This window comes from Pseudomonas sp. FEN, assembly GCF_904067045.1.
Lineage (GTDB): Bacteria > Pseudomonadota > Gammaproteobacteria > Pseudomonadales > Pseudomonadaceae > Aquipseudomonas.
Genome location: NZ_CAJFDC010000001.1, coordinates 684,333 through 742,003 on the forward strand (window position 1 = coordinate 684,333; position 57,671 = coordinate 742,003).

Annotated in this window: 47 protein-coding genes (2 of these 47 cut by a window edge); 28 read left to right on the forward strand and 19 right to left on the reverse strand. The window is 61.9% G+C overall.

The genetic code is table 11. The features are described from left to right. From yaaA to PFEN_RS03315, 17 genes are all read left to right on the forward strand, one after another. Positions 1-510: the 3' portion of a peroxide stress protein YaaA gene (yaaA, locus tag PFEN_RS03235; RefSeq protein ID WP_191485589.1), read on the forward strand. It extends 270 nt beyond the left edge of the window; the window shows 510 of its 780 coding nt (coding positions 271-780); its start codon lies beyond the left edge, outside the window; the stop codon is at positions 508-510. Between the two features lie 933 nt (positions 511-1,443). Continuing rightward, the gene (locus tag PFEN_RS03240; RefSeq protein ID WP_191485590.1) at positions 1,444-2,760 is read left to right on the forward strand and encodes a nucleotide sugar dehydrogenase; all 1,317 of its coding nucleotides are present in this window, start codon (positions 1,444-1,446) and stop codon (positions 2,758-2,760) included. A gap of 199 nt (positions 2,761-2,959) precedes the next feature. Beyond that, a complete protein-coding gene (gene alg8 / locus PFEN_RS03245; protein ID WP_412071375.1) occupies positions 2,960-4,441 on the forward strand; it encodes a mannuronan synthase in 1,482 nt (493 codons plus the stop codon). A 36-nt stretch (positions 4,442-4,477) separates the two neighbouring features. Then, a complete protein-coding gene (locus PFEN_RS03250; RefSeq protein ID WP_191485591.1) occupies positions 4,478-5,650 on the forward strand; it encodes an alginate biosynthesis protein Alg44 in 1,173 nt (390 codons plus the stop codon). A gap of 9 nt (positions 5,651-5,659) precedes the next feature. Then, positions 5,660-7,126: an alginate biosynthesis TPR repeat lipoprotein AlgK gene (gene algK, locus PFEN_RS03255; protein ID WP_191485592.1), complete on the forward strand. Its 1,467-nt coding sequence runs from the start codon at positions 5,660-5,662 to the stop codon at positions 7,124-7,126. After that, positions 7,123-8,607, forward strand: a complete 1,485-nt coding sequence (locus tag PFEN_RS03260; protein ID WP_191485593.1) for an alginate export family protein — start codon at positions 7,123-7,125, stop codon at positions 8,605-8,607. The genes algK and PFEN_RS03260 overlap by 4 nt, the downstream gene beginning before the upstream one ends. Continuing rightward, positions 8,607-10,223 carry a mannuronan 5-epimerase AlgG gene (algG, locus tag PFEN_RS03265; RefSeq protein WP_224770877.1) on the forward strand — a complete coding sequence of 539 codons (1,617 nt, stop codon included), beginning with the start codon at positions 8,607-8,609 and terminating at the stop codon, positions 10,221-10,223. Before PFEN_RS03260 ends, algG begins: the two co-directional genes overlap by 1 nt. Before the next feature lie 11 nt (positions 10,224-10,234). Further along, complete coding sequence (locus tag PFEN_RS03270; protein WP_191485594.1) at positions 10,235-11,668, forward strand: alginate O-acetyltransferase; 1,434 nt, start codon at positions 10,235-10,237, stop codon at positions 11,666-11,668. 11 nt (positions 11,669-11,679) lie between these two features. After that, positions 11,680-12,789 (forward strand): mannuronate-specific alginate lyase, encoded by a 1,110-nt coding sequence (locus tag PFEN_RS03275; RefSeq protein WP_191485595.1) that lies wholly within the window; start codon positions 11,680-11,682, stop codon positions 12,787-12,789. 292 nt (positions 12,790-13,081) lie between these two features. Beyond that, positions 13,082-14,638 (forward strand): MBOAT family O-acyltransferase, encoded by a 1,557-nt coding sequence (locus tag PFEN_RS03280; protein ID WP_191485596.1) that lies wholly within the window; start codon positions 13,082-13,084, stop codon positions 14,636-14,638. Positions 14,639-14,649: 11 nt separating this feature from the next. Continuing rightward, positions 14,650-15,828 carry an alginate O-acetyltransferase gene (locus PFEN_RS03285; RefSeq protein ID WP_191485597.1) on the forward strand — a complete coding sequence of 393 codons (1,179 nt, stop codon included), beginning with the start codon at positions 14,650-14,652 and terminating at the stop codon, positions 15,826-15,828. 14 nt (positions 15,829-15,842) lie between these two features. Then, positions 15,843-16,508, forward strand: coding sequence for an alginate O-acetyltransferase AlgF (locus tag PFEN_RS03290; protein ID WP_191485598.1), 666 nt, complete (start codon positions 15,843-15,845; stop codon positions 16,506-16,508). A gap of 216 nt (positions 16,509-16,724) precedes the next feature. Beyond that, positions 16,725-18,170 (forward strand): mannose-1-phosphate guanylyltransferase/mannose-6-phosphate isomerase, encoded by a 1,446-nt coding sequence (locus PFEN_RS03295; protein ID WP_191485599.1) that lies wholly within the window; start codon positions 16,725-16,727, stop codon positions 18,168-18,170. Between the two features lie 191 nt (positions 18,171-18,361). Further along, positions 18,362-19,240, forward strand: a complete 879-nt coding sequence (locus tag PFEN_RS03300; protein WP_191485600.1) for a hypothetical protein — start codon at positions 18,362-18,364, stop codon at positions 19,238-19,240. Between the two features lie 491 nt (positions 19,241-19,731). Continuing rightward, positions 19,732-20,034 carry a DUF6124 family protein gene (locus PFEN_RS03305; protein WP_191485601.1) on the forward strand — a complete coding sequence of 101 codons (303 nt, stop codon included), beginning with the start codon at positions 19,732-19,734 and terminating at the stop codon, positions 20,032-20,034. A 510-nt stretch (positions 20,035-20,544) separates the two neighbouring features. Continuing rightward, entirely contained in the window at positions 20,545-20,943 is a 399-nt protein-coding gene (locus PFEN_RS03310) for a thioredoxin domain-containing protein (RefSeq protein WP_191485602.1), read from the forward strand. A gap of 9 nt (positions 20,944-20,952) precedes the next feature. Beyond that, positions 20,953-21,777, forward strand: a complete 825-nt coding sequence (locus tag PFEN_RS03315) for an SDR family oxidoreductase (RefSeq protein ID WP_191485603.1) — start codon at positions 20,953-20,955, stop codon at positions 21,775-21,777. 192 nt (positions 21,778-21,969) lie between these two features. On the opposite strand, the gene PFEN_RS03320 is transcribed toward PFEN_RS03315, so the two are convergent. Next, entirely contained in the window at positions 21,970-22,860 is an 891-nt protein-coding gene (locus PFEN_RS03320; protein ID WP_191485604.1) for a LysR family transcriptional regulator, read from the reverse strand. 105 nt (positions 22,861-22,965) lie between these two features. Here PFEN_RS03320 and PFEN_RS03325 point away from each other — a divergent pair, with 105 nt between their 5' ends. After that, positions 22,966-23,364: a DUF4440 domain-containing protein gene (locus PFEN_RS03325; RefSeq protein ID WP_191485605.1), complete on the forward strand. Its 399-nt coding sequence runs from the start codon at positions 22,966-22,968 to the stop codon at positions 23,362-23,364. 177 nt (positions 23,365-23,541) lie between these two features. Here PFEN_RS03325 and PFEN_RS03330 read toward each other — a convergent pair whose 3' ends face one another. Then, positions 23,542-23,889: a DUF6124 family protein gene (locus PFEN_RS03330; RefSeq protein ID WP_191485606.1), complete on the reverse strand. Its 348-nt coding sequence runs from the start codon at positions 23,887-23,889 to the stop codon at positions 23,542-23,544. 314 nt (positions 23,890-24,203) lie between these two features. Here PFEN_RS03330 and PFEN_RS03335 point away from each other — a divergent pair, with 314 nt between their 5' ends. Together PFEN_RS03335 and PFEN_RS03340 are read left to right on the forward strand one after the other, a co-directional pair. Beyond that, positions 24,204-25,037, forward strand: coding sequence for a hypothetical protein (locus PFEN_RS03335; RefSeq protein ID WP_191485607.1), 834 nt, complete (start codon positions 24,204-24,206; stop codon positions 25,035-25,037). 112 nt (positions 25,038-25,149) lie between these two features. Then, positions 25,150-25,710, forward strand: a complete 561-nt coding sequence (locus PFEN_RS03340) for a hypothetical protein (protein ID WP_191485608.1) — start codon at positions 25,150-25,152, stop codon at positions 25,708-25,710. Between the two features lie 161 nt (positions 25,711-25,871). Here the strand turns inward: PFEN_RS03340 and PFEN_RS03345 are convergent, their stop codons facing one another. Genes PFEN_RS03345 through PFEN_RS03360 form a run of 4 tightly spaced genes read right to left on the reverse strand, consistent with a single transcriptional unit; the run spans position 25,872 to position 30,641 of the window. Beyond that, positions 25,872-26,732, reverse strand: a complete 861-nt coding sequence (locus PFEN_RS03345) for an HlyD family secretion protein (protein WP_191485609.1) — start codon at positions 26,730-26,732, stop codon at positions 25,872-25,874. Positions 26,733-26,742: 10 nt separating this feature from the next. Then, complete coding sequence (locus PFEN_RS03350; protein ID WP_191485610.1) at positions 26,743-26,943, reverse strand: DUF1656 domain-containing protein; 201 nt, start codon at positions 26,941-26,943, stop codon at positions 26,743-26,745. After that, the gene (locus PFEN_RS03355; RefSeq protein ID WP_191485611.1) at positions 26,933-29,119 is read right to left on the reverse strand and encodes an FUSC family protein; all 2,187 of its coding nucleotides are present in this window, start codon (positions 29,117-29,119) and stop codon (positions 26,933-26,935) included. Before PFEN_RS03355 ends, PFEN_RS03350 begins: the two co-directional genes overlap by 11 nt. A gap of 10 nt (positions 29,120-29,129) precedes the next feature. Beyond that, entirely contained in the window at positions 29,130-30,641 is a 1,512-nt protein-coding gene (locus tag PFEN_RS03360; protein WP_191485612.1) for an efflux transporter outer membrane subunit, read from the reverse strand. Between the two features lie 353 nt (positions 30,642-30,994). Here PFEN_RS03360 and PFEN_RS03365 point away from each other — a divergent pair, with 353 nt between their 5' ends. Then, positions 30,995-31,951, forward strand: a complete 957-nt coding sequence (locus PFEN_RS03365) for a LysR family transcriptional regulator (RefSeq protein WP_191485613.1) — start codon at positions 30,995-30,997, stop codon at positions 31,949-31,951. Between the two features lie 78 nt (positions 31,952-32,029). Beyond that, entirely contained in the window at positions 32,030-33,004 is a 975-nt protein-coding gene (locus PFEN_RS03370; RefSeq protein WP_191485614.1) for a 2-hydroxyacid dehydrogenase, read from the forward strand. On the opposite strand, the gene PFEN_RS03375 is transcribed toward PFEN_RS03370, so the two are convergent. From PFEN_RS03375 to PFEN_RS03390, 4 genes are all read right to left on the reverse strand, one after another. Next, positions 32,979-33,353: a hypothetical protein gene (locus tag PFEN_RS03375; RefSeq protein WP_191485615.1), complete on the reverse strand. Its 375-nt coding sequence runs from the start codon at positions 33,351-33,353 to the stop codon at positions 32,979-32,981. The two genes, PFEN_RS03370 and PFEN_RS03375, sit on opposite strands and share 26 nt — an antisense overlap. Beyond that, positions 33,298-33,753: a hypothetical protein gene (locus tag PFEN_RS03380; protein WP_191485616.1), complete on the reverse strand. Its 456-nt coding sequence runs from the start codon at positions 33,751-33,753 to the stop codon at positions 33,298-33,300. Before PFEN_RS03380 ends, PFEN_RS03375 begins: the two co-directional genes overlap by 56 nt. A gap of 135 nt (positions 33,754-33,888) precedes the next feature. Next, positions 33,889-40,014: an NEL-type E3 ubiquitin ligase domain-containing protein gene (locus PFEN_RS03385; RefSeq protein ID WP_191485617.1), complete on the reverse strand. Its 6,126-nt coding sequence runs from the start codon at positions 40,012-40,014 to the stop codon at positions 33,889-33,891. A gap of 83 nt (positions 40,015-40,097) precedes the next feature. Next, a complete protein-coding gene (locus PFEN_RS03390; protein ID WP_191485618.1) occupies positions 40,098-41,000 on the reverse strand; it encodes a DMT family transporter in 903 nt (300 codons plus the stop codon). A 137-nt stretch (positions 41,001-41,137) separates the two neighbouring features. Here PFEN_RS03390 and PFEN_RS03395 point away from each other — a divergent pair, with 137 nt between their 5' ends. Next, the gene (locus tag PFEN_RS03395; RefSeq protein WP_191485619.1) at positions 41,138-42,013 is read left to right on the forward strand and encodes a helix-turn-helix domain-containing protein; all 876 of its coding nucleotides are present in this window, start codon (positions 41,138-41,140) and stop codon (positions 42,011-42,013) included. 95 nt (positions 42,014-42,108) lie between these two features. Here PFEN_RS03395 and dacB read toward each other — a convergent pair whose 3' ends face one another. The 4 genes from dacB to PFEN_RS03415 form a co-directional block, all read right to left on the reverse strand. After that, on the reverse strand, positions 42,109-43,632 hold the full coding sequence (gene dacB / locus PFEN_RS03400; RefSeq protein WP_191485620.1) for a D-alanyl-D-alanine carboxypeptidase/D-alanyl-D-alanine-endopeptidase: 1,524 nt from the start codon (positions 43,630-43,632) through the stop codon (positions 42,109-42,111). Between the two features lie 249 nt (positions 43,633-43,881). Beyond that, positions 43,882-46,089 carry a TonB-dependent siderophore receptor gene (locus PFEN_RS03405; protein WP_191485621.1) on the reverse strand — a complete coding sequence of 736 codons (2,208 nt, stop codon included), beginning with the start codon at positions 46,087-46,089 and terminating at the stop codon, positions 43,882-43,884. A 260-nt stretch (positions 46,090-46,349) separates the two neighbouring features. After that, complete coding sequence (locus PFEN_RS03410; protein WP_191485622.1) at positions 46,350-46,763, reverse strand: HPF/RaiA family ribosome-associated protein; 414 nt, start codon at positions 46,761-46,763, stop codon at positions 46,350-46,352. A gap of 232 nt (positions 46,764-46,995) precedes the next feature. Further along, the gene (locus tag PFEN_RS03415) at positions 46,996-48,195 is read right to left on the reverse strand and encodes a benzoate/H(+) symporter BenE family transporter (RefSeq protein ID WP_191485623.1); all 1,200 of its coding nucleotides are present in this window, start codon (positions 48,193-48,195) and stop codon (positions 46,996-46,998) included. A 147-nt stretch (positions 48,196-48,342) separates the two neighbouring features. Between PFEN_RS03415 and PFEN_RS03420 the strand changes: the two genes are divergently transcribed. Continuing rightward, a complete protein-coding gene (locus PFEN_RS03420) occupies positions 48,343-49,731 on the forward strand; it encodes a PLP-dependent aminotransferase family protein (RefSeq protein ID WP_191485624.1) in 1,389 nt (462 codons plus the stop codon). A gap of 169 nt (positions 49,732-49,900) precedes the next feature. After that, entirely contained in the window at positions 49,901-50,266 is a 366-nt protein-coding gene (locus PFEN_RS03425; protein WP_191485625.1) for a DUF3509 domain-containing protein, read from the forward strand. A gap of 7 nt (positions 50,267-50,273) precedes the next feature. Here PFEN_RS03425 and PFEN_RS03430 read toward each other — a convergent pair whose 3' ends face one another. Both PFEN_RS03430 and PFEN_RS03435 read right to left on the reverse strand, forming a co-directional pair. After that, positions 50,274-51,473: a DUF1501 domain-containing protein gene (locus tag PFEN_RS03430; RefSeq protein ID WP_191485626.1), complete on the reverse strand. Its 1,200-nt coding sequence runs from the start codon at positions 51,471-51,473 to the stop codon at positions 50,274-50,276. A gap of 27 nt (positions 51,474-51,500) precedes the next feature. Next, the gene (locus tag PFEN_RS03435; protein WP_191485627.1) at positions 51,501-53,030 is read right to left on the reverse strand and encodes a DUF1800 domain-containing protein; all 1,530 of its coding nucleotides are present in this window, start codon (positions 53,028-53,030) and stop codon (positions 51,501-51,503) included. Between the two features lie 265 nt (positions 53,031-53,295). On the opposite strand from PFEN_RS03435, the gene PFEN_RS03440 reads away from it, so the two are divergent. Next, entirely contained in the window at positions 53,296-53,637 is a 342-nt protein-coding gene (locus PFEN_RS03440) for a YXWGXW repeat-containing protein (RefSeq protein WP_191485628.1), read from the forward strand. 48 nt (positions 53,638-53,685) lie between these two features. Here PFEN_RS03440 and PFEN_RS03445 read toward each other — a convergent pair whose 3' ends face one another. Continuing rightward, positions 53,686-54,186 carry a phosphate-starvation-inducible protein PsiE gene (locus PFEN_RS03445; RefSeq protein WP_191485629.1) on the reverse strand — a complete coding sequence of 167 codons (501 nt, stop codon included), beginning with the start codon at positions 54,184-54,186 and terminating at the stop codon, positions 53,686-53,688. Positions 54,187-54,586: 400 nt separating this feature from the next. On the opposite strand from PFEN_RS03445, the gene PFEN_RS03450 reads away from it, so the two are divergent. Continuing rightward, the gene (locus tag PFEN_RS03450) at positions 54,587-54,853 is read left to right on the forward strand and encodes a YebG family protein (protein WP_191485630.1); all 267 of its coding nucleotides are present in this window, start codon (positions 54,587-54,589) and stop codon (positions 54,851-54,853) included. Between the two features lie 164 nt (positions 54,854-55,017). Here the strand turns inward: PFEN_RS03450 and PFEN_RS03455 are convergent, their stop codons facing one another. Then, positions 55,018-56,037: a Leu/Phe/Val dehydrogenase gene (locus PFEN_RS03455; RefSeq protein ID WP_191485631.1), complete on the reverse strand. Its 1,020-nt coding sequence runs from the start codon at positions 56,035-56,037 to the stop codon at positions 55,018-55,020. A gap of 177 nt (positions 56,038-56,214) precedes the next feature. Here PFEN_RS03455 and PFEN_RS03460 point away from each other — a divergent pair, with 177 nt between their 5' ends. After that, complete coding sequence (locus PFEN_RS03460) at positions 56,215-57,018, forward strand: SirB1 family protein (RefSeq protein ID WP_191485632.1); 804 nt, start codon at positions 56,215-56,217, stop codon at positions 57,016-57,018. Positions 57,019-57,238: 220 nt separating this feature from the next. Here the strand turns inward: PFEN_RS03460 and maiA are convergent, their stop codons facing one another. Next, a protein-coding gene (maiA, locus tag PFEN_RS03465; protein WP_191485633.1) for a maleylacetoacetate isomerase crosses the window boundary here: on the reverse strand, positions 57,239-57,671 show its 3' portion. Its footprint extends 206 nt past the window's final position; only the last 433 of its 639 coding nucleotides appear in the window; its start codon lies beyond the right edge, outside the window — the gene reads right to left on this strand; its stop codon occupies positions 57,239-57,241.

Here is a 57,671-nt window from a genome sequence, read left to right on the forward strand (position 1 = left end):
CTCAACGCCGAAGACTTCAACGACGCCGACTTCGACTTCGCCCAGACTCACCTGCGCATGCTCTCCGGCCTTTATGGCCTGTTGCGCCCGCTGGACTTGATGCAGCCCTATCGCCTGGAAATGGGCACCAGGTTCGCCAACGCCCGGGGCAAGGACCTGTACGCCTTCTGGGGCACGCGCATCAGCGAATGGCTGAATGAAGCCCTGGCCGCGCAAGGTGACGATGTATTGCTGAACCTGGCCTCGAACGAGTATTTCTCGGCGGTCAAACGCCCGGCATTGAATGCGCGCATCATCAATACCGAATTTCGTGACCAGAAAAACGGCCAGTACAAGATCATCAGCTTCTATGCGAAAAAAGCCCGAGGGATGATGGCCCGCTTCGTGATCCGCGAGCGTATCCAGAACCCCGAGCAATTGAAGACGTTCGACGAAAAAGGCTACCGATTCAGCGCGGAACTGTCCAAGATGGACAACCTGGTGTTTTTGCGTGATCAGCCACCGGAGTAACGCAGTTCGTCGTGGTACCGCGTTATCGTTCTTCGCGGCGGTGCGGCTTGTCGGGACGCCGCACCGCCGCGAAGAGGCCGGTACAAACAGCACAATCCCCCCAGGCCAACACCTCCATTACCCTGCCCCCACTCGGTGCATTACACACAGTGTTCAGCCCCGACGATTCACCTCCTTCCTCCTCCCTTCAGCACCCAAAAAACCAATTGATTGACGCCATTAAATTGGCTGTAACAACCATGAAATTTATTTCACTCGACATTCATGATTTTTTTGAGTAGTGGCACCTGAATTTTTTTCCCATAGTGGCACACCACCATCTCGGCATTTTTCACCCCTATAACTAAAGGGCGAAACGGAAAGTGCTATCAATATGAAAGCAGTGCCATCTTTCATAATCTTTCAACGATTTTCCGAAAACAGGATGAGCGGACTGGAACTAATGCTTCGAAGCATTGCTCATACCATCCGTAACGATTCTCAGAGGATCTGTAAGAGATGACTTACATAGAAGCGGGACAAACTGTTTAAGTTACCAACGGCGACTTACAACCGCGACTCAAGAACGGAAGCAACAGTAGAGGACAGGAGATGCAGATCGTTGATATCCCCTATGAGGCCAAGGCAGGCCGTCAGACACAGCATTCACGAGTGACTTTCAACCTACTGATTTGAAAGTCATTTTCTTGAAAATAAGAAAGTAACTGGCACACCGACAAAAGTCTTTCCGGTGTGGGCCGGCCATATTAAAGGGCATACCCTTATAACAAGGCCACGTTACGCACAACTTGAGTGCAGTTATTTAGCCACTCGACATTTATATGCCTAGCTTCGAGGCGCAGCCTCTTGAGGCTGCACTTTCGAGCGCACCATGATTACTGGCTCCATTAACTCCGGCCATTTAATGGCGTGATTAAGATAGAGGTAAATGCAATGCGCATTAGCATATTCGGTTTGGGTTACGTCGGTGCGGTCTGCGCCGGTTGCCTGTCTGCACGGGGCCATGATGTCGTTGGCGTCGATATTTCCCAAGACAAGATCGACCTGATCAACAACGGCAAATCGCCGATTGTCGAACCGGGCCTGGAGGCCCTGCTGGCCCAGGGTATCGCCACCGGCCGACTGCGCGGCACCACCGACTTTGCCGAAGCGATTCGCGCCACCGACCTGTCGATGCTTTGCGTCGGTACGCCGAGCAAGAAGAACGGCGACCTGGAACTGAACTACATCGAATCGGTGTGTCGCGAAATCGGTTTTGTCCTGCGTGACAAGACCACCCGCCATACCGTCGTGGTACGCAGTACCGTCCTGCCGGGCACCGTGAAAAACGTGGTGATCCCGATTCTCGAAGACTGCTCGGGGAAAAAAGCCGGCATCGACTTCGGTGTCGCGGTCAACCCCGAGTTCCTGCGCGAAAGCACCGCGATCAAGGACTACGACTTCCCCCCGATGACCGTAATCGGCGAATTCGACAGCGCCTCCGGCGACATCCTGCAAACGCTCTACGAAGAACTCGACGCACCGATCATCCGCAAGGACATCGAAGTGGCCGAGATGATCAAGTACAGCTGCAACGTCTGGCACGCCACCAAAGTGACCTTCGCCAACGAAATCGGCAACATCGCCAAGGCCGTTGGCGTCGACGGACGTGTAGTGATGGACGTGGTCTGCCAGGATAAAACCCTCAACCTGTCCCAGTACTACATGCGCCCGGGCTTCGCCTTCGGCGGCTCCTGCCTGCCCAAGGACGTGCGCGCCCTGACCTACCGCGCCGGCTCCCTGGATGTCGAATCGCCGCTGCTCAACTCGCTGATGCGCAGCAACGAAAGCCAGGTGCAGAACGCCTTCGACCTCGTCGCCAGCCATGACAAACGCAAAATCGCCCTGCTCGGCCTGAGCTTCAAGGCCGGTACCGACGACCTGCGCGAAAGCCCGCTGGTGCAACTGGCGGAAATGCTCATCGGCAAGGGTTTCGACCTGAGCATCTACGACAAGAACGTCGAGTACGCCCGTGTCCACGGGGCGAACAGGGACTACATCGAATCGAAGATTCCCCATGTGTCGTCCCTGCTCAACGCCGACTTCGACGAGGTCATCGACAACAGCGACGTGATCATCCTCGGCAACCGTGACGAGAAGTTCCGCGCCCTGGCCGAGAACGCTCCGCACGGCAAACAGGTCATCGACCTGGTGGGCTTCATGTCCAAGGCCACCAGTGCGAGTAGCCGGACCGAAGGTATTTGTTGGTAAACCAACCTAACCGCTGCGCGGTTGATCGCCCGCAAGCTGGCTCCTACTGGACAGCGATTACGTACGACCCGGCACTGTAGGAGCCGGCTTGCTGGCGATGGCGTCCGAAAGGACGCCTTGGTCCCAATAGGGATAACGCCTGCCTTAACACCATCGAGCCAGCCGACAGGCTCGCCCGAGACAGAGACGGACGCAGATTATGCACAGGCTAAAACATGGCCTCCTTCAGGCCGCCGGTTGGCTGTTTTACTTGAGTTTGCTGATGGGCCTGGCCTTGTTGCTGCCCACCACGACCTTCGATGCCGATTCCAAGGACTTCATCTTCCTGATCGGTGCCGTGGGCATCTGGCGCTACTCCATGGGCGCCACCCATTTTGTGCGCGGGATGATTTTCCTCTACATCGTCTACCCGCACCTGCGCCGCAAAGTACGCAAGTTGGGTAAGGCCGCGGACCCGTCGCAGGTGTTCCTGATGGTCACCAGCTTCCGCATCGATGCCCTGACCACCGCCCAGGTCTACCGCTCGGTGATCCGCGAAGCCATCGACTGCGGCTTCCCGACCACCGTAGTCTGCTCCCTGGTGGAAATGTCCGATGAACTGCTGGTCAAGAGTCTCTGGGCAAAAATGAATCCGCCCGAACGGGTCAAGCTCGACTTCGTGCGCATCGCCGGTACCGGCAAGCGTGACGGCCTGGCCTATGGCTTTCGCGCCATCTCCCGGCACCTGCCGGATGACCGCGCGGTGGTGGCGGTGATCGACGGCGACACCGTGCTCAGCGAAGGCGTGGTGCGCAAGACCGTGCCCTGGTTCCAGCTGTTCGGCAATGTCGGCGGCCTGACCACCAACGAGTTCTGCGAAGTGCGCGGCGGCTACGTCATGAGCGAATGGCACAAACTGCGCTTCGCCCAGCGCCACATCAACATGTGCTCCATGGCCCTGTCCAAGCGCGTGCTGACCATGACCGGACGCATGTCGGTCTTCCGGGCCAGCGTGGTCACCGACCAGGGCTTTATTGCCGACGTCGAAAGCGACTCGCTGCAACACTGGCGCCTGGGCCGCTTCAAGTTCCTGACCGGCGACGACAAATCCAGCTGGTTCAGCCTGATGCGCCTGGGTTACGACACCTTCTACGTGCCCGACGCGGCGATCCACACCGTGGAGCACCCGCCGGAAAAAAGCTTTATCAAATCCAGTCGCAAGCTGATGTACCGCTGGTACGGCAACAACCTGCGGCAGAACTCCCGGGCCCTGGGCTTGGGTCTACGCCGCCTCGGCCTGTTCACCAGCGTCGTCCTGTTCGACCAGCGCGTGTCGATGTGGACCTCGCTGCTGGGGCTGACCGTGGCGCTGATCGCCAGCGTCAAGTACGGCATCACCTTCATCCTTGCCTACCTGCTATGGATCGGCATGACCCGACTGATCCTGACGCTGCTGCTGGCCTGTTCCGGACACAGCATTGGCCCGGCGTACCCGGTGATCCTCTATTACAACCAGATCGTCGGCGCGCTGATGAAGATCTACGTGTTCTTCCGCCTCGACCGTCAATCCTGGACCCGCCAGGACACCAAATTGAGCCGCGACCTCGCCAGCTTTCAAGGTTGGTTCAACACCTGGTCGTCTCGGACCATGACCTTCTCCGCTGGCAGCATCTTCGTCGCCGTGCTGATGACGATGGTCTGACCCGACTCGCCTGAATTAGCTAATGGAGCTTTACCCATGAACTCTCAAGTCAATGCCAACGTCGTCCACGAATCCGAAGCCCAGCGCCAGCATGCCCGGGTCAAAATCCCGGCCAGGCTGCGTCTGCTCGGTAGCCAGAACAACCCCGTGGAAGTGCAGGTCCACGACCTGTCCGCCGGTGGCCTGAGCTTCAACATCCCGCCACAACAGGCACTGACCATCGGCAAGGTGCACAAAGGGCGCCTGCAGTTCGTGATCGACAACCTCGGCCTGGCCATGGACGTTGATTTGCAGGTCCGCTCTTACGACCGCGAGAGCGGCCGTGTCGGTTGCCAGTTCCAGAACCTGGAGCAGCAGGATATCGCCACCCTGCGTCATCTGATCACCTCGCACCTGGCGGGCGACATCATCAACATGGGTGACGTGCTCGCGACCCTGCAGCGCGACAACTTCACCAAGGCGCGCAAAAAGAAGGCAGACGGCAGCGGCATGGGCGTGTTCGGTCGCCTGCGCGCCGTGACCTTCAGCCTCGGGATTTTCGTGGTCGGCCTGGCGGCCTTCGGCTTTGTCCTCAAATCGGTGTACGGCCTGTACTTCGTCAGTCATGCCCAGGCCGGCCTGGTCAGTGTAGCGGGCATAAGCATTACCATGCCCCGCGACGGCACTGTGCAAAGCCTGATCAAAGAGGACGGTGTCGCTACCAAGGGCGCCCCCCTGGCGACCTTCAGCACCAGCATGCTCGATGTGCTCAAGGGCCATCTGGACGAAGAGCAACTGGCTCCGGCCAAGGTCGAGGAACTGTTCGGCAAGCAGATGATCGGCACCCTGACCTCGCCCTGCGATTGCACGGTGGCACAGCAACTGGTCGCCAACGGCCAATATGCCAGCAAGGGCGATGTGATCTTCCAACTGGTGCCGAAAGGAAGCCTGGCGAATGTCGAGGCACGCTTCTCCTATCGCCAGTTCGGCGACGTGCGCCCAGGGACCCGGGTGAACTTCCAGATCGCCGGCGAAGAGCAGGTCCGCCAGGGCAAGATCATCAGTAGCACCAGCCTGAAAAGCGTCGACCTGTCCTCCGATATCCGCGTCCTGATCAAGCCTGACGAAAACCTCGACAGCACCCTCGCCGGGCGTCCGGTGGAGGTCAACAGCGACCGTGGGCCGAGCATGAACTGGCTGATCGACAAAGCCATGGCCGCTGGTCTGTAAGCGGAGGACATGCCAGTGAACAATCGTCCCCCTTACGAGTGCCCTGCACTCGATCGCGAGCAAGCTCGCGATCGATCCCAAGGCCACCGCCGTCTCGCGCTCGGCACCCTGAGCCTGGCCATCGCCCTGGCCGGTTGTGCCGGACTGCCCGACCAGCGCCTGGCCAATGAAGCACTCAAGCGCGGCGATACCGCCGTCGCCGAACAGAACTACCGCCAGTTGGCGGACCTGGGCTACACCGAAGCCCAGGTCGGTCTGGCCGATATCCAGGTGGAAAGCCGCGACCCGGCCCAGCTCAAACAGGCGGAGGCGACCTATCGCGCCGCCGCCGACACTTCGCCCCGGGCCCAGGCACGCCTGGGTCGCTTGCTGGTGGCCAAGCCTGGTGCCAGCGAAGCCGAACACCGCGAAGCCGAAGGCCTGCTGAAAAAAGCCTTCGCCAACGGCGAAGGCAATACCCTGATTGCCCTGGCCATGCTCTACCTGCAATTCCCACAAACGTTTCCCAACGTCAATGCCCAGCAACAGATCAACCAATGGCACAGCGCCGGCTACCCGGAAGCGGGCGTGGCCCAGGTGCTGCTCTACCGCACCCAGGACACCTATGACCAGCACCTGGACGATGTGGAGAAAATCTGCAAGAGCGCGCTCCACAGCTTCGACATCTGCTACGTCGAACTGGCGACCGTGTACCAGAAACGCGCCCAGCCGGAACAACAGGCCGCCCTGCTCAAGCAACTGCAAACGGCCTATAGCCACGGCACCGTCGGCGCCCAACGGCTCGACAGCGTGGCCCGCGTGCTCAGCGATGCGAGCCTCGGCCAAGCGGACGCCAAGACCGCGCAATCGATGCTGGAACAGATCGCCCCCGGTTACCCGGCATCCTGGGTCAGCCTGGCACAACTGCTCTACGACTTCCCCGACCTGGGCGACGTCAAGCAGATGATGGAATACCTGGACAATGGCCGCGCCGCCGACCAACCCCGCGCCGAACTGCTGCTGGGCAAGCTCTACTACGAAGGCAAGTGGGTGACGGTGGACGCCAAGCAGGCCGAAGCGCATTTCCAGAAAGCCCTCGGCAAGGAAGTCGCCGCCGATTACTACCTGGGGCAGATCTACCGTCGTGGCTACCTCGGCCGGGTCGACTCGCAAAAAGCCCTCGACCACCTGCTCAAGGCTGCCCGCAACGGCCAGAACAGCGCCGACTTCGCCATCGCCCAACTGTTTTCCCAGGGCAAAGGGACCAAACCCGACCCGCTCAACGCCTACGTCTTCAGCCAGTTGGCCAAGGTCCAGAACACCCCATTGACCAATGACCTGGCCCAACTACTCGACACCCAACTGCCGCCTGCCCGACGTGCCGATGCCCAGCGCCTGCTGCAACAGGAGCAGCGCCTGCGCGGCACCCTGAGCCGCAACCCGCTGGACCTGCAACAAGTCCTGCAAGAAGGCGATCGCGAGGAAAAAACCTTATGACTCTCAATCCGTTCGTAAAGGCCGGTCTCGGCCTGAGCTTCGCCCTGATCTGGTCCTGTCCGACCCTGGCGGCAATCACCGAGACCCAGAACTTCGGCCTGGAAATGAAGATCACCGGGCAATCGGAAGACGACCGCGACCTCGGCACCGCCAAGGGCGGCGATGTCAGCGGCATCGGCCTGGACCTGCGGCCCTGGGCCTACGGCGAACGCGGCAACTGGAGCGCCTACGCCATGGGCCAGGCCGTGACCGCCACCGACGTCATTGAAACCGACTCCCTGCAGAAGGCCGATGCCAGCCAAAGTACGTCGAGCAACGACGCGCGTAAAACGGACAAGAACTATCTGGCGCTGCGCGAGTTCTGGATCGGCTACAAGGGCCTGACCCCCTATCCGGGCGAAATGCTCAAACTCGGTCGCCAGCGCCTGCGCAATGACGACGGGCAATGGCGCGACACCAATATCGAAGCCCTGAACTGGAGCTTCGACACCACCTTGCTGCGCGCCAACCTGGGCGCCGCCGAGCGCTTCAGCGAGTACCGCACCGACCTCACCGAACTGTCGCCCAAGGACAAGGACCGCCTGCATGTCTATGGCGACGTCGCCTACCAGTGGACACCCGGACAATGGCTCGGCGTGCGCGCCCACCACACCCATGACGACGGCAAGCTCGACTATCCGACCCCCGGCGTCGCCTCCGACCCGCTCGACAAGAAGAGCAACGGCGACCTGACCTGGCTCGGCCTGGAAGCCAACAGCGACGCCTATAACTGGCGCAACACCAATACCGTCAACTACTGGGCCAGCCTGACCGGCATGAGCGGCAACCGTGACAGCGTCAACCCGCTCAAGGCTGACGGCAGCCAGCCAGCGGACGCCACGCGCGGCAGCCACATCAACGGCTGGGCCAGTGACCTCGGTGTGCGCCTGCGCCTCGACCCGAATTGGCAGGTCGGCGCCGCCTACGCCCGTGCCAGCGGCGACTACGAACAGAACGGCCTGGAAAGCAACCGCTCGAATTTCACCGGTACCCGCTCGCGGACCCACCGCTTCGGCGAAGCCTTCCGGGGCGAAATGAACAACCTGCAGACCGCCACCCTGTTCGGCTCCTGGCAGTTGCGCGAGGACTACGACGCCAGCCTGATCTACCACAAGTTCTGGCGCGTCGACGGGCAAAAAACCGTCGGCAGCAACGGCATCAACGCCGTGCAGAACAACTACGACGATGCCACCGGCGCCCTGCTCTCCAGCGCCTCGCTGCCCTTGCAGGACGGCAAGACGGACCTGGGCCAGGAAGTCGACCTGGTCGTGACCAAGTACTTCAAGCAAGGCCTGCTGCCAGCGGCCCTGAGCCAGTCCATCGACGAACCCTCGGCGCTGGTGCGCTTTCGCGGCGGCGTGTTCAAGCCCGGCGATGCCTACGGCAAGAACGTCGATGCCTATATGCACCGCGCGTTTGTCGACGTGATCTGGCGCTTCTGATGCAGACCGCGAAGGGAGTGACCGAGATGAACCATAGCGCCACGCAGGGCTCGCTCAGCGTATTGGCCGGAGCCCTGCTGCTGGCCAGCAGCGCGGCCTTTGCCGGCGTCGAAGCGGTGCCCGCCAAAACCGAGCACGCTCCGACCCTGGTCAAGGAGCTGCAACAGGCCAAGACCTATACCATCAGCAGCCCGCCGACCGCACCGCTGCACCTGGAAAAACCGAAACTGCCGGATCTGCGCGGCTACACCGCCGCCGCGGTCGCGGCGAAGGTCGTGCGCGGCAAACCGGGCAAGATCAGTGTGCGGCGGATGATGCAGGAAGACGCCCTGAAAGACTTTATCGGCGGCGACAACAAAATGGCCGAGTGGGTGGTCCGCCAGCACGGTATTCCCCAGGCGATCTTCATCGACGACGGTTACATCAACCTCAAGGACCTGAGCAAGAAACTGCCCAAGCAGTACATCCGCGAAACCTCGCCAGGCGTGTTCCTGGCCAGGATACCGATCGTGGTCGGGCGCCAGGGTATCCTCGAGATCGACAGACAGACCCAGGAACTGCGACTGTCCCAGGAAGGCGGCGCGTTCCTGATCAACGACGGGCAACTGTTCATTCGCGACACCAAAGTGACCGGCTGGCGCGAAGCAGACAACGGCCCGGCGACGTTCCGCTCACCCAACGAATTTCGTCCGTTCCTGCTGGCCTGGGGCGGCACCGAGACCTATATCGCCAACAGCCGGATGGCCAGCTTGGGCTATGCCAACAGCAAATCCTATGGCGTGAGTATTTCCCAGTACACGCCAAACATGGCCAAGGTGCTCAAGCGTTCGGAGCCGACCGGTTGGATCATCGGTTCCGATTTCTCGGACATGTGGTACGGCTTCTACTGCTACGAGACCCGCGACTTCGTGGTCAAGAGCAACACCTACCGCGACAACATCGTCTACGGCATCGACCCCCACGACCGTTCGCATCGGCTGATCATCACCGACAACAGCGTGTACGGGACCAAGAAGAAGCACGGCATCATCATTTCCCGGGAAGTGAACGACAGCTTCATCTTCAACAACCGCAGCTATGACAACCACCTTTCAGGCTTGGTGATCGACCGTAACAGCGTCAACAACCTGATCGCCTACAACGAGATCTACCGGAACCATACCGACGGCATCACCCTCTATGAAAGTGCCGACAACCTGATCTACGCCAACAAGGTGATCAGCAACAAACGCCACGGCATCCGGATCCGCAACAGCGTGAACATCCGCCTGTACGAGAACCTCTCCATGTCCAACGGACTGACCGGGGTCTACGGTCACATCAAGGACCTGAGCGACACCGACCGCGACATCGAGCTCGATCCGTTCGACGCCAAAGTTTCGCTGATCGTGGTCGGCGGCGAGTTGGCCGGCAACGGCAGCGGCCCGTTGTTCATCGATTCGCCGTTGAGTGTCGAACTGTACAACGTATCCATGCTCGCCCCGACGAAGAACAGCGGCATCAGCTTCGCCGGGGTACTCGGCGATCGCCAGGATGAAATTCTCGACCTGCTGGTGCGCCAGCGCAAAGCCGTGCTGATTGACCCCGTCGAAAGCCAGACCCAACTGCGGGATTGAGGATGACAGTTATGAACCCACACCTGATCAAACTGCTCGGCCTGTCCGGCTTTGCCGCGGCGATCTTCGCGGCCAGCGGCAACCTGCGCGCCGAGGACGTCCAGGCCCCGACGTTCAGCGCCGAGCCCTGCTGCAACCTGTGTCCGGAGGCCTATGACGCGAAAAACTACACCACCCGCTACCAGCAGAACTTCACCACCCTGGTCCAGGCCCAGGGCGATTGGCTGTTCCGCACCCAGGAAGACCTGCGCACCGAGTTCGACACCAGCCCCGAAGGCTACCGGCGCCTGCAACAACTGCACGATGCCTTCAAGAGCAAGGGCGTGGAGCTGGTGGTGGTCTACCAGCCGACCCGGGGCCTGGTGGATCGCAACAAGCTGTTCCCGGCCGAGCGCGACAAGTTCGACTATGAAAAAGCCCTGGGCAACTACCAGGCGATGCTCGGACGCTTCGCCAAGATGGGCTACCACGTCCCGGACCTGTCACCGCTGACCAACGAACAACAGGCCCACGATTTCTACTTCCGTGGTGACCAGCACTGGACGCCATACGGCGCCGAACGCACGGCGAAAATCGTCGCCGAGACGGTGAAAAAGATGCCGGGCTTCGCCGACATTCCCCGTCGCGAATTCGAGACCAAGATCTCCGGACGCATGGGCAAGACCGGTACCCTGCACAACATGGCCGGCCAGCTGTGCGGCACCAGTTACGCCATCCAGTACATGGACCAGTTCAGCACCGAACCCAAGAGCGAGGCCGCGGACGGCGACCTGTTCAGCGATGCCGGCAACCCGCGGATCACCCTGGTGGGCACCAGCCACAGTGGCAAGAACTACAACTTCGCCGGCTTCCTGCAACAGTACATCGGCGCCGACATTCTCAACGTCGCCTTCCCCGGCGGTGGCCTGGAAGGCTCGATGTTGCAGTACCTGGGCAGCGATGAATTCCAGAAGATGCCACCCAAGATCCTGATCTGGGAATTCTCGCCGCTGTATCGCCTGGACCAGGAAACCATCTACCGGCAGATGATGGCGCTGCTCGACAATGGCTGTGAAGGCAAGAACGCCGAGATGAGCGCCAGCGCCCTGATCAAACCGGGCAAGAACGAGCTGCTGGTCAACAGCAACAACCGCGACCTGCACAACAGTGCATACCAGGTCGACATCCGCTTCGCCGACACCTCGGTGAAAACCCTGCACACCACCCTCTGGTACATGAACGGTCGCCACGAGGACATCAAGATCGACAAACCGAAAACCTCCGACACCGACGGACGTTTCGCCTTTGAACTGCGCACCGACAAAGACTGGGCCAGCCAGAACCTGCTGGCCGTCGAAGTCCAGGGCCCGGAACCGGGCAGCGCGCCGCAGCAAGTCGAGGCGAAAATCTGTAAACGCAACGTATTCCCCAACGCCGAGCCCCGCGTGGCACAGGCCGGGCTATGAGGTATCTACCGATGAAATTCCGCACCTTGCTTGCTCCTTCACTGCTCGGCCTGGCGATGATCGCCAGTTCCGCTCAAGCCGCCGCGCCACTGCGTCCGCCCCAGGGATACCTGGCCGCCATCGACAAGATCAAGACCGGCGGCAAAAGCGACGGCTGCGATGCCATGCCCCAGCCCTACACCGGCTCGTTGCAGTTCCGCAGCAAATACGAGGGCTCCGACAAGGCTCGGGCGACCCTCAACGTACAGTCGGAACAGGCCTTTCGCGACACCACCGCCGACATCACCAAAATGGAACGCGGCACCAGCAAGCAGGTGATGCAGTTCATGCGTGACGGTCGCCCGGAACAGTTGAGCTGCACCCTGAACTGGCTGACCGCCTGGGCCCAGGCCGACGCGCTGATGTCCAAGGACTTCAACCACACTGGCAAGTCCATGCGCAAGTGGGCATTGGGCAGCATGGCCTCGGCCTACGTCCGCCTGAAGTTCTCCGACTCCCACCCGCTGGCGACCCACCAGAAGGAAGCCCAACTGATCGAGGCCTGGTTCAGCAAGATGGCCGACCAGGTGGTCAGCGACTGGGACAACCTGCCGCTGGACAAAACCAACAACCATTCGTACTGGGCCGCGTGGTCGGTGATGGCGACCGCGGTCGCCACCGATCGTCGCGACCTGTTCGACTGGGCGGTGAAGGAATACAAGGTCGGCGCCAACCAGGTCGACCCCCAGGGTTTCCTGCCCAACGAGCTCAAGCGTCAACAACGGGCCTTGGCTTATCACAACTACGCGTTGCCGCCGCTGGCGATGATTGCCAGCTTTGCCCTGGCCAACGGCGTGGATCTGCGCCAGGAAAACAATGGTGCGCTCAAGCGCTTGGGTGATCGGGTGTTGGCCGGGGTGAAGGATCCGCAGCAATTCCAGGCCAAGAATGGCCAGGAACAGGACATGACCGACCTCAAGGTCGACTCGAAATTCGCCTGGCTCGAACCGTATTGCACGCTCTACACCTGTCCGCCGGACGTGCTTGAACACAAGCATCAGATGCAACCGTTCAAGACCTTCCGCCTCGGCGGCGACCTGACCAAGGTCTACGACCCGAGCCATGAGAAGGGCAACCAGTAGAGCCGTCAAACAACACGGATTGTGGATGGTGCGGCCATTGTGGCGAGGGGGCTTGCCCCCGTTGGACTGCGCGGCAGTCCTGAAACCGGCGAATGCGGCCCGCCTGAAGAATGCGGATTCCGTTTTTGGGGCCGCTTCGCAGCCCAACGGGGGCAAGCCCCCTCGCCACAGGTAATCCCCGTCACCACAAGTTCGCGCATGACGGTGGATCTACGTAATACCCCCCCCGATTACCACGGGGGGTTTGGGGGGCCTTGGCCCTTGACCGTTGACGAAACAAGGAGAGCCCGGGATGGTCTTTTCATCCAATGTGTTCCTGTTCCTGTTCCTGCCGATCTTTCTCGGCTTGTACTACTTGAGCGGGCAACGCTATCGCAACCTGCTGTTGCTGATCGCCAGCTACGTGTTCTATGCCTGGTGGCGAGTCGACTTCCTGGCGCTGTTCGCCGGCGTCACCCTGTGGAACTACTGGATCGGCCTCAAGGTCGGTGCCGCCGGAGTGCGCAGTAAACCGGCACAACGCTGGCTGCTGCTGGGCGTGGCCATCGACCTGGGCATCCTCGGCTACTTCAAGTACGCCAACTTCGGCGTCGACAGCCTCAACGCGATCATGACCTCGTTCGGTCTCGAACCGTTCATCCTGACCCACGTGCTGCTGCCGATCGGGATCTCGTTCTACATCTTCGAGTCCATCAGCTACATCATCGACGTCTACCGTGGCGACACCCCGGCAACGCGCAACCTGATCGACTTCGCCGCCTTCGTGGCGATCTTCCCGCACCTGATTGCCGGCCCCGTGCTGCGCTTTCGCGACCTCGCCGAACAGTTCAACAACCGCACCCACACCCTCGACAAATTCTCCGAGGGCGCCACGCGGTTCATGCAGGGCTTTATCAAGAAAGTCTTTATCGCCGACACCCTGGCGGTGGTCGCCGACCATTGCTTCGCCCTGCAACACCCGAGCACCGGCGACGCCTGGCTCGGCGCCCTGGCCTACACCGCGCAGCTGTACTTCGACTTCTCCGGCTACAGCGACATGGCCATCGGCCTGGGCCTGATGATGGGCTTCCGCTTCATGGAGAACTTCAAGCAGCCCTACATCAGCCAGTCGATCACCGAGTTCTGGCGGCGCTGGCATATCAGCCTGTCGACCTGGCTGCGCGACTACCTCTACATCACCCTGGGCGGCAACCGCAAAGGCACGCTGATCACCTACCGCAACCTGTTCCTGACCATGCTGCTCGGCGGCCTGTGGCACGGCGCCAACCTCACCTACATCGTCTGGGGCGCCTGGCACGGCCTGTGGCTGGCCATCGAAAAAGCCCTGGGAATCGACACCAACCCGCGCCGCTTCAACCCGATCCGCTGGGCCCTGACCTTCCTGCTGGTGATCATGGGCTGGGTGATCTTCCGCTCCGAAAACCTGCACGTCGCCGCCCGCATGTACGGCGCCATGTTCAGCTTCAGCGAGTGGTCACTGTCGGAACTCAACCGCGCCAGCCTCACCGGCCTGCAAGTGGCGACCCTGGTGCTGGCCTACGCAACCCTGGCGTTCTTCGGCCTGCGCGACTTCTACCGCAACCCACCCGCCGCCAAAGCCAAGGCCAGCCCCGCCGACGGCCCGGCCACCGCGCAACCGGGGCTGATCAAGGCGGTCCCCGGCGAAGCGGCCAACAGCATTCACGAGCCCGGCTACAACGTCGGCACCGAGGCCCAGGTGCAACCGGCCTACTGGGTCGCCGACTGGCCGCGCTACCTGATGCGCACCCTGGTGCTGCTGCTGTTCATCGCCTCGATTCTCAAACTCTCGGCGCAAAGCTTCTCGCCGTTCCTTTACTTCCAGTTCTGAGGGAGCCGACCATGACCCGCTCATTACGCATCCTCTACATCGCCCTGTTCCTGGCCATCCTGCTGGCACTGGGGCTGTGGTCCCTGCGCAGCTTTATCGGCTTCAGCACCAATGCCGACGCCACCCTGATCAACGGGCGCTGGACCAAGGCCATCGAAACCCGTTACGACGGCGAATTCCCGATCAAGCGCCTGGGCACCAACCTCTGGGCCGCGCTGGACTTCAAGCTGTTCAACGAAGGCCGCCCGGGCGTGGTGCTGGGCCGCGACCAGTGGCTCTACAGCGACGAGGAGTTCAACCCGGTCGCCGGTGAGCAGCAGAACCTGCAAGGCAACTACGCGCTGGTTGAAGGCGTGCGCCAGACCCTCAAGGCCAAGGGCGTGAAACTGGTGCTGGCGATCGTCCCGGCCAAGGTCCGCCTGTACCCGGAACACCTGGGCGACGTCCGTCCGGCAAGCATTCACGCCAACCTCTACCAGGACTTCCACGCCCGGGTCGCCGCCGAGCGGATCATCGCCCCGGACCTGCTGGGCCCCTTGCAACAGGCCAAGGAACAAGGCCGACAAGTGTTCCTGCGTACCGATACCCACTGGACCCCGGACGGCGCGCAAATCGCCGCCACTCAACTGGCCGCGGCCATCGCCCAGCACGCCCCGCTCAGCGGCGAGCCGCAACGTTTTGTCACCGCCGCCGAGAAGACCGAACAGCACAAGGGTGACCTGACCCTGTTCCTGCCGCTGGACCCGCTGTTCAGCAATCTGATGCCACCCGAGGAGCCCCTGGAAAAACGCACCACCCGTGCCGCCGACGATCAGCCGGCTGGCGGCGACGCGCTGTTTGCCGACAGCGAAGTCCCGGTGGCCCTGATCGGCACCAGCTACAGCGCCAACCCGAACTGGAACTTCGTCGGCGCATTGAAACAGGCCCTGCACCGCGACGTGGTGAATTACGCCGAAGACGGCCACGGCCCGATCCTGCCGATGCTCGCCTACCTGGAAAGCGACGCCTTCAAGAACAGCCCGCCGCAGGTACTGATCTGGGAGTTCCCGGAGCGCTACCTGCCGGTCAACAACGAAATCGGCGATGCCGACCCCAAGTGGGTCGCGCAATTGAAAGCCACGGGGCTGCACCAACAGAACCTGGTCCAGAACACACCTAAATCCGAGTCGCCCGAACGGGCGCAAAACTGAAAGAGGTACTTCCCATGACCTTCAACATCACTCGTAAAAACAGCCAAGGCCGCGCGGTCAAAAGCTTGGCCCTGGCCACGGGCCTGAGCCTGCTGTCCTTGTCCGTCTGGGCCGGCGATTCCGCCTTGTATGGCCCGGTCGCACCGAAAGGTTCGAGCTTCGTGCGTATCTACAACGCCAGCAACCAGGAGGTCAGCGCCACCGTTGGCGCCACCGCGCTCAACGACGTGGCACCGCTGGCCAGCAGCGATTTCAGCTTCATGCCCGGTGGTGACTACAGCGCCAAGGTCGGCACCCAGAGCCTGTCGGTGAAACTCGCCGCCGACCACTATTACACCCTGGTCAACAGCACCAGCGGCCAGCCGCAACTGATCGAAGAGCCGCCGTTCAAGAACAAACAGAAGTCATTGGTACGGGTGCAGAACCTGAGTGACAAGGCCCTGACCCTGAAGACCGCCGACGGCAAGACCGACGTGGTCCAGGCGGTGGCGGCCAAGGGCCGTGGCGAACGCGAAATCAACCCGGTGAAAGTCAGCTTCGCCCTGTACGACGGCAGCACCAAGGTCAGCGACCTCAAGCCGGTGGCCCTGGAGCGTGGCGAAGCGGCGGTGCTCTACGTCACCGGCAGCGGTAGCAGCCTGTCGCCGGTCTGGGTCAAACGCCCGGTTTCGACGCGCTGATCGACTCACCAGGGATTCAGGTCGTTCATACACATATCAAGCCGGTTGAATTACCTGTGGCGAGGGGGCTTGCCCCCGCTGGAGCGCGAAGCGGTCCCAAAACGCACCATCAGGTAAATCGAGGCGTCCGGTTTTACGACTGCTGCGCAGTCGAACGGGGGCAAGCCCCCTCGCCACAGTGGCTCTAACCCATAGATTGCTTAAAGGAGTAACAACATGATTCCGGTAATTCTCTCAGGTGGTAGCGGCTCACGTCTTTGGCCGCTTTCTCGCAAGCAGTTTCCCAAGCAATTCCTCGCCCTCACCGGTAAGGAAACGCTGTTCCAGCAAACCCTCGAGCGCCTGGTGTTCGATGGCATGGAAAGCCCGATCGTGGTCTGCAACCTGGACCACCGTTTCATCGTCAACGAACAGTTGAGCAACCGTAAGCTCGAAGCCCAGCGCATCCTGATGGAGCCCTTTGGCCGTAACACCGCGCCGGCCGTGGCCCTGACCGCGATGCTGCTGGTCAACGAAGGCCGCGATGAACTGATGCTGGTGCTGCCCGCCGACCACGTGCTCGAAGACCAGAAAGCCCTGCAACGCGCCCTGGCCCTGGCCACCGTGGCGGCCGAGCGCGGCGAAATGGTGCTGTTCGGCGTCCCCGCGACCAAGCCGGAAACCGGTTATGGCTACATCAAGTCGAGCAACGATGCGCTGCTGCCGGAAGGCGTCAGCCGGGTCTCGCAGTTCGTCGAGAAACCGGACGAAAAACGCGCCGCCGAATTCGTCGAGGCCGGCGGTTACTTCTGGAACAGCGGCATGTTCCTGTTCCGCGCCAGCCGCTTCCTCGAAGAGCTGAAAAAACACGAGCCGGACATCTACGACACCTGCCTGCTGACCCTGGAACGCAGCACCCAGGACGGCGACAGCATAACCCTCGACGAAGCCACCTTCGCCCAGTGCCCGGACAACTCCATCGACTACGCGGTGATGGAAAAGACCCAGCGTGCCTGCGTGGTGCCCTTGAGCGCCGGCTGGAGTGACGTCGGCTGCTGGTCGTCGCTGTGGGACGTGCATGAGAAGGACGAAAACGGCAACGTCAGCAAAGGCGACGTGGTGATCCAGGACAGCCATAACTGCATGATCCATGGCAACGGCAAGCTGGTCTCGGTGATCGGCCTGGAAGACATCGTCATCGTCGAAACCAAGGACGCCATGATGATCGCCCACAAGGACAAGGTTCAAGGCGTGAAACAGATGGTCAACACCCTCAACGCCCAGGGCCGCAGCGAAACCCAGAACCACTGCGAAGTCTATCGGCCCTGGGGGTCCTACGACTCGGTGGACATGGGCGGGCGCTTTCAGGTCAAGCACATCTCGGTCAAGCCGGGGGCCTGCCTGTCGTTGCAGATGCACCACCACCGCGCCGAGCACTGGATCGTGGTCAGCGGCACCGCCGAAGTGACCTGCGACGAGAACGTGTTCCTGCTCTGCGAGAACCAGTCCACCTACATCCCGATTGCCTCGGTGCACCGCCTGCGCAACCCGGGCAAGATCCCGCTGGAAATCATCGAAGTGCAGTCCGGCAGCTACCTGGGCGAAGACGATATCGAGCGCTTTGAAGATGTCTATGGGCGTTCGACTGCGGTTGAGCCGGAGGTGAAAACCATCGCCCAGTAAACTACAGTGTTCCACTCACCCCCGCCTCCCTGGCTGCGTACCCCCTATCCGCAGCCAGGGAGGCGGGGGTGTTTTTTTGCCTGCGCAATCGCAGGTTCGACGAAAGATAGAGATGGCCAATTTTTCATGCTAGCGTGCCGATAATTCGATGTTCAGCCTACGGCGGTTTATCCACAGGGAAGGGAGGCTTCATGACGTTGACGGTCGGCAACGCGCAACAGCGACAGTGGGACGACGACAACGCCGCCTTGGCGAATCTGTGCCGCGACCTGCCGCCCCTCCGATTGCGGGCCCAGGCGGTACGCGCCCGCACCATGACGCTGACGGCGCTGCTGGCGGGATCGGCCGCGGCGGAATTGGCGCAGTTGCAGCTCGACGTAACGGCGCTGACTCAGATCGACACGCGCTGCCAAGTGAATCTCCAGACCGCCCAAGCCCGGCTGCAACATATCCGGGCCGCGCAGATTCGCCAGATCGAGGCGGTGACCCGCATCGCCCTCCAGGCCCTTCAACCGGTTATCGCGGCCTGTCAGGCCGATGGCCTGACGGTGACGGCGTGCGAGGCGCGCGCGACGGCGGCCGAAGCCACCTACCTGGCGGCCCGCACCCTGAAGGCCACCTATCCCAATCTGGGCCTGACGCTGACGCTGATCAACCATCCCAAGGGGCCAACCAACAAGCTCAGCGCCCTCGAACTTGCCAAGCTGAACACCAAGCTTCAGGGGCGTACCGTGACGGCCTGGGTGCTGGGTCGCCTGCCAGGAGCGGCAACGCGCGCCTATCGCGCGGGTGAACAGATGTACATCCCCCAGACCTTGTCGTACTTTCCCTATCAGCCCAGCTCCGAGATTTTCCATGATTGGGTGTGGGAGACCAAGGTCGGCCATGGCCAGACGGCGTCGGCCATGAATGAGATGCTGAGCAAGATCCAAGCCGGCGGCACGCTGCTCGACACTCCTTTCGTCACGACGGCGAGCGGTTCGAAATGGGTGGTCACTCATCCCAACGTGGTGCTGAACATCATCCTGGATGCCGCCAAGACGGTGCTGATCACCTTTTACAAGACGTGATTGTGGCGGCTGTCACACGGGATGGGGCATCTTCAGGATCGAGGTCACCTACCGTCAGAAATGATAGGCCCGATAGATGATATTGACCCGCCTACATAGCATGGACTGAAAATAGAGTCTCCCCATTATCCACCCTGATCGAAGATCGTCCGCAGGGCGCCTGCGAAGACTATTCCCTTTCACTTGACTGAAATTTCCTAGAAAATCCCAACCCGTTGCTTCTGCCCATTTCGATGACTAGTCTGCATCCTATCGCCGCAAATTCGGTGATACGGACGTGCAAGTCCGGGCTGGTTACTGGAGCAACGACACCTGACCAAAATCTCGGAGATCTAGTCTCCGAGATTCCGCGTTATGGTGGCTGTGCGTGGGAGATCTTCGGGATCTGCCGGGATTTTGCTCTGTAACCACCGGTCTTGCACACCTGCGTACAGCTGCCACCCTAAATTCGCGTGCAAGCGAACTGTGGTAGCTGGTTACGGAGTCTCACCATGTTCAAGATCACCCCCAATCCGCCTGTCGCGGAAGGCCTCGCCTCCCCTGCATTCAGGCTCGCCGCCGAGCGCGCCTTCGCTCACTACGAACTGCCAGCAACCCATGTCCGCCCCCGGAAACGGCAAGCGCGCAACACCGAAGAAACCCTGCTCCATATCTACGAAAGCCTCCAGAGTGCTTCGGCGACCGCCTATGAAGCGGCGGACAATCTCCAGGGCTCGCAGCGCAAACTCGCCTTGGGCGCCGTGCACCTGATAGATATGGCGCAACAGGAGATGGATGGACTGCTCGACGCGTAACAAGCAGCAGTTTCCAGATGGACTAACAGCGTTATTCGCTCCCACCAGACCCGGTGGGAGTGAACAGATCAAAACCACTACCCTTGGGCAGCGAAGGTGGCGTGACGCTGAAGCTTTCCTGTTGGCCCATCGCCGGGCTCCGAGCGGGTGTGCTGGGAGCTAATTTGGGCGCAACACGGGAGACCGATCTACTGTCAGAACTGACAGTTTTTTAGAGATTAATGGAATAAAAAAAGCCAAACGAGGCATATCCCAACCACTTCAAGACATTAGCAAGCATTAATTAGTAAATATTATCCTCCGACGATCAAGGCCAAGACGCTCATCTCATAGGGCGATTCCAGCCGATAATTCATTGAATTCATTTAAAAATATATTTAATACAATTATTTCACTGGATTCCATGGTGGAATGATGCCACTTTGCCACCCGTCATTTCTGACAGGTTACATTGGATCGCATTTGACGTTGAATACCCCCAACAGCGAAACAGGCGGCAGGGTATCGAGCATGAAAGAGACGACCACAGTCATCGAAATAAAGACTCGACAAGCGTTCAGGGCAGAGCTGGGCAGCCTGGAGGTGCCATTGATCCGCCCCCGACCGGCCATGGTGCTGGTCTACAGCCGCCACTGTCCGTCGTGCGAGCAGATCAAGCCGCTGCTCGAAACCCTGGCCGCGGGGCCTTACCGGGAACGGGTGGTGTTCTATCAGATCAGTTATCCGATCTTCAAACTGTTCCAGCCAGAGATCAAAGTCGAGTACGTCCCGGCGCTGTTTTTCCTCGATGCCCATGGCACCCAGAGCCATATGTACGGCACTAAAAAGGACGAGATAAAGACCGGCCTCGATTCGCTCTTTTTTGTCTCGAACGGGGTATTCTCGGAGATCTACGACTCTCTCCACTAAGGATGCGCCATGCCCGTTGCCCTGATCACCGGATGTTCCAGCGGCATCGGCCGCGCGTTGGCGGATGTGTTCAAACAAGCGGGCTACGAGGTCTGGACCTCGGCGCGCCGGGCCGAGGATGTGGCGGTGCTGGTCGCGGCCGGGTTCACCGCCGTGCAACTGGACGTCAATGATGGAGAAGCACTGCAGGCGTTGGGCGAACGCCTCAACACGCAATGCGGTGGCCTCGATGTGTTGATCAACAACGCCGGTTATGGCGCCATGGGGCCGGTGCTCGACGGCGGGGTCGAGGCCATGCGCCGGCAGTTCGAAACCAATGTGTTTTCCATCGTTGGGGTGACCCGGGCAATGCTGCCAGTGTTGCGCCGCAGCCGCGGCCTGGTGGTGAATATCGGCAGTGTTTCCGGGGTGTTGGTGACGCCGTTCGCCGGGGCTTATTGCGCCTCGAAAGCGGCGGTGCATGCCTTGAGCGACGCCATGCGCATGGAGTTGGCACCGTTCGGAATCCGGGTGCTGGAAGTACAACCCGGGGCCATCGATACCCGCTTTGCCAAAAACGCCGGGCATGAAGCCGAGCAATTGATTGGCGAACAATCGCCCTGGTGGCCGCTGCGCGAAGGCATTCGGGCGCGGGCCAATGCTTCGCAGAACAATCCGACCGCCGCCAGCCACTTTGCCGCCGACTTGCTCAAAGCCGTACAACAGGCCCGGCCGCCGCGCCTGTTGCGCCTGGGTAATGGCAGTTGGGCGTTGCCGTTGATGGCCTGGTTGCTGCCCAAGGGCTTGCTGGAAAAAGTGCTGATGAAACGGTTTGGCCTCAGTGCACGCCTGTAACCAGCGGCCAGCAAGCAATGCCGTTCACTTGAGCCTGAACACCTACCTCAATGTGGGAGCGGTGCTTGCCCGCGAAGAACGATGACGCGGTGTACCTGAAAAACCGCGGCGCTCCTTTCGCGGGCAAGCACCGCTCCCACAAATGATCTTGCGCTGTCCAGATTGAACATTTTCAAGGGAACAAGATTGCGCTCAGGCATGGTCCTTCATGAAGTCGATGAACACCCGGACTTTCAACGGCAGGTGCCGGGTGTCCGGGTACAGCGCGTAGATCCCCTGCTCGACAAAGCGGTAGTCGCTCAACAAGCGGCACAGGCGCCCGCTCTCCAGATCCTCACGTACCAGCCAATCCGGCAGAATCGCCACCCCCTGCCCCGCCAGGGCAAAGCCAAGCAGCACCGAGGAGTTGTCAGCGACGATGCGTGACTGCTCGACGCCGGGCCGAAAGAAAAACTGCTCGCCACTCGTCACATGGGTCAGGCCAAGATCCCCCAGCCGTCGATGCACCAGGCTCTGCACCTGTTGCAAGGCCTCGAAGGTGTGCAATTCGCCGCCAGGCAATCCGGCGACAAAACCCGGCGAGGCCACGGCAAAGATCTTGAAGGTGGCGAGTTGCGTGGCCCGATGATTGGAATCGGACACCTGACCCAACCGGAGCGCCACATCGAAACGCTCCGAGATCAGGTCGGCGTGGGTCGAGGAGGTCGACAGATGCACCTTCAACTCCGGGTGAATCTGCCGGAACAGCTCCAGCGCCGGCACCACTTTGGCCAAGGCATATTCCACCGTGGTGGTGATCCGTAGCGTGCCGCGCAGTTGCGTGTGCTCCGAACGCGCTTCGTCGATCGCCAGCCGGGCCTGTTCCAGCATGCTCAGGCAACGGCCATAAAAGCGCTCGCCGGCTTCGGTCAGGGCCAGGCGCCGGGTGTTGCGCGCCAACAGGGTCACACCCAGCTCAGCCTCCAGGCGCTTGAGGGTGAAGCTGACCACGGCGCGGGTTTGCCCCAGTCGTTCGGCGGCGGCGGTCAACGAACCGGCCTCGACCACGGTCTTGAAGGTTTCGAAACGATCTAGGCTGACCAAAGGTCCCCACCTCCATTGTCAAAATAATTTTGACAAACTAGCAGCCAAATCGCGGTTTCCCAAACAACGGTGGCGACCTAACCTGTCGCCACAAGGAGAATCCGCATGAACGATAAAGCGCTGTACCTCAATGAAGTGATCGAAACCCTTACAGCCATCGAACAGTGGTTTTCCGGAGCCATGGCGGACAACGCGCTGGAGTCGTTGCTGGCACGGTTCTCGGAGACCTTTTCCATGGTCACGCCCACTGGCAGACAACTGGACAAAGCGGGGTTGGGCGAATTGTTTAGCAGTGCGGGCGGACACCGACCGGGTTGTGTCATTACCCTCGGAGAGCTTGAAGTGATTGCATTGCATGAAGCCGGTGCCGTAGTTCGTTATCGCGAATGGCAGGCTGATGACACCGGTACGCCTACCGATCGGCTGGCCACGGCGGTGTTTGAAAAACAGCCGGGTGGACAGGTGCTATGGCGGCATTTGCACGAGACCTTCACTCAGGCATAAAAGACGAACCTTGCAAATATCGTCTCGACCGCTACCCCGCCACCGCGCCCAACGCGGTCACCTGCGGGCGCTGACTTGCCAGCGATGGGCCCTCGAGCCTTGCATCGGTCTTGCGGACGCCATCGCCGGCAAGCCGGCTCCCACGCAGGTTGGTGTTTCAGGCCTGACTGAGCATTGTCAGTTCGTGACGACGCCAGGTCGCTCATCCAACACCGAATCCACCCAGCGCTGAGCCAACTCGATCAGGTGCACAACCCCCATCGCCACCTGGCGGTTGGAACCGGTCTGGTTGTCGGCGTGTTCATAGGCCGTGGCCGCTGCCGATTGCAGGACGGAGTAGGCGTTGACGAGGGCGTCTTCGCGGCTTCTGGTCTCGGGCAGACAGTAAAGCGTCGAGGTGACGGCAGAAGATTTAGGGCGGTGGTGCGGCCCCAGGTCGTAGTGCGCGAAAGCACGGTCGGCGGCTTGGGGGTCGATGATTTCGGCGCTGGTTGAAACTGGCGGGTTGGGTGTGATCTTGAACATAGTGAAAAGCTCCAAGTGCAAGTTTGGAAGCCGTCACCATCGCTGCTAAACGAGGGTGGCAGCCGTACGCAGGTTAGCAGACCGGTGCACTAGGAACCCGGCGCGCCGCGAGGCGCCCTGCGCACGACCACCATAAAAGCAGGGCCGAAAAAAAACGCCTTGCTGAAGGTGGCGCTGTGCGCCTAGTTACACGACGAGCTGCTAAACCCGGTCACTGAATTGGCAGTGACGAAATCAAGCCTAGTCGCGCAATCAGGCACAAACAAGCGCCCGGGATTTTCTAGGAAATTTCACTCAAGGGAAAGCGAGTTGTCTTGCTGGCCGAGTTTGACCCAAAGCTTTTTGGCGCTCTTGAGGGCCCCTTCGCGGCGGTGCGGCGATCCGACAAGCTCCGCTCCCACAGTCTTGAGTCGTACCTGAATGTTGCGTACGGCCGAGAACCTGTGGGAGCGGAGCTTGCCCGCGAAGCTTTTGGCGCCCGCAAGGCCCCGCCGTTTGTCGGAACTGTCATTTCTGACAGTAGCGACGAGGCTTGGCTTGGGATCAGGCTTGAAGCGCCTGGAAAGGGAATTTCGTGGTTTTTCAGGTCAACCCTGGGCGAACAGCTCAATATGACCTCGAAGGGAGGAGCTGAAATGAGCAACCTTAATGACCCCGTTAGATTTTACGACGAAAGAACAGAGATTCTCGTACCTGACCAGCTTAAAGCACAATATCAAATTGCAGGTATCGTGGCTGTACACGGCACCCTAATCGAAATCAATGGAAACACGTATGTAGTGCAATTTAAAATCTATCATCATACAGATAGAGAATATGGTGTATTCGTAACGAATCTACACGGCAAAAATAACGAATACGCGCAGCAACTCAAAAAAATTAAAAATACGCTACAAAACTCCCACGCACTCCCCCTTATCCCTGAGAACGCCCCCAACACAGAAATGCCTGGAATTGGAGACGCAACAGCCCACGTAACATTCCAATTCCGCTGGTCAACCTGCCCTCGCTTTTTAAATATTGGCGATCATGCCGTCTTCATCGTACACCACCCTCTTAGAGAGCTTGAAATACTCGAACTAGAATACCTCGACTTCAAAGAAAACGACTTCAATTTAAGATTTTATGTCAAAGAGCTCACCAAATAAAACTAACAACTCGAGCAATGCCGTCCCTCGATTTAAAAACGAGATGAGGGTCTCGTATTTTTCAGCCCCACTGAGTTAACGCTCGATACGCCCCCCGAAGGAAGGAACTGAAATGAGTACTTCTAGAGCAAACACCACAGGCGATTATTTTTTTTACAGCACCGTTGGCTTTTATGAAAATGGTGTAAAACTAAATACACCTACCGACCAGGAAGAACAATATCGAATTGCTGGCAGCATTGCCAAATCTGGTGAGTACATCATGATTGGCAACACCCGATATCGTGTACTAAATAAAGATTACCATTACCTTACAGACCCACGATACAGGGTGCACGTAACAAGATCAGCACGCAGTGAAAAAAAGATATCTGCAGAGCAGCTGAAAAAATTCGAGCAGCTATCACACATACATTACCGTGTAACCCTCCCTCCTGCAGCGCCCTTTAGAGCAGACGCACCAAAACATAACATTCCCAACTCTGATGTTACATTCCACTCCGGCTACGAGGATTGCCCAACCTATGTACAAGCAGACGACCTCGCCTTTTTTTACCAACCTCCAGGCAAACTCTTAATACTAGAAAAAGAATACTCTTATTTCATGGCAGACCACTTCGAAATCACATTCAACGTCTGGTCAACACTATTCTCAAAGAAGCAACCTGAGTAATATCAGCCTGTCGAGCGAGCTAAAAAACAGTTTCAGGCATTGAGCTTTATAGTGCGCTCAAGGCACAGCATTAAGCTTCCGACTCTACAATCGATAAACTCCCGCCCCTCCAAAAGGAGGGGCGGGGTGTCACACATGGCCAAAATTCACCTCCAGAACAATTACTCCCCCACCGCCTTAACAATCACCGTACAAGTAATCCCCGCCGCCAGCAGCACCCCGTCCGGCACCTCGTCAATATGAATCCGCACCGGCACCCGCTGCGCCAGGCGCACCCAGTTGAAGGTCGGGTTCACATCCGCAATCAGCTCACGACTCTCAGGGTTATCGCGGTCGTAAATACCCCGCGAGATACTCTCCACATGCCCCTTGAGCACTTCCCCACTCATCAGTTGCATATCCGCCGGATCACCCACCTTCAAATGCGGCAGTTTGGTCTCTTCAAAGAAGCCATAAACCCAGAACGAGTTCATATCCACCACCGCCATCTTCGCCTCGCCGATCCGCGCATAGTCACCGCGGTGCACGTTGAGGTTGGTGACATAACCGTCCACCGCCGCCCGCACTTCGGTGCGCGCCAGGTTCAACTGCGCCGCCTCCAACTGCGCCTGGGCCTGCTGGTAATCAGCCAGGGCCGCATCGGCGGTGTTGCTCGCGTCATCGCGGCTTTCCTTGGAGATCACCAGGTTATCCAGGTCCGCGCGGCGGTGGGCGTTGAGCTTGCGCATCTCCCAGGTGGCCTTGCGCGAGTCCACCAGCGACTGCGCCTGCTTGACCGCGATGCGGTAGTGCTCGGGATCGATACGCATCAGCAGGTCGCCCCGCTTCACCACCTGGTTGTCACGCACCGGCACGTCCACCACTTCACCGGTGACGTCCGCCGCGACGTTGATGATGTCAGCGCGCACCCGGCCGTCGCGGGTCCAGGGGGTTTGCATGTACTGCACCCAGAGGAAGCGGCCGATGCCGATCGCAAGGGCCAGGACCAACAAGGTGGCGATCAGGCTGAAAAGCTTTTTCATCAGGTCGTTCTCAACGGTAGACAGTGAGCGCCAAGGCGCCGAACAAGCAGCAGAACAGGCTCAGACGCAACAGCGCCGGGTGCCAGAAGAAGCGGTACAGGTCATGGCTGGCGATAAACCGGTCCAGCGCCCAGCCCAGTCCCGCCGCGATCAGGAACATCAGGGTCATGGTCGGCATGTACACGCCATGGAAGGCCACTTCACGGGGCATGGGGATTTCCTTGTGGACGGCCCAGGTCGGCCAGCGGTGATTGCGGGTCCAGCAACGAGGTGCGGATAAAGTGCAGGTAGCTCTGCACCCGGCGCAGCGCCGAGGTGTCGAAGTGCCGGGCAAAGGGTTCGTCGGTAGCCTGGACCCGGCTGATGGCATGGTCCACCGCCACCAGGCCACGCTCCAGGTTGCTCGCGTTGGGCTGGATGAACAGGCGCACCAGCGCCCGGCCCATGACCCGGATCGACTGGCGCCACGGCTGCGATTCGGCATACGCCGGGTGCACCGGCAAGATCGCCTGCTCCTTGCGCAGTTCGATAATCGCGTGGCCGACTTCCAGCACCACGAACATCCAGCGCAACAGCTGGCTCTGCACTTTCGGCTGCCCGGCGGCCAGGCCGTAGGCCTGGTGCAACAGGTCGCGGGTGCCGCTTTCGAAGGTCGAACCAAGGCCCTTGAGCTTGCCGCTGATGGCGAACACCACCTGTTCGCGCAGGTCCTGCTCCAAGCGCCGCCACAGCCAGCGGCTGTTGGGTGGCAGGATGATCGCCCCCGCCGCCGCACACACCAGCATGCCGAGGACCATGCCGATGTAGTCGTTGATAAAGCTGTAGGGGTTGTAGACGGTCAGGTTGTCCGGCACCGAACCGATGCTGAAGAAGATCAGCAGCCCCAGGCCAATACCGGCATAGCGTGGACGCGAAGCGAGAAAGGCGCCGAGCACGATCACCGGCGCAAGCATCAGGCACAGCAGCGGGAAACCATCGATCCAGGGAAACACGAAGAACATTTCGACAAAGCCGATCACCGCGCCGAGCAGGGTGCCGCAGGCCATCTGGAAGGCCATGCGCTTGGGGTTCGGCGTGGCTGCGGAAAGCCCCACGGTAGCGGCGGAGACCAGGGTCATGGTCACCCCGCTCGGCCAGGCGGTCGCCACCCAATAGCTGCCAAGCACGATCAGAATGAACGCGGCGCGAATCCCCGAGGCCGAGGCGGCGAGCCAGTTGGTTTTCGGTACATAGGGCTCGTCCCACTGTTCGCGTTCGTGGTGGTGATCGGCCAGGGACGCGTGGGTCAAGGCGTAGCTGTGCAGTTCCTCGACGAAGCGATAGAGCAGCTCGTAGGCGGTGTGAAAATCCAGCAGGTCGGCCTCGCTCGGCGCGGTTTGCTGGAAGCTCGCCCGCAGGCTGCGTACCCGCTCCGGCAAGCCCTGCTTGTAGTCCGCCAGGCGGCTCGCCAGGCGCTGCGCGTCGGCGTCGGTCAGCGCTCGTCCGGCAAAGTCGTCGAGCAGTTCACCGAGGCTCGGAAAGCCCGGTTCGATGGCCGCCAGCACCTCGCCCCGGCCCCGCCCGCGCAAGCGCTCAAGCAACTGGTGCAAGGCGTTGAAGCGGGTGGTGAGGGTCATGAATTCGCTGTTCAGGCGGTTCAGCCGGCCGTTGCGCCGGCGCATGTGCGGGTCTTCGAATACGGTGACACTGCGCAGCCCTTCCAGGCCCACCGCCTGGGCGATAAAGCCAACGTTGGCGGTCTCGAAGGCGGACTGTGGATGGCTGCCGCGCAAGCCGGCGCTGACAAACCCGGCGAACACCCCGAAACGCTGGTAGAGGGCGTTGCGCATGGCGGCACTGGAGGTCTGCGGCAGGATCGCGGCGCTGACCAGGGTCGAGCAGAGGATTCCCAGGGAGATTTCCAGCACTCGCCAGACCGCCGCCATGAACGCCCCTTCCGGATGGGCCAGGGCCGGTAGGCCGACCATCGCGGCGGTGTAACCGGCGAGCACGAAGCCGTAGGCGCGAAAGTTGCGGTTGCGCTGCGCGCCGGCCGAGCAGAGGCCGACCCAGATCGCCAGCGCGCCAAGGAACAGTTCGGTGTACTGGGCGAACAGGGCGATCAGCGCGACCATCACCGCGGAGCCGGCCAGGGTGCCAAGGAAGCGGTAGAAGCTCTTGGCGAACACGTGGCCGCTCTGCGGCTGCATCACGATGAACACCGTGATCATCGCGGTCCGTGGCTGCGGCAACTCCAGGCGCATGGCCAGCCAGAGGGTGAGGAAGGCGGCGGCCAGGACCTTGAAGATATAGATCCAGGTCACACCGTCGCTACGGGCCCAGTCGAAGAAACCGCGACGCCATTCCAGGGAGTACAGCCAGCGCACCGGGGCGGGCAAGGGAGTCATGACGCGGTTCTCAATGATCGAAGGCGGCCAGTACGGCCGGAGGTTTGTTCGCGACGGTGCGGTTGTCGGCCGGTACGTCGTTGCCCGCGCCCAGTCCGCCCCCCAGTTCGGTGACCAGTTCGGCATGGGCACTCAGGCGCGCGGCCTGGACCTGCTGCTCGACCTGCTGCTGGTGAAACAACAGGGTCTGGGCATTGAGCACATTGAGGTAGTCGGTCAGGCCACGCTGGTAGGCGATCATCGCGATGTCATAGGTTTTGCGCGCCGAGGCCACGGACTCGGCGGCGAACACCTGCTGCTTGTCCAGGGACTCGCGGCGGATCAACTGGTCGGAAATGCCCTTGAGGGCGTTGACCAGGGTCTGGTTGTATTTCGCCACGGCCATGTCATAGCCCGCCGCCGCTTCGCCCAACTCGGCGCGCAGGCGACCGCCATCGAAGATCGGCAGGGACACCGCCGGGCCGACGCCGTAGTTGAATTTCTTGCCGGTGAGGAACTCCAGCAGGCCGCCACCGGTGGCCATGTAGCCGAGGTTGCCGACCAGGTCGACGTTGGGATAGAAACCGGCGTGGGCGACATCGATGCCACGGGCCTGGGCCGCCACTTGCCAGCGGCTGGCGACCACGTCCGGGCGCTGACCGAGCAGTTGCGCGGGCAGCGCCGAGGGCAACTTCAAGGGGGTGTGCAGCGACAGCGACGGACGTTGCAGGCGCGCGCCCTCGCCCGGGCCGACACCGGCCAGGGCCGCCAGTTGGTTGCGGCTCAGGGCAATTTCTTCGTCCAGGGCATCGAGCTGGCGATGGGTTTCCGGCAGCGGCGTCTCGGCCTGGCTGACTTCCAAATGGGTGCCGAGGCCACCGTCCAGGCGTTTTTGCGCCAGGTCGAGAATCTGCATCTGCTGTTTGAGAGTGGCTTCGACGATATCGCGCTCGGCATAGTGCAAGGACAGCTGGATATAGGCGCGCACGATGCTGTTCTGCAATTCGAGCCGGGCCTGGCGCGCTTCGGCGACGCTCACGTGGGCCAGGTCGACGGCCCGCTCGCTGGCGTTGCTTTCGCGACCCCAGAGGTCGAGGGAATAGCTCAGGCCCAGCGCGGCGTTGTTGTCCCAGGTGGTGGTGCCCGCCAGTTCGCCGGGTCCGTAAAACTGGTCGTTGGCCCAGTTGTGCCGTTTGAGGGCGGCGTCGCCCTTGATCTGCACGGACTCGGCCGACTCCGCCAGCCCCGCCAGGGCTCGGGCCTGGCGCACCCGGGCGGCGGCCATGGCCAGGCTCGGGCTGCCTTGCACGGCGCGCTCGATCCACTGGTCGAGCTGGCGGTCGCCATAGGCCCGCCACCATTGCGCGACCGGCCAGTGCGCGTCGCGCTCGGCGCTCTGGATCGCCTGGTCGGTGAGCAGGGTGTTGGCCGCGAGGGTCTGGCCCTGCGGGGCAATACCTCCGGTTCCGATGCAGCCGCTGATGGTCAAGGATAAGGCCCAAACACTGAGAGTCTTCAGCTCTCTGCTGATGCGACGCGGCACTGCTGCGAATTCCTGAGATGAAGAGGCGGTTTCCCGTGGGCACGCCATTGGACACAACACACGCCTGTAGGAGCAGGGCTTGTCGGATCGCCGTACCGCGGCGAAGGCGTCCATGAGAACGCTGAAAGCTTCGCGGCGGTGCGACATCCCGACAAGCCCTGCTCCTACAGTTATGAGGTGTTATTGGGAGCAGAGGTGCACACAGGTCGGAGCAATTCTAGAGGGCGGCCTCTCAGACGATAAGACGGCCTTTCTGTGAAGCTTTGTTACCGTTAACGCGATAATCCCTTGGTCGTATGCCCAACACCCCGTTACTTCGTGTCACAATTTACCGTCACCCCAGAGAGCACTCCATGGACACCTTGCAAAATATGCGCGCCTTCAGTTGCGTGGCCGAAGCCGGTAGTTTTACCGCCGCCGCCATCCAACTGGATACTACGACGGCCAACGTCTCGCGCGCGGTCTCGGCTCTTGAGGCCCACCTGCAAACCCGTCTGCTCAACCGCACCACCCGGCGTATTGCACTGACCGAAGCGGGCAAGCGCTACCTGCTGCGCTGCGGGCAGATCCTGGCCTATGTCGAGGAAGCCGAAGCCGAGGCCAGCGATGCCCATGCGCGTCCGGCCGGGCAGTTGAAAGTGCACTCGATGACCGGGGTCGGCCAGCATTTCGTGATCGATGCCATCGCCCGTTATCGCAAGACCCACCCCGACGTGACCTTCGACCTGACCCTGGCCAACCGCGTGCCGGACCTGCTCGACGAGGGGTATGACGTGTCCATCGTGCTGGCCAGCGAGTTGCCGGACTCGGGCTTTGTCTCGCAGCGCCTGGGAATCACCTACAGCATCGTGTGTGCCTCGCCGGCCTACGTCAAAGCCAGCGGCGGCGCGCAGAAGCCCAGCGACCTGCTCAACCACGCCTGCCTGCGCCTGGTGAGCCCGGTCATCGCGCTGGACCGCTGGGCCTTCGACGGCCCGGACGGCCAGGAAGTGGTGAACATTGCCACCTCGCCGTTCCTGGTCAACTCGGCCGATGCGATGAAGGCGGCAATCATCAGTGGCATGGGCGTCGGCGTGTTGCCGGTATATGCGGCCATCGAGGGACTGCGTAACGGCAGTCTGGTGCGGATGATGCCCAGCTACCGCTCGCAGGAGCTGAATGTGTATGCGATCTATCCATCACGCCAGTACCTGGATGCGAAGATCAAGACCTGGGTCGAGCACCTGCGCGGTACCTTGCCGGAAATCCTCGCCGGCCATCAGGCCGAGTTGGCGGCGTATGAGCTGGGGCATTTGCGGCTCGCGACCTGAACCGGATGGGATTTAGCGCACATCTCCGGCGGAAAATGATAGCGTGCTTGGTATTCCCGCCGTTCGATGAGCCCCGCGATGAAAAAAACCGTACTTGCCTTCAGCCGCATTACCCCCGCCATGGTCGAGCAACTGCGCCAGGATTTCGAAGTAATCGTCCCCGATCCCAAGCTCGGTGATCTCAACGCCCAATTCGACGCGGCCCTGCCCCACGCCCACGGGCTGATCGGCGTCGGCCGCAAGCTCGGCCGCGCCCAGTTGGAAAACGCCTCCCGGCTCGAAGTGGTCTCCAGCGTCTCGGTCGGCTACGACAACTATGACCTGGCCTACTTCAACGAACGCGGGATCATGCTCACCAATACCCCCGACGTGCTTACCGAAAGCACCGCCGACCTGGCCTTCGCCCTGCTCATGAGCAGCGCCCGCCGGGTCGCCGAGCTCGACGCCTGGACCAAGGCCGGGGAGTGGAAGGCCAGTGTCGGCCCGGCCCTGTTCGGCGGCAATGTGCACGGCAAGACCCTGGGCATCGTCGGCATGGGCAATATCGGCGCGGCGGTGGCCCGTCGTGGCCATCTCGGCTTCAACATGCCGATTCTCTACAGCGGCAACAGCCGCAAGCCGGAACTCGAACAGCAACTCGGCGCGCAGTTCCGCAGCCTTGACACCTTGCTCGCCGAGGCCGATTTCGTGGTCCTGGTGGTGCCCCTGAGCGACCAGACCCGCCACCTGATCGGCCAGCGCGAGCTGGGCCTGATGAAGTCGGACGCGATCCTGGTGAACATCTCCCGTGGCCCGGTGGTGGACGAACCGGCGCTGATCCAGGCCCTGCGCAACGGCACCATTCGTGGCGCCGGGCTGGATGTCTACGAAAAGGAACCGCTGGCCGAGTCGCCGCTGTTCCAACTGAAGAACGCCGTGACCCTGCCGCATATCGGTTCGGCCACCCACGAAACCCGCGAAGCCATGGCCAACCGGGCACTGGTCAATTTGCGCAGCGCCTTGCTCGGCGAGCGGCCGCGTGATCTGGTCAATCCCCAGGTGTGGAAGGGCTAAGCGACCACCGCCCGTGCAGGAACCCACCTGCTGGCGATGAGGCCGCTGTGCATCGCCTGATCGGGGACTGTCGCCAGCTTGCTGGCTCCTGCACGGGCGGGGTTGAGCGCGGGGCCAGGCTAATCCTGCCCGGCCCCGCTGTTTGCCCGGGCAACACCTTGCGCGTGAGCGTTCGCAACCATTCGTCACGCTGTTTCAGGTAGTCCTTTTGCAGCGCCTCGCCACCGGTCTTGTAGTCCTGCGTGGTTTCGCCTTCCAACGGCGAATAGTCGAAGAATTCAGTAAATAGCTGGTCATGCTCGCTGAGATGGCGGTGCTTCATGAACGCCTGCCAATGGCTGTTGCTCATCAATATATTCTCCAGCCCTTACGCCGCTTCGGCGCGCAGAATGAACTGGCGCATGGGCTCCACCGCCCCCCGGCTCAAGTACCGCCGCCGCGATGTCGTCAAGAAACAGCGGCGGCAACTCAAGATCGCCAAGACGGAAAGCGTACGCGCGAAAACGTCCTTCCGGGTCCTGGGCGTTCTGAGTGAGCACCTCGTCGGCCAAGGTGAAAAAGCGGAATTTCCCCCGTGCCAGGTTAAAGAGCGCCTGCTCCGCCCGACGTACATCGGTCTTGCGGCGGGCGAATGCGTAAAACGCCTCCAGTTCCAGTTGCCGGAAGACCTCGAAGGCCGGCGAGTCCTGCAACCGACCGTAGTGGACGATATCGAACTGCCGAATCCTGTGCCGTGGAAGAGAGGACAAATTCCAGATGCGCGATCAGGTTCTCGCGAAGACAGGGCCAAAGGGCTTGCCAGGGACTCTCGAGCGCCAGGAGCCGAGGCTCCATGCCAGTCAGCATTGCCTCGGCACGGCCTTTCGCGGTGCACTGCCGGCCGCTCAGATCGTGTCGTTCACGGCAGCCTTGGTGAGCGTGTCGATCAGGCGCTCGCGGTCCCGCTCGAAGAGCGGAGTCTCCTGCTCGTAGGCCAACTCCAGAAACCTGCACCAGAACGTCTGCGATCGCAGGTAATGGTAAAGGTCGCTGGCCTCCGGCGGCGCCGCTTCCAACTGTCGGACATACTCGACCATCGCCTCAAGATCGGCGTGGTCCAGTTGCACCCGCTCGGTGTAGAACCGCTCGTTGCACAGGTCGGGCAATTCCAGCCGCTCGGCCAGCAGTTCCCAATAGGCCCGATAGACAGCGGGATCGATGGTCTTGCGCCAGAACATCAGCAGGCGGAACTTACCCTTCAACAAGTGCAGTATCCGCGCTCTGGCTGCCGCCTTATCGAGCATGCCCAGTGCCTGGTGGCACAGTACCGCGAACTCGAGTTCATTGAAGATCCGCAACCGTTCCATCCCGCTCGCCGCCGCCGTCCGTTGCAGGAAAAACAGTTGCTGGCACAAATCGGCGCTGTCGGCCGCCGCCTCCACGACTTGCCAGACGCGCCGTGTCAGGTCGCGGCGCGCAACGGAAAACGCGGGATCATGGAAGGTCGCCAAGGCGCTCAGGTGTTCCAGGAACGCAAAGAATCCGCCGGAACCCGGCTCGTCCCTGACGCATTGCCAGCATTCGTTCTGTTGGGCAGTCCGATCCATCGCCGCGCCCCAGGCCGCGATGCCGACAGGCACTGAGAGCTCGGCGGGGGTGAGCCCGAAGGTAATGCCCGCGGCTTTTTTTTCCCGTGTATAAACCGATAGCTTGGCCAAGGTGTCGGGCAGCAGCGGATTGTCCGCCAGATTCACCCCACGGTTGAGCGACGGTGCGGCCAACAGCACGCTATCCGGTACCTGCCGGATGCGGTTATGACTCAAGTCGAGGACGCTCAGTTGCTTGAGGAAGAGCACGCCCGAGGGCCAGGCATCAATGCCGGTCCTGCTCAGGTCCAGCGACTGCAAGCCCGACAGGGCGGCGAAGTCGGGTAGCAACTTCAGCGGGTTGCCCTGCAAGTTCAGATACTTCAATTGCCGCAGTGCCGCCAGTTGCAAGGCACCGGCCGTCGTCAGAACAATGTGGTTAGCTTCAAGGTCGAGCTCTTCCAGACACTGGAGCTCGCCGATTACATGAGGCAGTCGCCTCAGGTCGGCAGCATACAGGCGCAAGTGTTTCAAAGCCGGAAAGGCACGCAGGAAAGCGCTCACGTAGCGGATATCAAGGTTCATGTCACGGATGAGCAGTTGGGTCACGTGCTTGAACTGCACGTTGAGTATCGGCATCTGCTCGACAGCAAAACCTTCGAGCAGTAGCAGGCCGCCAAGAAGATTGCGACTTTCCCAGCGCCAGCAACGCCTGATCCTGGATGCCATCGCCTTGCGCGTTCTCATCGTCACGATCCGTTCCGCGCCGCTGTCTGCCAAGGGAGCGTCGACCCAGGCCAGCAGGTCGTGCTTCAACGTGGCGTAGTCGTTTTCCAATGCCTCGACCGCCGTTCGTTGCTCCGCACTCGTGCGCCCCAGCGACTGGAGTATGTCGAACAATTCCTGGTGGGTCGCGCCGCGATAGAGTCTTTTCAGTTTGCCGAACAACTCCACCGACGGCAGGCCGGCGCCGCGACCACTCATTGCAATACCGATCCGCCCGGTGCGCTGGCGGACCAGACGCCGCGGCAAGAGCGCCCAGGGGTGGGCCGGACGCAAACCCAACCATCGGCGCAGCTCGCCACGCTGACGAATCGCCTGCTGGTAGACCAGGGTTTTCAACGCAGCTCCCGGACCCTGAGTCCCGCCCCAGGGCAAGCGGGCAGGCAGATCCTGAATCACCCGGGACAGGGCCAGGAGCAGGTCGCTTTGCAGCGCTCCCCGGCGGGAGACCTGCTCGCCCTCGACGATAAACGACTCATAACCGTTCTGCGTCTTCACCACCACCCGCTGCTTCGCGGTATTGACGCTGCCGCTGCTGTCCAACAGCGGACCGTCGATTCCCGTTTCGCGGATTTCGATCCGGGCCTGGCCGGGCCACCCCGGCAGTTCCCTGAGCAGCGGCAGCAGGATCCGATCGCTCAGGGCATTACTCGGCGCGTGGGGGCTCAACCCCATGAGGGCCCTACCGAGGAGCGCTTCGTCACTCCACCAACGGGCTTCTTCGGCCAACGCCAGGGGGATACGCCGAACCTGAGCGATCAGCCGACGTTGCCAGGACTCGCTGTACTCCAGCATTTCCTCGGCCACGCCGGCGGGCAGGTGAGGAAAAGCCCGCTCAAGCGTGCTCGCCAACGACTCCGTGACCTTGACACGTTGCCTGGACAGGCCATCGAGCAGCACCTGCCTGACTCGCCGTGGGTCACTCTCCAGACTGCGCAGCAAAGCACCGATCACCTGGCTTTCATCCGACTCCGAATCGACGGCCAACCACCGGCGATCCGCCTCGCCGACAAACTCGAGTGCCGTTTCGAGGCCCTTGGGCAAGACTGTCGAGCGCCAGGTCAGCACGGCGAGGTGCTGCTCGATATCCAGACAATCCCTGAAGCCCTGCATGAACGCCGTCAGGAATGCCGGAGGACGCAGATTGCACAAAATCGTCTGCCGCAACAGGCTGTCGGAGGTCGCGCTGATGGCCAGTATCTGCTGGGCGAGCGTCTCGGAAAACGACGAGGCCTGTCCGCCCAGGCGACGGAACGCAGTCAAGTCGTCCCAGCGCAGTGGATCCTCGAACTCATGCCACCAGGCCGTGACCCCGTTGTGTTCCAGGCGCGGCGTGTAGGCCCCCGGCAAAGCACTGGGGTTGATCCGCCAGTCCTCCGGCAAGCCGGTATTTTCAATGCGATACAGGTGTCCCTCCAGAGACAGATAAGTGTTGCCGCCCTGCCGATAGCGACCCGCCGCATCGGGCATCAGCGTCGAAGGCAGGGTGAGCGTTTCCTGGCAACGCTCGATGGGCAGGTGGACGCGGCCGTCCTCGCCCCGACGCTGCTCCAGGACGCCCGCGATCAACTTGCGCAAGGCCTGCACGTCGCTAGCATCCGCCACACCCAGCCGACTCGCTGCATGCTTCTTGAACAGTGCCGCCAGCGCCAGGTAGAAGCTGTCGTGAGTCGCACTGGTGCGTACCTGTGGACACAGGGTCAACCCCAACTGCTCCTGGATCAGTAACTCACCCGCCAGTTGCAACCAGGCATCGGTATCGCGATTGGCCGCTCGGCGCTGGTGGATTCCGTCCAGCGCCCGGCCCAGGCGGGTCAAGGCTTGCGCATCGGCCAGGGCACGGGCATGGGCCCCGGGCAATTCGCCGCTCTCCAGCAGCCGTTGGCGCTGTAGCGCGCCCATTGGCATGCGCCGCAGGTACTCGGCGATCCGGGTCAGCGACAGCCCGGGATACAACCCCATCAGCTTGAGCACCAGCGGCGGCAAGGACGGCGCGACCAACGACAGGTAATGACGGGCCGGGGCCGTCGAAGTCGAACGGTCCAGGCCATCATGGCTACTCAGCATCTCGAACAGCGCTGGCCGCTCCAGTCGGGCCAGGGCGTTGACCTGCTTGCGTATCGCGCTGTTCCACTGGCGCCGGACAAAGGGCTGGAAGTCGCCCTTGAGCGAGCAGTCGGGCAACAGGCTGAGGATCAGCGCCTGCGCGCCCTCTTCATGGGCCAGCGCGTCGGCCATCGGTCGTGAGCCGGCGACTTGTTCGACATAGCCGCCATCTTCCAGCCTTCGAATGGCCACCTGCTGCTCGAAGTCGCTCAGGCGCTCCCGCCGACCATGGACCTCCAGCAACTCGCCACCGGGTCCGTGGATAAACAGCCCGACCGCTTCGGGCCAATCGGACAGCCGTGGTAGCAGACAGAACAGTGCGCGCTCGGCATCCGCCGGCAAGCTCAGTCGCGCATCACTGCTGGCGATCAGCGCATTGAGAGCAGCGTCGATCTGCTGGCGCCGCACGGCCTCGACCAGCGACGCCGGTGGCAACCCACCCGACCAGAGCGCCTGCAACTGCAGGCGGCGAACGCCGCTGATGCTCAGCAGCACCTCGGCCTGCTCGGCAGTCCCCTGGAGCAGCATCCGTTCCAACCAGCGGGCATCGCTCAACGTATCGCTGTCATCCAGGTCCGGCACCCAGCACCGCGCCCGCGGGTCGAAGCGCATCGGCGCGCGGAATCCCGCCGGGTCGGCGGCGACCGCCACATAGCGCTTGAGTCCGGCATCGTATTCAAGCCGGACCTGAATCGAACGGCCCTGCTCCCGCACCTCGCCGAACAGTCCCCCAGCGTCTTCGAACAGGCCCCGCTCGTCCGCGGCAAAACGCTCCTTCAGCCCGGTCACGGAAACCGCATAACCGCTCAGGTCGAGCTTCCACAGCCGGGCCGGGCCCTGGGCCGGAGTCACTTTGCGCCACCGCCCGATCTCCAGGGACAACGCCTGAAAACGCCGTTCCATGAGCTGTCCGGCATAGCCGAGCGCGCTCACGGTCAGCAGCACCGAGCCGACGCTGGCCAACGCCTGCCCCAGCGCCTTGGGCCGGCCCTGGAATGTGCCGAGGATCCCATCGGCCAACTCCAGCCCCAGCTGCGCGAACATCAGTCCCGCCAGCGCCCGGCCCAGGACCCCGAAACCACCCGGAACCGGCAGCATGAGGATATTCAGCAACAAGTGCATGGCGGCGAGAAAGCCCTCCTTGACGGCTTGCAGATCGTGCTCGGTCTTGGAGACCGCGATCGCCTGGGTATTCAAGCGAAAACGCCAGGCGTAGAACTCGGCCAGAGCCTTGCCGGGGCTGAAATCGCTGCTCCTGTCGCCATACTCGAACGTCAGGTCCTGGATGCTATCCCCCGACCAGAACCACTCGTAAAGCTCCGAAACGGTCGACGTCCAGTGCAGCCTCTTGGGCTGGCGGTGTTCCTTGATCCATTGCCAGAACTGGTGCTGCTGCTTGAAGGCCAGCGACGAGATCAACCAGCGCAGCCGCTTACCGGCGCTGTCTTGTTGCAGTTGCGCCTTGAAGTCCTGTTCGAACGCCGCCTTTGAAGCGTGGTAGCGCAAGGCACCTCCCGGCCGGTCGACACAGTAGCTGTAGAGCCCCTCCTGCCCGACGATCCCGAAGACTTGCAGCGGCAGGTAAATCGCGTCCAGCGGCTCGTGCTCGATATCGAACAGGTGCAACAGCTTGCTCTCGATGGACGCCAGGACCCGGTCGAGGCCGGCCTTCAGACCGCCCGGCAAGCGCAGGGCGACATAGGATCCCTTGAGCCGCGGATGCGCCGTCGACAGCTCGTCCCTGAGGGCGACAAAGGCACTGTAGGTCAGGCCCGTGCTGGCCGGCTGCCGGGCCGAGTCGTACAGGCCGAAGTGGATTTCGGCCTGAGTGAAGGCCCGTATCGAGCGATCCAGCGGCCCGTCAGCATGCATCGTCTGCTCGATATGGGGCTTGAGCACGGCGCCCAGATCGAGCTCACGGACGATCTCGACAAATTGCTCGGTCGCGAGCAACCAGCGTCGATCATTGATATCGACCTTTTTGTCGGAGGAAATCCAGCGGCGCTTGAGATTGGCGTAGCTGGCGTCGGAGAAAGCGAAATTCAGGCAGGCGGCCTGCCACAGGGTCATGGTCGAAACGCTGACCGTGCCGATGCGCCGCTCGAAGCTCTCCACCTGCACCGGAGGGCCTTCCCCCCGTGGCTGCGGAGCCTGCACGACCGCCTCGATCACGGTGTGGAGGTAGGTGGCGTGCGGGTCGAGGTCAAGACCCGAGACTGCGCGCAAACGCTCACGCAGTCTGGTCAGGCCGGCTTTTTCGAAAGCCTCGACCACCTTTCGGCTCTCTTCGTCGAGGGTCGAGCGGGCCGCCATGAATTGGCGATAGCGTCCCAACCAAGTGCGCTGTTCCGCTTCATGCAGCGGTCCCATGGCCGCCTTGAAGGAAATCGCCAGTTGCTCGATGACCTGCTGCCGCGCCCAGCTCTTCTGGCTGTGCAGCAGGTCGGCATCGCGCCGTACAAACGCCGACAATCCTGGATCGTCGACTTCGACGGGAGGTGACGCGGGCTCATCCCCGGGGACAACATCAGTGCTGTGTTCAACGGGTCGGTTCATGGCAGGACTTCCTGTTACGCCGTGGAAAGCGTCAGGTTATCCAGCCATGGGGATGGGGCTGATCTACATAGATCTGCTGTCCACTATGCCACCTTGGCCTGCGTGGGGTGCAAGCGGGGCGCGGGTTTACGGAACACCAGCACGTTGCCCGCCATCACCGCCACCAGCCCGAGCAGGGCCGGCGCGCTCCAGTGATAGCCCTCGGCATAGGCCGAGACATTCAGTGCCACCAGCGGAAACAGCACCGTGCAATAGGCCGCGCGCTCCGGCCCCATGCGCCCGACCAGGGTCAGGTAGGCAGTGAAGCCGATCACCGAGCCCGGAATCACCAGGTACAGCAGCGAGCCGATGTAGCGGCTGTTCCATTCCATCGCGAACGGGATACCCTGGAACAGGCAGTAGACCGCCAGCATCGAAGCCCCATAGAGCATGCCCCAGGCGTTGGTGGTCAGCGGCTTGAGTCCGGCCTTCTGTTGCAGACTGGAGAGCAGGTTGCCGGCCGAGAAACACATGGTGCCGAGCAACGCCAGCCCGAGGCCCAATAGCGTATGCGGGCCGGCGGTGTGCCCGGACAGTTCCGGCCAGAACAACAGGCCCAGGCCAAGCAAACCGAGGGCCCCGCCCAGCAGCACATTGCGGGCGATCTTCTGTTTGAAGAACACTCGCGCGTTCAGGGCATTCCACAAGGTCGCCGTGGAAAACACCACCGCCACCAGGCCGCTGGGCACCCACTGGCTGGCGGTGAGAAAACACATGAAATTCAGACAGAACAGGCACAGGCCCTGGGCCAGGCAGATCAGGTGACCACGACGGTTCATCGCTTGCAGGCGGCGACTGAGCAGCAGCATGACGAACAGCACCAGCGCCGCCAGGCCGAAGCGATAGACGATGGAGACCGGGATCGCCACCACGCCCAATTGCAGTTTCAGAGCGATCCAGGTGGTGCCCCAGATCAACACGGTAAGCAGGTACAGAAACAGGTTCATGTGGCGGACTCCCGAAGACAGGCCCCAGTGTCGGCGCAAGACCTGCTCCGGCGCTTGCAGAAACTTGCGCTTTTATCGCTGCCGGGCTGCCAGGGCCCGGTCTACGGAGTAGGATGCAAGGCGTTGGAGAACAAACCATGCCCGCACTCGATACCCTGCAAGTCTTTCAAGCCTTGAGCCGCTCGCCCAACTCGCGCCTGGAGCACAGTGCCGAGTTGGGGGACGGCCTGGTGGCGGCCGTGTGGAGCAACCATCACGACGCCCAGGACTACGAGGCGCCCAGCCATCACACCCTGTCCTGCTATATCGCCGGCGGCACCGGGACCTATCGCCGTGACCGCCCGGACACCAAGGGCAGCCCGGACAAACTCTGCATCCTGCCCGCCGAGCACCAGTCCGGCTGGGTGATCAACGGCAGTATCCGCCTGGCGCACCTGTATTTCAGCCCGGAACAGTTCGCGCTCGGCTGCGTGACGCTGCTGGACCGTGAGCCGCGTGAACTGCAGTTGCAGGAACACACCTTTCTCGACGACCCACAACAGGCCCGGCGTTTTCGTCAACTGATCGACCTGAACTGGGACGAGCCGGCGGAACGCCTGCTCGGCAGCAGCCTGGCCCACGAGTTGCTCGACCATACGCTGCTCAACCAGGTCGGTTTGCGCCAGGGCTTGCGCTTGAAAGGCGGTTTGGCGGCGCATCAACGGCGCCTGCTGGCGGAGTACATCGACAGCCGGTTGGACCAGCCGTTGAGCCTGGGCGAGTTGGCCGGGTTGTGTGCGTTGTCCGAGTATCACTTTGCGCGGATGTTTCGCCAGAGCTTCGGCCTGGCGCCCCATCAATATGTGCTGGCACGGCGTCTGGAGCGGGCGCGGGTGTTGTTGCGCGGCGGCGTGCAGCCGCTCGGGGAGATTGCCCTGGCCTGTGGTTTTGCCAGTGCCAGTCATTTCAGCAACCGCTTCCGCCAGATCCTGGGGGCAACGCCCGGGGAATACCGGCAAGCCTTCGAATACTAAGGCCGAATTGAAGCCGAGCGCAGTCTTGTGGCGAACGGGCTTGTCGGAACGCCACTATTTAGTTAGTAGTACCCGGCTGATGATCAAGGCACCCCTCAGTCAGCTTTGTTGGCCAGCGCCATCACCACCTGGTCCTCCACCGCCTTGACCTGCCGTCCCCCTACCATGTAGTTGTTGCTCAACATGGCAAATACCAGCGGTCGCCCATCCCGGCTGGTGACATAGCCGGCCAGCGACGACACACCGCCCATGCTGCCGGTCTTGGCATGCAGGTTGTTGGCCGCCGCCGTGCCGCGCAGGCGTTTGCGCAGGGTGCCGCCGATCATCCGCTCGGGATTGCCGGCCACCGGCAACGCCGCGTACCAGGCCTGGAACCAGGGCCGGCCGCGTACCGCCAACAGCATGTCGCTGAGGGTCCGCGCCGACACCTGGTTACGCCGTGACAAGCCGGAACCGTCGAACTGCATCAACTCGCTCGGCGACACTCCGTGGCTCTGCAGGAAGCCGTTCACCGCCGCCACGCCCGCCGCCGCCGTGCCCGCATGGGCGGTCTTGCGGCCCATGGACTTGAGGAGGATTTCCGCCATGTTGTTGTTCGACAACTTGAGCAGCGGCGCCATCAGCTCCGCGAGGACCGGCGACTGGTGCTCGACCAGCGGCTGCGCCGAGGCCGGCGTGGCGACGCCCAGCAGACTGCCACCCTCAACCGCGATACCCTGTTGGGCCAGGGCGCTCCGGAACAGGTCGGCCACCAACCCGGTCGGCTCCCAGACGCTGACCTGGGCGATACGCTCCGCGCCCTTGGGCAGCGTGCCGTCAATGCGCAGCAGGTTGCCGCCATGGCCGCGACTGACCACCAGCGGACCGCCACGGCCGGTTTTGGCCCGATTGAGCACGTTCATATAACGGTTGGCCGGGGTGAAACTGACCCGCACCGGCTGGTGCGCGGTAGCGCCTGCACGCACATTGACCAGGATCGAGCCGACATCGAGGTCGGCGTTCGGCGACACGCTCAACGCGGAAATCTGTGCCGAGAAATACTGTTGCTCATCGTCACTGGACCAATCGGCCCCCAGCCGCTCATGGTCGAACGCCGTGTCATCGAAGATCAGCCGTCCACGGATCCGCGTGATGCCTTTGCGGGCCAGCCCGGCCGCCAGGGCCTGGTAATCTTCCTGGCGCATGCTCGGATCGCCCGTGCCGCGCAGGTACAGATCGCCCAGCAGCACGCTGCCTTGTTGCACACCGCTGCTCAGCAGGGTCGTGGAAAAACGATAGTCGGCGCCCAGGACCTCCATCGCCGCCGCGGTGGTCACCAGCTTGAGGCTGGAGGCCGGAATCAGTCGACTCCGCGGGTTGTATTCGCAAACCAGTTTGCCAGTGTTCGCCTCGCGCACCACCAGCGACGTCATCGCGCCTTGCAGCGCCGGGGCACTCAGGACGCTGTCGAGCCCGGCACAAAAGGCCGAGCGCGGCAACGGCAGGGGCAACTGCGCCGCTTGCAGGACCACCGTTCTCGCCGGCTCGGGCGGCCGTGGCGCCTTGCTCGAACAGGCCGCCAGCAGCACGCACAACGCCAGCGCGCCCCCCTTGCCCATGAAACCCCGTACCGAACTCATCTCGCGCCTCGAACTCAACCGAAAAAATACCAATGAGCCCTGCCAGGAGCAGCGGCTCGTCACTCATGAGGCACTTGGGAACAAGGGACTTACCGAGTCGACAGGGAGAATTATGCGGCAATCGCCCCCCGGGAATCCATGCGCAAGCTATGGGTTTTCCAGGGACGGGGGCTGTAGCCCGAAGCACCGGGGCGATGACGAAAAAGCTCGACGATGAGCGTCCTCCCCCGGTACTCCACGCCATGTCGATCAGAACTCCAGAGTGCTGGACACCGACACCTGCCGGGCATCGCCCATGGACACGAAAAGCTGGCTGGCCGCCGAGGTGTAGTAGACCTTGTTGAACAGGTTCTTCACATTGAGCTGGAGCTTGACCTTCTGCCCTTCCACTTTGGTGTCGTAGGTGGCAAAGGCATCCGCCACGGTATAGCCCGGCAGCTCGAAGGTGTTGGCCGCGTCTCCGCTCCGCTCGCCCACGTAGCGCGCCCCGGCGCCGGCCCGCAGCTTGTCGCCGCCGCCAATGATCGAACCGAAGTCGTAGACCGCCGACAGGGAGCCGGCGTTCTTCGCCACATTTTGCAAGCGGTTGCCCTGGTAATTGGCGTCCTGGGTGACCTGGGCGTCGGTGTAGGCGTAGCTGCCGATCAGGCTCCAGCGCTCGCTGAGCTGCCCGCTGGCATCCAGCTCCACGCCGCGCGAGCGGACCTGGCCGGCCACGCTGTACTGGGTGGTCGGGCCATCGGCGACGGAGACCAGCACATTGCGCTTGTGGATATCGAAGATCGCCGCCGTGGCGGTAATACGCCCGGGAATATCCAGCTTGGTCCCGATTTCCCAGGCCTTGGACTGTTCCGGTTCAATCGAGCCGTCCAGCACCAGGCGGGTATTGCTGGTCACCGCCAGCGGAGCGATGGTGGAGTTGGGCTTGAAGGATTCGGTGTAGCTGCCATAGAACGACAGCTCATCGGTGTAACGGTACACCAGGCCGGCGCGGGGCACGAACTTCTGACCATTGCTGTCGGTATTGACCTGGAACGGTCGGCCCTTGCCGGCGTACTGGTCGTACATCTGGTAGCGCCCGCCGGCAACGAGGATCCACTGCTCGTTGAGATGAATCGAATCCTGGGCGAACACCGCGTCGCTGCGCAGCAGGTCGGTCTGGTCGCTGTCCTTGGCGCTGACGCTGGAACCGGCGACTTCACGACCATAGACCGGGTCCAGGTAACTGAAGGTGCTCAGCGAGTTCTGGCGGATCAGGTCGGCACGATAGATCTTGCGGTACTCGTCGTCCACGCCGAACACCAGGTCGTGACGCATGCCAGCCACGTCGACCTTGCCGTCGAGGCTGACGGTGGTAAACCGGTCGCTGGCCAGCGCGCCTTTGGTGCCGTCCATACTGCGCACCAGGGTGCCATTGGCCGGGTTGACCGAGACCACCCGGACCTGGCTGGCATCGTAGGTTTCACGGTTCCAGCTATAGCCGAAATGGGCCTTCCAGTTGTCGTTCAGGTCATGGTCGGCTTCGAAATGAACCAGGTCCGAACGCCCTTCCATGTTGTTGAACGGCTCGTCGAGCCGGCGATCCTTGGGAATGGCCAACGGGTGATTGGTCCGGGGATCGATGGCCGTGCCACGGTCGAACGGGGTCAGGAACTCACGGTGCTCGTAGGACAGCAGCAACTGGGTGGTGTCGCCGAACCAGGCCAGGGACGGGGCGATCAGGGTCTCGCGGTGGGCTCCGAAGTTACGCCAATAATCTTCCTCTTCACGGTCGAGCACCATACGGTAGGCGAGCCCGGAATCGCCGAGGGCGCCGGTGCTGTCGAGGCCGCCGCCGCTGCCGTTCTTGCCGGCGCCGTAGGTCGAGCCGCGCAGGGTTACGGCGTTGTACTGCTCAAGCTGAGGTTTCTTGCTGACCAGGTTGACCACCCCGCCCGGGTCCTGGATCCCGTAGAGCAAGGAGGCCGGGCCCTTGAGTACCTCGACCCGATCGGTGGTGGCGTTCAGCGCACGGCCCTGCACCAGCGGCATGCCGTCCTGCATGATCGAACCGTTGCGGTTGTCGCCGAAGCCGCGAATCATTACCGCGTCCAGGGTGCTGCCGAGGGTGTTGGCCTGGGTGATGCCGCTGATATTGTTCAGCGCGTCGTCCAGGTTGCGCGGCGTCTGGTCACGCAGGACCTGGGCCGAGACCACGTTGATGGTCTGCGGGATTTCCTGCAGCGACGCACTGGAGCGGGCCACCGAGGTGACCTGCGGCGGCTGGTAGCTGGTGGTGTCCCGCTGCTCGCCATTGATCGTGGTGGCGCCAAGGTTCAGGGTTCCCTGGGCCGCCGAGGGTTCGAGGGCCTGGGCCACGCTCAGGGGCAGCAAGGCCAACCCCGAAATCGCCAGCGTCGACGCGCCGAACCACCACTTGAGCGAACTGCCTGCTACCGATTTTGCCCTGGACTTCATGTGTGCAACCCGTGCGTAGAGAAAACATTAATACGAATGAATCGATAGGCCGCAGAGATCCCACCGATGGCGCTTTTCACGGTTGAACCCAGGAATCCGAGAAGACCGGGCGCAACGACAAGCGCAATCAGGAAAGTCAGCGCGAATAGACGCCAATATTAATGATAAAAATTCTCATGCGCAAACAGGTATGACAGTTCAACCGAGCCCAAAACGACAACGGGCCTGCAATGCAGGCCCGTCGTGGTCAATGTTGGCGATCAGCCATTGGCGGCCAGTCGCACGCGTTCTTTCTCTTCGAACTCCTCTTCCAGCAGCGCGTCTTCCAGGTCGCGGCGCTCGCCGATGGTGGCGGCCGCGCGTTTGGCTTGCAGTTTGCCGAACAGATGCTCCAGTGCATGTTCCAGTTTGGTCGCCGCGCCATCGATCGCCTGTTCCAGCGTATCGGCTTTATGGGTGACCGAAATCGGTTGATGGCCTTTTGGCCGCGCTTCCATCTGGCAGCGCATATCGTGGGGACCGGGCTTGTCGCCGTTCTCGTCCGCCAAGTGAACCTCGACCCGTGTCAGGTCTTCTTCATAACGTTCGAGCGCACTCTCGACGCTCGTCCGGACCCACTCCTCCAGTCGAATGCTGCTTTGAATATGGTTATCACTATTGACTTGGATTTGCATAGTTCTTCCCTTATTTCAGCTAGCTTGCAAGAGGCTCGCCGGCAACGCCTGGCGGCGTGCTGAACATGACCTCTTGATGACAGAGTTGGGCAGTTGGAAAAACAATTCAAGCCCTTTGAAAAGATAAATAATTATCCGACGAAATAGCCGGACAAGCCCGTAACGCGCTGTTAATGTCGGGAGTTGGGTCGAGTCGCTTTACTGTCACCTCCTGCTCCTACAATTGACCGTATCAAGCGTCGCGCAGTCCCGGCAGCACCTTGCGCTCGCGGGTGTAGCTCAGGACGAAATGCGCCACCAGACCGAAGATCAGTCCCCAGAACGCCGCCGCCAAACCCAGGAAGCTCATGCCCGAAGCCGTCACCAGAAAGGTGATCAGCGCCGCTTCACGCTGTTTTTCCTCGGCCATGGCGCCACTGAGTCCGGCACTGATCGCGCCGAACAGCGCCAGCCCGGCCAGGGACGCGATCAGCTCCTTGGGCAAGGCGCCGAACACCGAGGCCAGGGTCGCGCCGAAGGTGCCCATCAGGATGTAGAAAAACCCGCAGGCGATACCGGCGATATAGCGCTTGTCGCGGTTTTCGTGAGCCTCGCGCCCGGTGCAGATCGCCGCCGTGATCGCCGCCAGGTTGAGGCCATGGGCCCCGAACGGCGCCAGCAGCACCGCACAGGCGGCCGTCAGCGAAATCATCGGTCGCGCCGGCTGGGGATAACCGGCCGTGCGTAGCACCGCCATGCCCGGCACGTACTGGCCGGTCAGGGTCACCAGGGCCAGCGGCAGGCCGATGTTGATGATCGCGTGCCAGCTCCACTGCGGCGCGGTGAAGATCGGCTGCGCCAGCGCCACGCTGATCGAGGCCTGGTTCAATTCGCCCATCGCCCCGGCGAAGGCACAACCGACGACCAATACCGACAGAATCGCGTAACGCGGCGAGAAACGCTTGCATAGCAGGTACACGGCAATCATCGACAACACCAGCGCCGGTTGCAGGCGGATCGAGGTGAACAGCTCGGCGCCGAAGCGAAACAGGATCCCCGCCAGCATCGCCGCGGCAATCGCCTTGGGCAGGCGGCTCATCAACTTGTCGAAGGCCCCGGACAAACCCACCACCAGGATGATCAACGACGCCACCATGTAGGCGCCGATCGCCTCGGCGAACGACACCGTCGGCAGCATCGACACCAACAGCGCCGCGCCGGGCGTCGACCAGGCGGTAATCACCGGAATCCGCAGGCGCCAGCTCAACAGCAGGCCGGTGACGCCGCTACCGATGGAAATCGCCCAGATCCACGACGACACCTGCTCGCTGGACAGATGGGCCTGGGAAGCGGCCTGGAACACGATGATCAACGGGCCAGCATAGGAAATGACCACAGCGATAAAGCCGGCGATCAGCGCCGATAACGAAAAGTCCTGTCTGAGGTTACTCATAAGCGTCGGTACCTGGGCATGGGAAATATTGAGTCGATTGCTGCGCATATAAGCGCAAAAATTGATTCGATACAATAGATTCAATTTGAATCCATACACCCTGTGATAAGCTTGCCCGCACTTTTTCAGGATCGGTAGCCATCAAACATGTGGGTTCCTCGGCTCAGCGACTTCAACCAACCGGTGTATCTCTCCATCGCCGATGCGCTGGCCCGGGATATCGCCAGCGGTGCGCTGAAGCCCGGCAGCCGCCTGCCGACGCTGCGGGAGTTGGCCCAGGCGCTGGAGGTCACCCCGGGCACCATCAGCCGTGCCTACAGCGAGGCCCAGCGGCGCAAGCTGGTGCAGGGTGAAGTCGGTCGCGGCACCTATGTGCTGGAACAAGGCGTGGTGCCCGCGCCGCGCCAACCGACATCGACACTGCTGGCGTCGGGGCCGGCCGACCTGCTCGACCTGTCGATCATCAAGCCCCACGGCGAGCCCCTCGAACACGAGTTGCGCGATGCCCTGGTGAACATGGCCAACGATGCCGATTTCGCCCGCGCCCTGGACTACGCCCCCGACGGCGGCCACCCCGCCCATCGTGAAGCCGGCGCCCAGTGGTTGCGCCAGTCGCTGCCCGATGCGCAGTGGCAACAGGTGGTCATCACCGCCGGCGCGCAGCATGGCCTGATGGTCGCCCTGAGCGCCCTGAGCAACAGCGGCGACCTGGTGCTTTGCGAAGCGCTCTGCTATCCGGGCATCATTTCCCTGGCCCATGGCCTGGAGCGGCGCCTCGGCGGCGTGGCCATGGACGCGGAAGGGATCATTCCCGAGGCCCTGCGCGAGCGCTGCCAGCAGGAACGACCGGCATTGCTGATCTGCGTCGCCACCTGCCAGAACCCGACCACGGCGATCATGTCCGCCGCGCGCCGGGCGCAGATCGCGGCGATTGCCGAAGAGTTCGACTTCATCATCATCGACGACGATATCTACGGTTTCCTTGCCAGTGACCCGACGATCAAGCCGTTGTCCAGCTATGCCCCGCACCGCTCGGTGTACCTCACCAGCCTGTCGAAATCGGTGATGCCAGCCCTGCGCATCGGCTACCTGTACAGCCCGCCGAAACTGCTGTCGCGCCTGACATCGATGGTCCGCAGCAGCATCTGGATGCCGTCGCCACTGACCGCGCAGCTGGCGAGCATGATGCTCGGCGAAGGACTCGACACGCGCCTGGTGGCGCTCCAGCGCAACGAAGCAGCCGCCCGCCAGGCCATCGCCGCCGAGGTGTTTCGCGGCTTGCAGGTCAGCACCCAGCCCCATAGTTATCACCTGTGGCTGACCCTGCCCGAGCCCTGGAGCGCTGATGAATTCACCCTGCTGGCACGGGCCAACGGGGTGCTGGTACTCAGCGGCACGCAGTTCCAGGCCGAGCGCCAGGGGCATACCCGCAGCGTGCGGATCGTGTTGATGTCACCCACCAGCCGGGACGAACTGCGCTTCGCCCTGACCAAGCTGGCCAGCCTGATCGACGCCGACCCGCGACGTTTCTACTGAACGGTTGTTTATTCGGCACAAGCCTTGCAGATTCATCAAGGCAGTCTCAATGCCGTTGTGTCCCGACATGAAGTCAGGGCGCCTGATCTGCCGCCGGTCCGGAATCGACGAACCAACCCGGCCAGCGAGCAGTCAATGAATGCAGGTTTCGAGCAGAGTGGTGACACACATGGATAACCCCTTTCAGTTGATCAATGACGCGTTCCAACCCGAGTACCGGGTCAACCTCAGCCTCCAGGGACTGGACGGCGACATCATGCTGACCCTGTCCAACGCCGATGGGGTGGTGGCCAAACGGATGATCAGCGCCGATCAGCGCAATGATCCGCGACGCCTGAAACGCCTGATCCAGAGCGTACAGTTCGGCATCGCCATCGAGCAGGGACACTGTGCGATGGAGATTCTCACGGCCATGACCGACGGCGACAGCCTCAAACTGGCGACGCTTCCCGCACCGCTGTGGAACGGCGCCGGCCATCGCCTGGGGCGCCCGGCCACGTCGACCGGGCGGGTGCTGACCCTGCCGGTTCGTTAAGCAGCCGCTAAACCAACTGCAACCCATTGGGGCGCGCACCGGGGAAAACGCTCTGAAGTTGCGCAGCGGACAAACCCCAGGTGTGGCCCAGCACGCCGCCCAGCAGATCACGGTAATTGTTCAGCACCGGGTAATCGCGGTTCTGCAACAGACTGCCCGGGGCCACCGCCACCTGTTCGCCGGCAATACGCCCACCACGCACGCTCCCGCCCAACACCCAGTACACCGTGCCATGTCCATGGTCGGTGCCGCGATTGCCATTCTCGCGCAAGGTTCGGCCAAACTCCGAGACCACCACCACGGTGGTGTTTTTCCACTGGTCGCCCATGGCCTCGGCAAACGCCGCCAGCCCCTGCCCCAGATTCGCCAGGTTGTTGGCCAACGGGCCCTGGGTGCTGCCCTGGTTGACGTGGGTGTCCCAGCCGCCGACATCGACAAACCCCAGCCGATACTGGTCGCACATCAGGGTGGCGATGCGCCGGGTTTCAGCGGCGAAATTCTGCGCGGTCTGGGCGCCACGCCCAGCCTTGGTCATTTCATCCTGCAGGTCCTTTGACACTTGCTGGCGTAGTTGCAGGCCATCGGACACCGGTGCGGCCAGCGGCGTGCCCTTGTACATCGAGGCCAGGATCGACGACTGGCGCTCGTCGAAAACAGGTTTGGAAACCCCGCGCAACGACAGGTTGGGAACATCCCGCCCGCCCTGGAAACTCAGGGGCAAGGCGTCGGTAAAGGCAATCGGCGCACTGCCGGGCATCGCCCCGGCCAGGCGGGCGAGAAAGCCCGAGCCATAGTGACCGTGTTGATCCGCGGCCAGACCCGCCTCGATATTGTCCTGGGTCTCGAAATGGCTGCGCGACAGGTCGTCGGTGCCGGCAAAGGGCACGAAGGCGAGCTGCTTGCGTTGCCAGAGCGGGTAGAGCGAGTCACGCAGTACCGGGTTGAGTCCCCAATGGCCGTCGAGAGCGATGGCGCTGTTGGGGTTGTGCGGATCGGGCCGGGCAATCGCCAGGGTCGGCCGCGACGCGTAGTAGAAATCGCTGGTATAGGGCACCAGCAGGTTGTTGCAGTCGTAGCCGCCGCGCAGAAACACCATGAGAAAGCGCGGTGCCGACGCGGGTGCGGCAAACAGCTTGCCGGAGAATGACAGGCTCGGCAGAGTCGCGGCGGCGACCGCTGAAGCGACCAGAAAATCTCGACGATTCATCACAGCACCTTCCTGAAGAGCCCAATGTCAGCGATTGTTGAAATCCGGTGAGGACAACAGGAAGGTGTTCCATTCCTGGGGCGAGGTGGCCTGGTTCAGCGCGGCCGTGGTGGCCGCCGACAGATGCGGGCCGATGGCCTCGTAGTAAAGCGGTGTGGTGATCATCGGAAAACCACCCTGCGCCTTGTCACTGCCTTCTGGAGTGAACAGCCGGTTGTAACCCGAACCGATGGCCCGGGCAATTTCGAAACGCTTGGACATCTGCCCCGAACTGGCCCAGCCGGTGGCGTCCAGCGGCCAGCCATCCGGGGTCTGGCGACCGAACAGCGGTTCCCCCAGTTGATTGAGCCAGTTGAGCATCGGCCGCGGATTGGCGATGGGCTTGCCGTCATAGGCCAGGCGCACCGCCGAGACCACGAACTGGGTGGGGTCCTTGAATTTTTTCCCGGCGCTTTGCAGCAGTTCCGGTGAATCGAAGAGCGTGCGCAAGACCTGGGCAATATCGCCGTCGCTGCGCTGGAAGGTCGCGCTCATGCGATCCACCAGGGACTGCGGTGGCTGGTCGGCGACAAAGTATTGCGCCAGTTTGCGCGAGATGAACTGCGCGCAGGCCTTCTGCCGGGTGATCAGGTTGACCGCCCGGGTGATTTCATCGAACCCCGTGCCCTGGATCGGCTCGCCCAGCAGCACCTTGTCGGAGAAATCATGGCGATTGGGGTTGAACTGGAACATCCCGTCGCGCACCACCAACGGCGCCACCCGCGGCCCGAATTTCTGCTCCCGGCCGTCCAGCGGCAGCACTCCCGCGCCGGTCAGGATCAGCGCCAACTGCTGGACATCCTGCTGGGTGTAGCCGGAACCGACCCCCAAGGTGTGCAGTTCCATCAGCTCGCGGGCGTAGTTTTCATTGACCTTGCCCCGGGCATTCTGGGCATTGTCGAGAAACTCCAGCATGGCCGGGCTCTTGAGGGTGGCCAGCAGCAGGTCCTTGAACTTGCCCAGGGCATGTGGACGGATCACTCGCTCTTCGTAGTCCGCCACCATCAGCCGCACCGCGCCTTTGCCGGCAAACACACTGAAGTGATTGAGCCAGAACCCGACCATCTGCTCCTTGAGCTGATTGCTGCCATACACCGCCCGCAGCAGGATGATTTGCCGGGCCTGGTCGGCGGCGTCATTGAGTTGTTGTTGCTGGGCTTTCCTGGCCTCGACCTTGGCATCGCCGTCCGGCATGGCCTGCAGTTGCTCCTGGCCCTGCTTGAAGGCGAGCAAGGTAGCCTGTAGCGGTTGCGTCAGCATCGGCAACGCGTGCAATTGAGCATCGATGCCCGGCGGCCAGGCGTCATGAATGCGCTCGGCCAGTTGCGCCTCCAGCAAGCCGGCACGGCCCATGGCGCGAAAGCGCGCAACGTTCGCCGCGTCGAGGTCGAAACCATCGCGCCGCAGCCAGGCCGAATCAGCCGGGCTCAACGGCGCGGCAACAGCGCTGGTGCAAAGCCCTCCGGCCAGGCAGGCCGACAACCCCAGACAACGTAGAACAGCACCCGGTACTGGCATCTCAAGAGGCTTCCAAAGGTGGGAACGGCGTCAATCCTTGTGTCCTCAGTGTCTGTCGAGCTGGCTGTACCAATGCTGACAATTTCGCATTCAGTTCTATCCTGCCCCAAGCGGGTGACAAGCGGTTCTTGCGGCCAAAAAGACTGTCTCGGGTTCAGCAAGCGGACAGATACATGCTGTTACAACAAGACTGACCGGTCAGGAAATACGGCACCGATTCGTTCGCCAGGCGTACGCTGTGGGCGGACCATTCCGAGGAGGCAACATGTTTTTACGTTACGCAGCACTTGCAGCGGTAGTCGTGGCGGCTTCCGGTTGCGTACAGGAACGCGTGGTTCACGAGCGCCGGGTGGTGGTCGAACGGCCAGCGCCGCAATACGTCGAAGTGGTGGCACCGCAACCGCCGCCGCAGGAAGTGATCGAAGTAGAGCCGGCCTATCGCCCCGGTTTCGTCTGGGCGCGGGGTTACTGGCATTGGGACGGCCGGCGCTATGTGGCGATGCACGGTCATTGGGAACCGGTGCGTCCGGGCTATCGCTATGAGCACCCGCACTGGGAACGGCATAACGATGGCTGGCATCTGCGCGCCGGAGCCTGGATCAACTGATGATGTAGATATCGATGTAGGAGCGAGCTTGCTCGCTCCTACCACCGCCTACAGCTCGCCCTTCTCCACTTCCGGATGCTCGCTGGAGCCTTCGCCGATCTTGCGTTGCGGATGCTCGATCTTCGCCGATGGAAACTGCGACGAGGCATAGCGCACCACCAGGATTGCCAGCGCCAGCAGCAGGATCGCCCCGGAAACGTAGACCACGCCCATGTCCGGTGGATTGTGGTGCGACACGTTGGAGATCAGCAGCCGGGTCAGCGCGGTGATCGCCACATAGATCAGGAAGCGCACCGGCATGTGGTTGGTCTTGAAGTAGATCCCCACCATCGCCCCCAGTTCGAGATAGATGAACAGCAGCAGGATGTCATCGATCTTGAGCTGCCCCCCTTCGATCATCACCAGGAACTCCATCACCGCCGCCCAGGCGGTGACCCCACCGATGGCGAACAACGCCAGGTAATGGAACGACTCGACGAGCAGATTGCCCAGGGACTCGGCCACCTGATGCACGTTTTTTCGCAGGTTTTCGGCCCAATTGATTTTCACGATGCAGGTTCCTTGGTTCGACTTGAACGGATGATGCGGCTGGAAGATGACCATTGTCCCTGCATGCAGAAAAAAGGCCAGGGACAGGGGTGAGATGGTGACAATACGTTTCGGGGCACGTTGCGCTGACGGACCTGCCGGCCTTCGCGGTGGTCTGACAAACCCTGCGCCTGCGCAACTGCGTCACTCACCAGAAAGTGGCGGACCTCGCCCCTTTAGGAGCAGCCGGTCGACGCTCGATTGCTCGCGATGCGGGCGACGCGGTCCACATGACAAACCGCGAAACAGGTCTACATTAAAAAGCCACTACCCAAACCCTGGGGATTCGCTTATGCTTTTAGCTGTATATAAATACAGTAATTGCAAAACACAACTATCGTGAAGGCATGTGAGGTGGTGAATGGCCGTCGAAGTGGTATACCGCAGCAGCCGAGATCTGGAGCGTTTGTTCATGGATAAAGCCGAAGCTGACCGTCATGACAAAATGCTCGAATTGGCCGAGCTGTTGGCCGAAGTCCTGCAAAAAGCCGTGCCCTCGCTGAGCGAGCAGCAGGTGGAAGAAGCCGGTATCTACATGGCGAAAAACCGCGATGTGTTCGCCCGGGCGTTCAAGAACCAGCCGGATGCGCTGACGGAGTTGCTCTCGGCACCCGCCCCTGCCGAATAAGGCACCTCGCCATCCCAGGAACGCCGCCTCCGTGCAGGAGCCAGCTTGCTGGCGATGCAAACGACGCGGTGTTGAGGGACACCGCGCTGAACCTATCGCCAGCAAGCTGGCTCCACAGGGGTGCCCTATTCAACCGGTACAGGATGATATGGACTCCGGCTCGTTCAACGGTAAAGCAGGCGTTCCGCCAATTCGTCGGCCACCCGCGCCGGCGAACGCTTTTCCGCCTGGGCATGGGCGAAGACTTCGGTCAGGCGGGCACCGATACGAGACAAATGGGCGGTGATGGTCGACAGCTCCTCGCCCTGGTGCCTGAGGGCGACATAGATCAAACCGCCCGAGCTGATCACATAGTCAGGGGCATAAAGAATGCCGCGTTTTTCCAACTGATCGGCGACGCTGATATGCGTCAGTTGTGTGCTGGCCGACCCCGCCACCGCCGCGCAACGCAACTGCGCCACGCTCTGGCTGGTGAGTACATTGCCGACACTGCAAGGCGCCAGAATGTCACACGGGGTACTGAGCAAGGCTTCACAGGCGATCGGATGCGCGCCCAATTGCTCCATGGCCAATTGCACCTTGCCCGGATCGGTATCGCTGACCAGCAACTCCGCTCCCGCCGCGTGCAACTGCTCGGCCAGGGCATACCCGACATTCCCCAACCCCTGTACGGCCACCCGCAAACCCTCGAGATTGTCGCTGCCCAGGCGTGCCATGGCAGTGGTGCGGATCCCGGCGAAGACGCCCATGGCCGCGTGTGGTGCCGGATCGCCGGCACTCGTGGTACTGGTGACGTGTTGGGTGTATTGGGCAATGCAGTCCATATCGGCGGTGGAGGTACCGCTGTCAATGGCCGTGATATAGCGTCCGTCGAGTTGCTCGACGCAACGACCGAAGGCTTCGAACAAGGCGGCGCGGCTTTCCACATGGGGCGGGCGAATGATCACCGCCTTGCCGCCCCCCACCGGTAACCCCGCGAGTGCGGCCTTGTAGCTCATGCCCTGGGCCAGCCGGATGGCATCGACCATGGCGCTTTCATCGTCGGGATAAGCCAGATAGCGACAACCGCCCAACGCCGGCCCGAGTCGACGATTATGGATGGCAATCACCGCCTTCAACCCGGTGACCGGATCGACGCTGAGGTGCAGCGACTCAAGACGAGTGCTTTGCATGAGAGCGAACATCGAGAGGCCCCCTGGATGCTACCTGTAGCGAGTATAGGCTTCGTGGGAAAGCTTGCAGAAGCAAGCAGGAATAAGACCTTGCCGTTTGCAGGCTTTACGACATAACCGTCGACCTGCGCAAGAGACTGGACGAAAGCCCGTCACGGGGCTAAAACAGAGACTCTGCCGGAGATCTCGATGAACCCCCGCCAAGCCTTTTTCGCCTGCCTGGAACGCACCCCGCCCGCAGTGTTCGAAGCGGCCCTGTGGATGGCGACCGAACATGACCCGCAGGTCCGCCCCGAGGTCGTGCTGCGGGATTTCCGTGACTTGCAACAACGGGTCAGCGCCGGCTTGCCGATGCTGCCGGTCAGCGAGTTGGCCCAGCCGCTGTTGCGGCGCCTGAACGATCTGGGTTTCCAGCAGGACGAGTTCACCCCGTTGCGCCCTCACGCGGCATTGCTCGACAAGGTCCTGCAACGCCGGCGCGGGCAGCCACTGGCGCTGGCATTGATCGCCCTGGAGTTGGCCCGACAGTTGGAGATTCCACTGGTGGGGGTGAACTTTCCCGGGCATTTCCTGCTACGGGTGCCGGGTGCGGACCATCTGCTTGACCCGTGCGGCGGTCGCCGTCTTTATCCCAACGACTGCCGCGAACTGCTGACTCGCCAGTACGGGCCGAGCGCGGCGCTGAAGGCCGAGCACATGCATACCGCCACGCCGGTGCAGATGCTCCAGCGCCTGTCGCGCAACCTGCGGCAATTGCATCAGGCCAATGACGATTTCCTTGGTGCGCTGGTGGATGCCGAACGGGTTCTGGAGCTGGGCCAGGCCAACGCCGGCGACTACCTGGCCCGCGCCAGCCTGTACCAGCGCCTCGATTGCCCGCGGGCCGAACGCCATGACCTGGAACGCGCGCTGTTGCTCAGCGACGACCCGCTGCAGCGGCTGCGGCTGGCGGAACGGCTGGGGCAATTGCCGCCGAATGCGGTGGTGCATTAGGCGATTGTGGAGCACCATCGAAAAGACCGGCATGCGCTCGTCAGCACTTTGTCCGCTTCTGTCGTATCGTGTAATGAAGATATATGCACTGCGTCAAGAGGTTGAGGCCGAATTTGCGGCACGCCGCGCGAGTACGGCCAAGCGGGTGTGAGAACTATCTGGATACTAGCGCTGGTGCATACAGCGCGGTTGTGGCCGTTCGCCCCGTGATTGGCGATCTTCATACCGGAGTATCCGGCTGGTTGGCCGGATGCGCCTGGATAAACGCCGGGTGCTGTTCCGCCAGCGCCGCCACCCGCCGAAGGCGCGGATAAGCCTCCAGCGACACCTTGAAGCGCTGCGCCGCATACAGTTGCGGAATCAGGTACACATCCGCCAGCCCCGGTTCCTTGCCAAAGCAATAACCACTCTCGCCAATCAACGCCTCCACCGCCGCCAGCCCCTGGCTGATCCAGTGACCGATCCATTCCAGCACCTGGGCCTCGTCATGCCCCCACTGGCGCAGCAGGTTGGTGGTGCCGGAGTTGTGCAGCGGATGAATGTCGCAACCGATCAGCGCCGCCACCGCGCGCTCGTGGGCGCGGGTCAGCAGGTCGGCAGCCAGTAGCGGCACCTGTGGATAACGTTCTTCCAGGAACTCGATGATCGCCGGC

Bases quoted from the DNA above. Each gene is read 5' to 3' on its own strand.
- PFEN_RS03240 (WP_191485590.1), top strand. From the start codon at position 1,444: ATGCGCATTAGCATATTCGGTTTGGGTTACGTCGGTGCGGTCTGCGCC.
- alg8 (WP_412071375.1), top strand. From the start codon at position 2,960: ATGCACAGGCTAAAACATGGCCTCCTTCAGGCCGCCGGTTGGCTGTTT.
- PFEN_RS03250 (WP_191485591.1), top strand. From the start codon at position 4,478: ATGAACTCTCAAGTCAATGCCAACGTCGTCCACGAATCCGAAGCCCAG.
- algK (WP_191485592.1), top strand. From the start codon at position 5,660: ATGCCAGTGAACAATCGTCCCCCTTACGAGTGCCCTGCACTCGATCGC.
- PFEN_RS03260 (WP_191485593.1), top strand. From the start codon at position 7,123: ATGACTCTCAATCCGTTCGTAAAGGCCGGTCTCGGCCTGAGCTTCGCC.
- algG (WP_224770877.1), top strand. From the start codon at position 8,607: ATGCAGACCGCGAAGGGAGTGACCGAGATGAACCATAGCGCCACGCAG.
- PFEN_RS03270 (WP_191485594.1), top strand. From the start codon at position 10,235: ATGAACCCACACCTGATCAAACTGCTCGGCCTGTCCGGCTTTGCCGCG.
- PFEN_RS03275 (WP_191485595.1), top strand. From the start codon at position 11,680: ATGAAATTCCGCACCTTGCTTGCTCCTTCACTGCTCGGCCTGGCGATG.
- PFEN_RS03280 (WP_191485596.1), top strand. From the start codon at position 13,082: ATGGTCTTTTCATCCAATGTGTTCCTGTTCCTGTTCCTGCCGATCTTT.
- PFEN_RS03285 (WP_191485597.1), top strand. From the start codon at position 14,650: ATGACCCGCTCATTACGCATCCTCTACATCGCCCTGTTCCTGGCCATC.
- PFEN_RS03290 (WP_191485598.1), top strand. From the start codon at position 15,843: ATGACCTTCAACATCACTCGTAAAAACAGCCAAGGCCGCGCGGTCAAA.
- PFEN_RS03295 (WP_191485599.1), top strand. From the start codon at position 16,725: ATGATTCCGGTAATTCTCTCAGGTGGTAGCGGCTCACGTCTTTGGCCG.
- PFEN_RS03300 (WP_191485600.1), top strand. From the start codon at position 18,362: ATGACGTTGACGGTCGGCAACGCGCAACAGCGACAGTGGGACGACGAC.
- PFEN_RS03305 (WP_191485601.1), top strand. From the start codon at position 19,732: ATGTTCAAGATCACCCCCAATCCGCCTGTCGCGGAAGGCCTCGCCTCC.
- PFEN_RS03310 (WP_191485602.1), top strand. From the start codon at position 20,545: ATGAAAGAGACGACCACAGTCATCGAAATAAAGACTCGACAAGCGTTC.
- PFEN_RS03315 (WP_191485603.1), top strand. From the start codon at position 20,953: ATGCCCGTTGCCCTGATCACCGGATGTTCCAGCGGCATCGGCCGCGCG.
- PFEN_RS03325 (WP_191485605.1), top strand. From the start codon at position 22,966: ATGAACGATAAAGCGCTGTACCTCAATGAAGTGATCGAAACCCTTACA.
- PFEN_RS03330 (WP_191485606.1), bottom strand. From the start codon at position 23,889: ATGTTCAAGATCACACCCAACCCGCCAGTTTCAACCAGCGCCGAAATC.
- PFEN_RS03340 (WP_191485608.1), top strand. From the start codon at position 25,150: ATGAGTACTTCTAGAGCAAACACCACAGGCGATTATTTTTTTTACAGC.
- PFEN_RS03345 (WP_191485609.1), bottom strand. From the start codon at position 26,732: ATGAAAAAGCTTTTCAGCCTGATCGCCACCTTGTTGGTCCTGGCCCTT.
- PFEN_RS03350 (WP_191485610.1), bottom strand. From the start codon at position 26,943: ATGCCCCGTGAAGTGGCCTTCCATGGCGTGTACATGCCGACCATGACC.
- PFEN_RS03355 (WP_191485611.1), bottom strand. From the start codon at position 29,119: ATGACTCCCTTGCCCGCCCCGGTGCGCTGGCTGTACTCCCTGGAATGG.
- PFEN_RS03365 (WP_191485613.1), top strand. From the start codon at position 30,995: ATGGACACCTTGCAAAATATGCGCGCCTTCAGTTGCGTGGCCGAAGCC.
- PFEN_RS03370 (WP_191485614.1), top strand. From the start codon at position 32,030: ATGAAAAAAACCGTACTTGCCTTCAGCCGCATTACCCCCGCCATGGTC.
- PFEN_RS03375 (WP_191485615.1), bottom strand. From the start codon at position 33,353: ATGAGCAACAGCCATTGGCAGGCGTTCATGAAGCACCGCCATCTCAGC.
- PFEN_RS03385 (WP_191485617.1), bottom strand. From the start codon at position 40,014: ATGAACCGACCCGTTGAACACAGCACTGATGTTGTCCCCGGGGATGAG.
- PFEN_RS03390 (WP_191485618.1), bottom strand. From the start codon at position 41,000: ATGAACCTGTTTCTGTACCTGCTTACCGTGTTGATCTGGGGCACCACC.
- PFEN_RS03395 (WP_191485619.1), top strand. From the start codon at position 41,138: ATGCCCGCACTCGATACCCTGCAAGTCTTTCAAGCCTTGAGCCGCTCG.
- dacB (WP_191485620.1), bottom strand. From the start codon at position 43,632: ATGAGTTCGGTACGGGGTTTCATGGGCAAGGGGGGCGCGCTGGCGTTG.
- PFEN_RS03405 (WP_191485621.1), bottom strand. From the start codon at position 46,089: ATGAAGTCCAGGGCAAAATCGGTAGCAGGCAGTTCGCTCAAGTGGTGG.
- PFEN_RS03410 (WP_191485622.1), bottom strand. From the start codon at position 46,763: ATGCAAATCCAAGTCAATAGTGATAACCATATTCAAAGCAGCATTCGA.
- PFEN_RS03415 (WP_191485623.1), bottom strand. From the start codon at position 48,195: ATGAGTAACCTCAGACAGGACTTTTCGTTATCGGCGCTGATCGCCGGC.
- PFEN_RS03420 (WP_191485624.1), top strand. From the start codon at position 48,343: ATGTGGGTTCCTCGGCTCAGCGACTTCAACCAACCGGTGTATCTCTCC.
- PFEN_RS03425 (WP_191485625.1), top strand. From the start codon at position 49,901: ATGGATAACCCCTTTCAGTTGATCAATGACGCGTTCCAACCCGAGTAC.
- PFEN_RS03430 (WP_191485626.1), bottom strand. From the start codon at position 51,473: ATGAATCGTCGAGATTTTCTGGTCGCTTCAGCGGTCGCCGCCGCGACT.
- PFEN_RS03435 (WP_191485627.1), bottom strand. From the start codon at position 53,030: ATGCCAGTACCGGGTGCTGTTCTACGTTGTCTGGGGTTGTCGGCCTGC.
- PFEN_RS03440 (WP_191485628.1), top strand. From the start codon at position 53,296: ATGTTTTTACGTTACGCAGCACTTGCAGCGGTAGTCGTGGCGGCTTCC.
- PFEN_RS03450 (WP_191485630.1), top strand. From the start codon at position 54,587: ATGGCCGTCGAAGTGGTATACCGCAGCAGCCGAGATCTGGAGCGTTTG.
- PFEN_RS03455 (WP_191485631.1), bottom strand. From the start codon at position 56,037: ATGTTCGCTCTCATGCAAAGCACTCGTCTTGAGTCGCTGCACCTCAGC.
- PFEN_RS03460 (WP_191485632.1), top strand. From the start codon at position 56,215: ATGAACCCCCGCCAAGCCTTTTTCGCCTGCCTGGAACGCACCCCGCCC.